This is a genomic window from Neotamlana sedimentorum (genome assembly GCF_000943565.1).
GTDB classification, from domain to species: domain Bacteria; phylum Bacteroidota; class Bacteroidia; order Flavobacteriales; family Flavobacteriaceae; genus Neotamlana; species Neotamlana sedimentorum.
This window is the reverse complement of sequence record NZ_JTDW01000010.1, coordinates 115,343-160,210: the sequence shown is the minus strand read 5'-3', so window position 1 is coordinate 160,210 and position 44,868 is coordinate 115,343. Positions and strand designations below refer to the sequence as shown.

Genomic DNA, 44,868 nt, shown 5'->3' with positions numbered 1-44,868 from the left:
ATAAATTATTAGTGTTTACGGATATACAATAATACCTTTATTAAAATTACATATTAACTAAAATATTAGATTTAAAATCATTAAATGTTAAAAATATTAACAATTTGTATGTGTAATTATAAATGATGTTTAATTAAAATAAATAAGAGAAATGAGTTATTCTAAGCCAAAATTTAAAACCACCTATGGCAATTTTATAAACGGAAAGTTTGTCGATCCTATTGGTGGTGAGTATTTCGAAAATACGTCGCCAATTGATAAATCACTAATAGCAAAATACCCAAGATCGCAAAAAGAAGATGTTGAATTAGCTTTAGAAGCAGCAAACAATGCTAAAGAAGCATGGGGAAATACCTCGGTAACAGAGCGTGCAGCACTTTTAAATAAGGTAGCCGATATTATTGAAGCCAATTTAGAAGAATTTGCCTTAGTTGAAACCTGCGATAACGGAAAACCAATTCGTGAAACCTTAAATGCCGATGTGCCTTTAGCAGTAGACCATTGGCGCTATTTTGCAGCCTGTATTCGTGCAGAAGAAGGTAGCGCAACCGAGCTCGATGCAAACACCTTGTCTATGAATATTAAGGAACCTTTAGGTGTTGTAGGGCAAATTATTCCGTGGAATTTCCCGCTATTAATGCTTTCCTGGAAACTGCCACCAGCCTTAGCTACGGGTAATTGTGTGGTGTTAAAACCTGCAGAACAAACGCCGTCTTCGGCGACCTTATTAATGGAAAAAATTGCCGATGTATTTCCTCCAGGAGTAATTAATATTATTCATGGTTTTGGTCCAGAAGCCGGAAAACCTTTGGCGTCAAGCTCCAGAGTAGATAAAGTGGCTTTTACAGGAGAAACCACAACAGGACAATTAATTATGCAATATGCATCGAAAAATTTAAATCCGGTAACTATGGAGTTAGGCGGTAAATCTCCAAACATTTTCTTTAGTAGTGTTATGGATGCCGATGATGCGTTTTTAGATAAAGCCATAGAAGGTGCCGTATTATTTGCCTTTAATCAAGGTGAAGTATGTACATGCCCGTCACGAATTCTAGTTGAGGAAGCTATTTACGATAAGTTTATGGAGCGTGTTATAGAACGCACAAAAGCAATTGTTCAAAACAATCCGTACGACGCAAGTTGTATGGTTGGGGCTCAGGCATCGAACGATCAATATGAAAAAATTCAATCTTATATAAAAATAGGAGAAGAAGAAGGCGCAAAAGTATTGTGCGGTGGGGAAGCAAATAAAGAAGGCGATTTAGCCAATGGCTATTTTATAAAACCAACGATTTTAGAAGGCCACAATAAAATGCGTGTGTTCCAAGAAGAAATTTTTGGTCCGGTAGTTTGTGTTACCAAATTTAAAGATGAAGCTGAAGCTTTAGAAATTGCAAACGATACATTATATGGTTTAGGCGCTGGTGTTTGGACACGCGATGCGCATCAACTTTATCAAATTCCTAGAGCAATAAAAGCAGGTCGTGTTTGGGTAAACTGTTATCATTCGTATCCTGCACATGCGCCATTTGGCGGTTATAAAAAATCTGGATTTGGAAGAGAAAATCATCAAATGATGATGGATCATTACAGACAAACAAAAAACATGCTTATTTCTTACGATAAAAACAAACTAGGATTCTTTTAAGAACATCGTTTTTATTGAAGTTTACTTAAAAGGGCTGAATAAAAACTTCAGCCTTTTTTATTGATTTTTCAAAAAGTTTTCAATTTCAATGAATAATATAATATGTAAAATCTTAATTATTTATTAAAAACAGAAAAAGTGAGTTGTATTAAAAAAAATCTTCTTTAATTTAAATAAATGGAACGTATTGCTATTACCCAAGAAGCCGCAAAAATTGTAGAACAATTAAAACAAAAACATGGTGAATTAATTTTTCATCAAAGTGGAGGTTGTTGCGATGGTTCTGCGCCTATGATATTTGAAAAAGATGATATGTATTTAGACGAAAGCGATGTTTTTTTAGGCGTCGTTAATAACGTTAATTTTTACATGAATCAAGACCAGTTTGAATATTGGAAACACACACATTTAACCATAGATATAACAGAAGGTAGAGGCGCGAGTTTTTCATTAGAAATTCCTTTAGGATTACGTTTTATTATAAGATCGAGGCTTTTAACACCAGAAGAAGAAACATTTTTTAATAAAAAATAGAAAGCTTAATTTTAGCTAAATTAAAAAACTAAATAATACATGAGTAATTACCACATAAAACACTTAGAAGAATACTATCAAGTTTATAGAAAATCTGTAAGAAATCCAGAGGTGTTCTGGGAAGAGATTGCCGAAGAACATTTTATGTGGCGTAAAAAATGGGACAACGTTTTAAGTTGGGATTTTACAAAACCAGAAGTAAAATGGTTTGAAGGTGCACAATTAAATATTACCGAAAACTGTATTGATAGGCATTTGTACACACGTGGCGATAAAACCGCTATAATTTTCGAACCTAACGATCCAAAAGAAGCAACCGAACATATTACGTATAAACAACTTCACGACCGTGTTTGTCGTTTTGCCAATGTTTTAAAAGAAAAAGGCATTAAAAAAGGCGATCGTGTTTGTATTTATTTACCAATGATTCCAGAATTGGCCATTTCGGTTTTAGCTTGCGCTAGAATTGGCGCCATACACTCGGTTGTTTTTGCAGGATTTTCAGCATCCGCTTTAGCCACCAGAATAAAAGATTCTGAATGTAAAATGGTAATAACCAGTGATGGTTCGTTTAGAGGATCGAAAACCATCGATTTAAAAGGCATTGTAGATGAAGCTTTAGAAGATTGCGACACGATAGAAAGTGTATTGGTTGCTAAAAGAATTGATTCTGATGTTAATATGAAGAACGGTCGAGACCATTGGTTGCAACCGCTTTTAGATGAAGCCTATCACGATTGTGAACCAGAAATAATGAATGCCGAAGATCCTTTGTTTATTCTTTATACTTCGGGTTCTACAGGAAAACCTAAAGGTATGGTTCATACCACGGCAGGTTATATGGTTTATACCGCATATACCTTTAAAAATGTGTTTCAGTACCGAGAAAAAGATGTGTATTGGTGTACTGCCGATATAGGTTGGATTACCGGGCATAGTTATATTGTTTACGGGCCTTTATGTAATGGAGCCACAACGGTTATGTTTGAAGGCGTACCTAGTTATCCAGATTTTGGTCGTTTTTGGGAAATTGTAGAAAAACATAAAGTCAACCAGTTTTATACCGCACCAACAGCCATTCGAGCTTTAGCAAAAGAAGGTGTAGAGCATTTAGAAAAACATGATTTATCGTCTTTAAAAGTTCTTGGAACCGTTGGAGAACCTATAAATGAAGAAGCATGGCACTGGTATGATGATAATGTTGGGAAGAAAAAATCGCCTATTGTTGATACTTGGTGGCAAACCGAAACAGGAGGCATCATGATTACGCCAATTGCTTTTGCTACACCTACAAAACCAACGTATGCGACCTTGCCGTTTATTGGTATTCAGCCTGCATTAATGGACGAAAACGGCAAAGAAATAAAAGGAAACCAAGTGGACGGACGTTTATGTATTAAGTTTCCTTGGCCAAGTATGGCGCGAACTATTTGGGGAAATCATCAGCGGTATAAAGACACTTATTTTTCGGCTTTCGAAAATAAATATTTTACCGGAGATGGTGCCTTACGCGATGAGGTTGGGTATTACAGAATAACAGGTAGAGTAGACGATGTTATTATTGTGTCTGGTCATAATTTAGGAACTGCGCCAATAGAAGATGCCATTAACGAACACCCAGCAGTTGCCGAAAGTGCTATTGTTGGTTTTCCTCACGATATAAAAGGAAATGCATTGTATGGCTATGTAACTTTAAAGGAAACAGGAGAAAGCAGAAACCACGATAATTTACGTAAAGAAATTAACCAATTAATTACCGAGCAAGTTGGCCCAATTGCAAAACTTGATAAAATACAGTTTACCGCTGGTTTACCTAAAACGCGTAGTGGAAAAATTATGCGTCGTATTTTAAGAAAAATTGCTTGTAAAGATACCTCTAATCTTGGAGATACAAGTACCTTACTAAATCCTGAAATTGTACAAGGTATTATGGATGAGGTTTTGTAATTATTTAAGTAAATAATCCCACTCCAAATTTTTTCGTTTATCTAAGCGCGATAAAATTTTCAAGAAAATAACAGCAGTAATAAGCGCATCGCCAGTGGCGGTGTGCCTATCTGTTTTGGCTACATTTAGTTCTTCACACAAATCGTCTAAACTATAGTGTTCTTTTAAATTATCGCGATAAATGATATGTTTCGATTTATTGTAAAGATGTCCAGTATCGATAAACTTATTTTTGAGTTTTCCTAAGTTGTTTCTTAGTAACATTTCGTTAATCATATTTTTATCAAAACCAGCATGATGCGCCACCAAATCGGAATCTTTTATATACGCTAAAAATAGTTTTATAGCTTCAAGTTCCGATATTTTTTCTAAAGACCCATGTTTTAAAATACCATGAATTTTAACGGTTTCTGGTTTAAAAATATCTTGTTCAATATAAATTTCTAAGCTTTGGTTTACTTTAATAGTTTTACCTATAATACTAACCGCCCCAATAGATAAAATTCTATCTTCTTTTTTGTTAAAACCCGTAGTTTCAGTATCAAAAGCAACAAAACGCGTTGTTTTAATGTCGGTACGCTTCTTTGATTTGAAGTGATTTAGGTAGTCTAGCCAAAAATCTGGATACTCTTTTTTATTGTTTTTAAACCAATTTAGCATAGTACCTGTTTATAAATCGAATTTATATTTTAAAGTCTCTTGTATTTCATTTATAGGTTTGAAACAACGGCGTAATTTTAGTTTTTCTTCTTTGGTTAAAGTCTCTAAAACAATAAATTTTCCAGAGTTTTTATGAAGAATACCTTGCTTAGCTTTAAATTTTGAAAGGGCTTTAAAAGCATAGGCACAAGAATTGTACAACGCTTTGTTTTCGGGCTCAAGTTCTGCCATTTTTTCATAGCGTTCTGCCGTATTGTTAATGCCTTTAATTTTGTTAATTAAAACGAGTAATCTCGCAGAATCAATTAACGGCATTAAAGCGCGACTCTTTATATTAAATAGATCTTTTTGTTCGCCATTTTGTTCCACGACAAACTTTTTGAAAAAACCTACAGGAGATGGGCTTTTAATGGCATCACGTCCTAAAAATTTAAAGAACAATGATGTTTTATCAATGGTGGTAAAAATGGTTTCGGTTAAAGTATCAACTAAAGTTTCATTTCCATAAATATAACTATAGTCGAAAAAGATTGACGAAAGAAGTACTGCTTTTTCATCTGGCTTTAAAATCCAATTTTTAAATTGATCCCGCCATTCGCTAGCTGATTTACACCATTCTGGATTGCTTGCCATCATATCGGCTTCGCAATATTCAAAACCAATTTTGTTTAACCGTTCGCTAACTCGTTTTGCTAATTCTAGAAAATAACTTTTTGTTGTATCATAGTTTTCTTCCGAAACATCTTCAAAAATTAATGCATTGTCTTGATCTGTAAAAAGTAATTGTTCCCGGCGCCCTTGGCTTCCTAAGGCTAACCACGCGAAAGATACAGGAGGTTCTGTGGGCATTTTACTAACTGCAATCTCAACAGCTTTGTAGGTTACGGCATCATTAATTTGCGCCATAATTTTTACAATATGAGAAATAGGAATGTTTTGCTCTAAGTAACTTTTAAGAAGTGTGTTGGCTTTTAATCGTGCCGTTCTTAGTTTTTTTGTGCGGTTTGCGCGTTTTATTTCTTTTAAAATAACCGCTGGATTGTTTCCGAGCGAAACGAGAACATCGTGATGTGTTAAAACTCCAATAGCTTTAGAATTTGTGGTGCCATCTTTAGTAATGCACAAATGCCCGATACCATTTTTTATCATTTGTAATTGGCCATCGGCAACAGTAATATCGGGTTTACTTGTAATAACGGGAGCACTCATTATATCTGTAACAACAGTTTCAATAGGAAATTTACCAGTTCCTATTTTATTTTTTATATCACTATTTGTAATTATACCAACAGGATTTTTATTTTTATCGGTTACTATTATACAGCCAATTTTAAGCGTACTCATTTTAATTGCGGCATCACGAATTGTTGTGTTTTCCTTACATGTAACTGGGTTTTTTGTGTATTCAGCAGTTTGAAAATTTACCATATCGTTCGATGTGGTAGGAATATAATCTACAAAAACTTCAGCGTTTTCTTCGGAGGTGAAAGGGTCGTAGGCGTTTGTTGCAAAGGCCGTAATTAAGTATTTATAAACTTTGGCGTTATTATCTGCCACCGATTGGAATGTAGCAATAGGTACTGCATAAACAATAGATTCTTCGTTTGCCGTAGCTGTAAGTTTATAACTTTCTTTAGCAATAAGTGGGCGAACGCCAAAAATGTCGCCCACATCATTCATGTTTAAGTTTTTTTCTAGGCCATTAAGCGTATAGTGCAGCGTTATTGCGCCATCTCTTACCATGTAAAAATGGTCGTTAAAATGATCACCTTGGTTAAAAACAGTATCACCTTTTTCGAGATAAATAATGTTAACTTCGGAAGCGATTTTTAGTAAATCGGATGTGTTAATCATATTAAAAGGCGGATACCTATTTAAAAAATCGGCAACGCGTTCTGCAATAGAGTTTTTCATAATGGCAGGTAAACTGTATGGTGTTAAACCAGTTTAAAATCTAGAAGTAATTCGCCTTCGATACTAGCTTGTAAATGGTCGCCTTTTACATTTAAACCTACGCCTGAAGCTGGAGTACCAGTAAAAATTAAGTCGCCTGGTTCTAAAGTCATGTATTGCGATACAAATGAAATAATTTCGCTGAAATTGTAAATCATTAAATCGGTATTTCCAATTTGACGATCTTCTCCATTAATTTTTAATCCGAAATTAATATTGTTTAAATCAGGAAAATCACTTATTGGTTTAAAGTTCGAAATTGGCGAAGCACCATCAAACCCTTTTGCTAATGCCCATGGGCCTTTCTTTTCTCTGCTTTTAGCCAAAACATCTTTAGCTGTAAAATCGATGCCAACAGCCATTTCAGAAATGTAAGATTCGGCATCTTCTAAAGTAATATCTTTTCCTTGTTTACCAATTTTAGCTACCAATTCTACTTCGTAAGCCAGTTGTTCTGTAATAGCAGGGAAAGTAATGTCGTTATTATTGGTAACTATTGTAGAATTTGCTTTAATAAATATGGTTTGAAAGCCTGTTTTAATAGCTTCTATTTCCGATTTATCGTTTACATAGTTTTTACCTATTCCTATTAGTTTCATTTTATTTTTAGTTTATAATTTAGGCTATAAAAATACTAAATATAAACACATCATTTATGCATTTTGAAAGGCTCTTTTTCGTTTTAAAATTAAGAAAACAACTAGCGATAAAATGCCAAAAAATGAAAAACCAATAAATAATGGTAAAACCGAGGTGTTTACATAAGTGCCAATAAAATTAGCAATAGGAACGGCTAAAACAGTAGACAGAAACCCGTTTATTGCAGCACCAATACCAGCGATATGCCCAAGTGGTTGCATAGCTAAAGCGCGTAAATTTCCAAATAGAAAACCTACCGCAAAAAATTGCATGGCAAAAAATGGAACTAAAATAAAGATGCTTGGGTTTTTGCCACCCCAAAATAAAATTACGAACAATAAAGAAATTGCGGCATACGCAATACAGGCTTTGTAAGCAATGTTAAACATGCCAAAACGTTCTACTAAACGACTGTTTAAAAAAGTGGCTAAACCTATAGAAATAGCCAAACTTGCGAAAATGTATGGAAACATTTCGGCCAGTTTATATTGTTCTTGAAAAATTTGTTGCGATGTACTTAAATACACCATAAACGAACCTGTAATAAAGCCAGAAATAAAGGTGTAAGCAACGGCATCACTATTTTTAAAAAATTTTTTAGTACCATTTACGTATAAGTTTGGCGAAAATTTAATGCGGTTCGATTTTGCTAAAGTTTCGGGTTGCCTTAACCAAAACCATAATATAATTAAAAGCCCAAAAAGTAAATTAAAGTAGAAAATGGCTTCCCAATTAAACATGTGAAACAAAAACTGCCCAAGGGTAGGTGCAATTACTGGTACAAGCAAGAAAAACATAACTATTATGGATATGATTTTTGCCATGTAATCACCTTCAAACTGGTCGCGAACCATTGAAATACTAATTGTTCGTGCCGAAGCTAAACCAAAACCCTGTAAAGTTCTACCAAAAATCATAATGGTAAAACTTTCTGTCGTTAAGCAAAAAATACTAGCAATAATAAAAATAAAAAAACCAATATACACAATGGGTTTACGCCCAAAACTATCCGATAAAGGGCCTAAAACTAATTGCCCGCAACCAATACCTAAAAATATCATGGTGATTAGTAATTGGTTTTTACTTGGGTCGAAAGAGTTTAGTGTTTTTCCAATTTCGGGAATTGCAGGTAATAAGGCATCTATTGAAAGCGCAACAATCGACATAAGCGATGCCATGAGTGCAACAAATTCAAATTTAAATTCTTGAGGTTTTTGCATGGGGCAAAATTAAGCTAATTAATGAGCTGTAAATGGTTTTTATAATTAATTAACAAAATGTTATTATTTAGAAATAGTTTATTGATAATAGTTTTGTCGCTTAGAGAGTTTAATCTATTTTTAGTATTTATTGCTAGACGATTAATTATATAGTTAAACAAATGTTGTAGTATGAAAATTTTTAGTTGTCCAAAATGTAAATCCGATTTATTTTTTGAAAATTCAAGTTGTGTTAAATGCCACGAGAAAGTTGGTTACAATGCCATTTCGGATGCGTTTGAATCTACGCGTTTAAATAGAAATTTAAAGTTTTGCGAAAATAAAAAGTATGCTGTGTGCAATTGGTTACTACCAAAGACCGATAATTCTAAATTCTGCAAAGCGTGTGCCTTAAACCGAAAAGTACCTCATGCAAATGATATCGAAAATTTTAATAAATGGAAAAAATTAGAAATAGCAAAGCATCGGTTAATTTATCAGCTTATTAAATTAAAGTTACCTCTTGTTCCAAAACTAGATGATGATGAAGGTATTGCTTTCGATTTTTTGTCTAAAGATAACAAAGAGAATAAATTAACAGGACATAGTAATGGTGTTGTAACAATTTTGCTAACTGAAGCGGATGCTGTAGCACGGGAGCAAAATAGAGTTGAAATGAATGAACGCTACCGAACTCTTTTAGGACATTTTAGACATGAAATTGGGCATTATTATTGGATGTATTTTTTTAATAATAATTCAAGCAGCCTCAACGCATTTAGAAGTTTTTTTAATGATGAACGACAAGATTATGGTAAGGCATTACAAACATATTATAATAACGGAGCCCCTAAAAATTGGAATTTAAATTACATAAGTAAATATGCCACGTCGCACCCTTGGGAAGATTGGGCCGAAACATGGGCGCACTATTTACACATTATGGACACGTTAGAAACTGGTAACCAAACAGGCATTGCATTTACTCGTGAAAAAACAGACTTTAATGAAGAGCCTGTTTTTAAATGCTCTAATCCTTATTTAATAAGTGACTTTAATATAATATTTAAAGAAAGTACGACTTTAACTTCTGCTGTAAATAGTTTAAATCGCTCTATGGGCTTGCCAGATGTTTATCCGTTTATTGTACCTCAACCTGTATTTAAAAAGCTTAATTTTATTCATAGCTTATTTATAAATAAAAGCTAATTGGCAAATTGTTTTTATTTAAACACCGAGTTGTTTTGATGTCTTTTTATTGCTTTTCGCGATAATACAATACCTATAAAAAGTGATATAAAAGCGCCAATCCATATACCTGGAATAAAGTCTATAAATAAGAAGAAATCGTAGGCGCCATGAAAAATAACAGCCAATAACAGACCTATAAGATTTAAAATAATTCTGTTTTTTGCGAATTTGGCTGTACCCATAAAATATCCCATTAAAATACCAAATGTGGCGTGAGCAGGTACCGCTGTAAATGCTCTTAAAATAGCTGTTTGGTAACCGCCTTCAAGAACATAAAATATATTTTCGGTTGCGGCGAAACCCATAGATACCATTACTGCATAGACAATACCATCGAAAGGTTCGTTAAAATCTACTTTTTTTTGAGCGTAGTAGCGCACAATAATATACTTACTAAATTCTTCGGTTAACCCTACAACAAAAAAGGCTTGAATAAATTGCTGAATGATACTTAATCCGTCAGTTAAAGGTAAATAAATATTGAAAAAATAGTAAAGTATACTTGTTATAATAATACTTACAATGGCACCAAGCAGAAAACTAATTGCTAAAAGTTTTTTAGGCTCTTTCTCGTATAAATCGCGCGTGTAAATGTAAATTATTATGATAAAAATTGGCGCTATGGCAAGAAGTAATAAAGTCATTTATTTTAACGATTCTTTTATTTTTTTAAGCACAATTTCGTAGTATGCTTTATTACTAGGGATTAAATGATTGTTGTTGTTAATTTCGAGAGTGTTTATTAAATCTTCAAAATTTTTTAAACTTATTAATTTTAAAGCTTCAACTTCATCTTCTTGTGGTGTTAATTTTGATAATGGTACTTTTAACTCGGCTATAAATGTATTATGAAATTCGTTATCGTGTACACCATAATCGTACGATTGAAAACACTTGAAAGCACCAATTTTTTCTAAATCAGTTTCATCAAGTTCTAAGCCAATTTCTTCAAACGTTTCTCTTAAACATGCTTCTTCTGCGGTTTCTCCAGCATCAATATGGCCTGCAACAGATACATCCCATAGTAACGGACAAATAAGCTTTTTTGCAGAGCGTTGCGATAATAAAATGTCGCCATTTTTGGTGTAAAGCCATAAGTGCGCCGTATTGTGCAATAAACCTTTGGCGTGTATTACAGATTTTAATGCTGTTTCTCCGGTTGGGATACCGTTTTTATCTACAATGTCTATTAATTCGTCCATACTTTTGGTATTGCACAAAGCAATTTGAAAATATTTTCGTGTTGAGAAAAGTCTTTTTTACTGAATCGAAATGACCGGTTTAACTAAAAAAAGATTCCCGCTTTCGCGGGAATTAATACTATTCAAAATAACTAAAAGTATCGCCGTCGTTAATTTTTAATAACGATTCGTAAATAAGTTTAATTACATTTTCAACATCTTCGCGATGTACCATTTCTACTGTGGTGTGCATGTAGCGCAATGGTAAAGATATTAATGCAGAAGCTACGCCGCCATTACTATAAGCAAAGGCATCGGTGTCGGTTCCTGTTGCTCTAGATAAAGCCGAACGTTGAAATGGAATTTTCTTAGCTTCAGCAGTATCAATAATTAAATCGCGTAATTTTTGTTGTACCGCAGGCGCATAAGCCACAACAGGACCTAGTCCAAGTTCTAAATGGCCTTCTTTCTTCATTTCAATCATTGGTGTTGTGGTATCGTGAGTAACATCGGTAACAATCGCCACATTCGGTTTAATGGTTTGCGTAATCATTTCTGCACCACGTAATCCAATTTCTTCTTGCACCGAATTGGTAATGTATAACCCAAAAGGCAATTCTTTTTTGTTCTCTTTAAGTAAACGAGCTACTTCTGCAATCATAAAACCACCCATACGATTATCAATGGCTCTACAAACAAATTTGTTGTCGTTTAAAATGTGAAATTCATCTGGATAGGTAATTACACAACCCACATGTACACCTAATTTTTCAACCTCTTCTTTGTTTTTACAACCGCAATCTATAAAAATGTTGTCTGGTTTTGGTGCTTCTTCTTTAGCACGGTTTCTGGTATGTATTGCAGGCCAGCCAAAAACACCTTTTACAATACCGTTTTTCGTATGGATATTAACCACTTTACTTGGTGCAATTTGGTGGTCGCTTCCGCCATTTCTAATGACGTAAATAAGTCCGTTGTCGGAAATATAATTTACATACCAAGAAATTTCATCGGCATGTCCTTCAATAACTACTTTATATTTAGCTTCAGGATTTATTACACCAACGGCAGTTCCGTAGGTGTCTGTAATAAATTCATCTACATAAGGTTTTAGGTAATCCATCCATAATTTTTGCCCTTCCCATTCGTAACCAGTTGGGGCAGCATTATTTAAGTATTTTTCAAGGAATTCTATCGATTTTGTATTTAGAATACTGTTTTGTGACATATATAAAAGTTTTGCACTAAAATAATAATATAAATAGAAAAAAAATGTTTTGCAGTATGTAAATTAGTAATTTTGGCATAGAGAATGCTCCAGTATTTTACAGATGAACCGTTTAAAGTACATACTATTAATATTTCCGTTTTTAAGCTTTGCTCAAATGCATGAATTTAAGCAAGATTCTACTTCGGAAAAATACCTGATTATTAAAGGCGATTCGGTACCACAAACATCTATAAATTTAGATGAGGTCATGCTTTTGCATAAGTTACGGTTTAATAGCAGAGAAGACCGTATTCGTTATTTAATATTACGTCGAAAAACGATAAAAGTTTACCCTTATGCAAAGTTGGCAGCAGAACGATTAGACTCCATGAATTCGCGTTTGGCTACCTTAAAAAAATCGAGTCAGAAAAAAAAATACACAAAACACATTCAAAAATATATTGAAAATGAGTTTTCTGAAGAACTCAAGAAATTTTCGCGTACCGAAGGACAAATTTTAGTTAAACTAATTCATAGGCAAACCGGCGTTACTGCTTTCGATTTAGTAAAGGATTTACGAAGCGGTTGGCGTGCCTTTTGGTATAACACAACAGCGAGTATGTTCGATATTTCTTTAAAAAAGGAGTTCGATCCATTAAATGAAAAAGAAGATTATTTAATTGAAGATATTTTACAGCGTAACTTTCAAAGTGGTCGATTAGAACGTCAAAAATCGGCCTTAGATTTCGATTTTTACGATCTCACCGATAAATGGCTAAACGCCAAAGAATCTAAAGAAAAATAATGCGTATACAATCGCCTTTTGAAGAAAAACTAAACGCTATTTCTCATGCTATTGGGGCCGTTCTTGGTGTGTTTGCACTTTTTCTATTAATTGTAAATAATTCGCAAAAAACAACTTGGAGTTTATTTAGTGTGGTGGTTTACGGGTTTTCTATAATTGTGTTGTTTACAGCATCAACTTTGTATCACGCTATAAAAAATGAAACGCGGAAACACTATTTTAGAATTCTCGACCACATAAGCATATACTTTTTAATAGCTGGAACTTACACGCCTGTTTGCCTAATCGCTTTAGACGAAAGTAAAGGCTGGTTACTATTTTATTTGGTTTGGGCTATTGCAGCCTTTGGTGTAATTTTAAAACTGTTTTTTACAGGAAAGTTCGAAGTGTTTTCAACGCTGTTGTATTTAGTAATGGGCTGGCTTGTGGTTTTCGATTTTACGGCATTATCTCAACAAATTGGAGATGACGGAATTTGGTATTTATTCGCCGGAGGTGTTGCTTATACAGGTGGTATTGTGTTTTATGTCATCGAGAAAATACCCTTCAATCATGTAATTTGGCATGTGTTTGTATTGGCAGGTGCCGTATTTCATTTTATTATGGTTTATTTTTTTGTGATTTAAGGAATGGAAGTTTGTATTGCTAAAACTAAAAGTGATTTGTTCAAAATAGAAGCATTAGCTAAAACTATTTGGGAATCACATTATACACCAATAATAGGCGAGGAGCAGGTAGCGTATATGTTGAAGAAGTATCAATCTGCTGATGCTGTAAAAATGCAGATAGAATCTGGTTATATTTATTTTATAATAAATTCGGCTAATGAACCCTTAGGATATTTGGCCATAAAGCCAGAACAGGACTCACTTTTTTTAAGCAAATTATATGTTTTAAAACGCTTTCGCGGAAAAGGTTTTGGTAAGCAAGCTATCGCTTTTGTTGAAGAAGAAGCTCTAAAAATGGGGCTTTTAAATATTAGACTTACAGTTAATAAGTATAATCGCCAATCAATAAAAGCTTATGAAAGCATAGGATTTATAACTACAAAAAAGTTACTTGTGGAGATTGGCAACGGTTTTGTAATGGACGATTACGAAATGGTAAAAATGCTTGCTTAATTTTTAATCGAGAAGTTTAACTTCACATTCGCTTAAAATATAATTAAAGTGCTCTACATCGTCTGCATTTAAGGTTAACTTACCAGTTACAGAAACAATATCGTCGGTTTTTAAATCTTGTCGGTCTTCAAATTGCATTTCAATAGCTGTTTCCGGACCGCCAACACCGCAGAAAAAACAAGACGACATTGGGCCTTTGGATAGCATGTATAATTTGTCCTTTGGAGAAATATGTAAAAAGTAGCCTGTAATTGTGATACGTTTTCCTTCTAAAGCCTTTATAGATTCAGAAAATTCTGGAACTAAAAACACATCATCGTATACTGGAAAAAATTTTTCTACAAATTTTACTTCCGATAAATCTTCCCAAGTAATTAGTTTTTGACCAAAAGAAGTCGCAGAGGTTATTAAAAATAAGGCTATTAATATTTTATTTTTCATTGCTTAAAATAGTTGAAATATTCATTTTTAAAATTGGGTAAATCGCCAAAGCAATGGACAAAGTTACCATTATAAAAACTAATATTGCAACTTGCATGCCATCTTCAAAGGTTAAAGTTTTAATAATATTTTGTTTAAAACCTAATCGAGCTGTTTTTAAAACTAGAGTTAAACCAACTTTTACAAACAAGAAACCTGCTAAAAAAGCAATTATTGCAACAGTAAAACCTTCGTAAGCAATCATTTTAATTAATTGAAAATTACTTGCGCCGTAAGTTCTTAAAATTGCTAAATCGAAAGCGCGTTCTTTTACCATTTTATACAGATTTACAAAAATGGTAATTCCAGATATAATAAGTATTAAATAGGCTATCCAAGTAATGGTTTTAAACCCAATGCTTGTAAATTCGTATAATCTGTCTAACTCATATTTAGGAATTGCTGCTTGTAAATTACTGCTTTCGTTTACTTTTCGTGGAAAATTTAAAAGTGCTACTGGGCTTCTAAATTGTACTAACAATGAAGTGATTTCTTTGTCTTCGTCATGATGATTTTCGTGCTCGTGATGAGCTTCATCCGTAGTTTCATGATCGTGTTCGTCGTGTTCGTCGTGTTCATGATGCTCATTGTCATGTTCATGTGCTTCATGAGTTTCGGAGTCGTTATGTTCTACTTCATGCGAGTCTGTATGTTCTTCTTCTTCATGATCATGAACATCCCAAACCGTTTCTAAATTGGTTACAATTAAACGATCTATTACTTTTTGCGTGGGTTTTAAAATACCAACAACAATTAACTCATCGTCATGAACATCAATAGTATTATCCACCAAACCGTGGGAACTTTTAAAAGTGTCACCCAATTTTAAATTTAGGTTTTTGGCTAAAGTTGCTCCAATAACAACTTGAAAAGCTTCTTTTGTAAATTGTCCGTTTTCTAATTCGGCGTTATAAAAATTATAGAATTCATCGGTTGTTCCAACAATGCGATAGCCTTTGTAATTATCGCCGTAAGAAATAGGAACTGCCGTTTTAATTAAACGGTTTTTTGCTAATTTTTTAGCTTCAGCGTATTTTATATTTCCTGTGGGATTATCTAAATGAAGAATGGACGCCAAAACGAGTTGCAACGGACTTCCTTTTGCGCCAATTACCAAATCTATATCACCTAAATTGTTTTCCATTTGGTATTCAAATGAAGATTTTATTTGCTGAATACCCAACAATAAAGTGATACTTAATGCTAAAATAACTATACTTAAAACCGTATAAAACGATTTCGATTTTAGGTTTTTTATGCTAATTTTCCAGATGTTCATAGCGTCATGGTATTTTCAAAAAAGGACTTTATGCGCTGGTCGTGTGTAATTACAATTAAATGCGCCTTGTTTTTTTCGGCTTGCTGTTTTAACAAGTTAATTACAGCCTCACAGTTTTCATCATCTAAACTCGATGTAGGTTCATCGGCTAAAATGACTTGTGGATTATGCACCACAGAAAGCGCAATGCCTAAACGCTGTAGTTGGCCTTCGCTTATCTGGTTTATTTTATTGTTTTTACAAGCCGTTAAATTAAGTTGCTCTAAAAGGTCGTTTAGTTTGTTTTGATTTTCTTTTTTATTGCAGAAGAATAAGCGGGCTTGTAAATTCTCTATAACACTTAACGATTGTATGGCGTGTTTTTGCTGAAATACTAAACCAACATTTTCACCTCTAAATTTATCGAGTTTACTGCTCGATAATGTGTTAATATTGGTGTTGTTTATAGTAACATTTCCAGTTTCTGGTTTTAATAAACCGGCTAAAAGATGCAAAAGCGTGGTTTTACCAATACCAGATTTCCCTACTATTAAAAGATGTTCGTTTTCTTTTAAATGAATATCAGGAAAGCCAATAGCGGTTTTCTGGTTTTTATATTTAAACGTAAGATTTTGGGTTTGTATCATTGTTAATTCAAAAAAATCTTTAAAACTAAATAAGGTATTATTTTATTACATTTAATTGCGACGCAATCGCCTCATTTAAAACTTCTGGCTTACTGCCAGGACCAATAGTTAGTAATTTTGCGCCTGTAATTGGAACACCTTTAAACGGCCGAATATTAACAGAACCATCGGGTTTGCGCTCAAAATAAGTGTAGTTATTGTTATTAGCAAGCTTTGTACAACCTTTAACACGTAAAATACTTTTTGGCAAGTGGTCGCATATGTTTTTTATTATTTCCTCCGAAGGCAAATCTGGTAAATCTACAGAACAAGATGCCCAATGTGCTTTTAAATGATCAAGTTTTTCGGCATTGTTTTTAGATGGTAATAATTTAGGTAACAATAACACATCTAAGGCATTAAAATCTATAATTTGTGCAGATGGATTTAATTGTTTTAAATCTTGAATAACGGTGTTTTTTCGGTGTGCATCAACCTGATCTGAATGTGTTAAAACTAGGAGGGAAGACACTTGAATTTGATTTGACTCTAATTCGTTATGTTCGCCTCGTTTTTGCCAGTTATTTACATCGACCACAGAGAGTTGAATGGGGGGTAAAAAGCGCTCGTTTAGCCCAACGCCTAAAAATTCCATAAGCGAACACGCATCCGATGTGCCGTTAGCTTCAATTAATGTAACACCATTTATGCGTTCGGGAATGCGGTTTACAGTATCGCGCAGCTCTACCATACCACTGCAACAAATACAGCTTCCGCTTAACGGTTTTATGGAGTTTAAGTTAAGCTGTTCTCTAAACTGTTGTACATCCATATTGGCGTTTTCGTAATCGTTTAAAATTACAAAAGGTTGCCAGTTTTTAGCTTGAAAATTTTCAATTAAGTACTTTAAAAGTGTGGTTTTACCAGCTCCTAAAAATCCAACTATGGTAATTACAGCTTCCATGGTTTATTTGTTTTTAGGTCTGAATGGTTTAATAACATTTTCGTTACACTCTAAATAAGGCCCTTGAATAAGGTCGATACAATAAGGTACTGCAGGAAAAACAGCATCTAAACATTCGCGAATAGATTTTGGTTTACCGGGTAAATTTATAATTAAACTGCTGCCTCTAAGTCCAGCAGTTTGCCTAGATAAAATGGCCGTTGGCACATATTTTAAAGATTCGGCGCGCATAAGCTCACCAAAACCAGGCATCATACGGTTGCAAACAGCTTCAGTGGCTTCTGGGGTTACGTCACGTTTTGCGGGTCCTGTGCCACCTGTGGTTACCACTAAACAACAATTTTCGTTATCAACCATATCAATAATAGTTTGCTCAATAACATCTTGTTCATCTGGAATAATTTTATAAATAGCTTGCCAGTTTGAAGTTAAATAGTCGTTTAGCGTATTAATAATGGCTTTTCCGCTTAAATCTTCATAAACGCCATTACTAGCTCTATCGCTTACGGTTATTATTCCTATTTTAATGGATTGCATAATTGCTGTTTAATACACAAAGTTAAGTATTTGTTGGTGCGAAATTTTCAATTGGCCAAGAATCTGCATAAGGAAATAGGTTGTTTTTCCAAAGGTTTACTTCGTTATCGGTTAGCAAACATTTTTTGAGTTGTGCAATCATGTTAAAATAAGTTGGTTAATTTATGTTGATGAATTATTAACAATACCGAAAAACTCGTTTCGTTGTAGTTCGTTGTTAAACGCACCATCATATTCAATAGTTGTGGTAAAACTATCTTTGTCTTTAATGCCTCTGGAAGATACACAGAGGTGTTTTGCAGAAATCATAACAATAACATCTTTGGTGTTTAAAACCGCTTGCAGGTCTTTTAAAATTTGAAGCGATAAACGTTCTTGTACTTGCGGACGATGGGCATAATAATCTACCAGCCGGTTAATTTTAGATAAGCCAATAACTTTATCTTTAGGGATGTAAGCAATATGCGCATGCCCAGTGATTGGTAAAAAGTGATGCTCGCACGACGAATCGATAGTTATGTTTTGTTCTACAAGCATTTTTTTATACTTGTATTTGTTTTCAAAAACCGAAAGTTTGGGTTTGTTTTTTGGGTTTAAGCCGTAAAACAACTCTTTTACATACATTTTTGCAAAGCGGTATGGTGTTCCAGATAAACTATCGTCGGTTAAATCTAAACCTAACTCTTCCATTATTTTTGCAAAGTGATGTTTTATGTTTTCTATTTTTTCGTCATCACTTTTATCAAAAGCATTTGGTAGTAAAGGCGTTTCTATGTTTGTAGAGATATGGTTGTCTCCAATGTTTTCAATTAAATCTTTATTCATTATTTATACAGCAATTATCGGTTTTACATTGGCAGTATTTTAAGTTGTAAATATGAAGTATCACCATGGTAATAGCCACTGCATACATAACAAGTTCAGGTATGCTGAGCCATTCTAATTTTTCGTTTACTATTAAAAAAAACAAGAATCCCCAACACACCCAAAAACTTTTTTTAACAGCATTATTAGTGCTGTTTTTGGTAGATTGGTAAACGGCAAAAAAGGATATTACAATAAAAACAAAATCTATAGACTGCCACCATACGGGTACGGTTTCTGTGGCACAACATGCAGCAACCGATGTTTGAGCTATAAACAAAAAAGGCGTTAATAAACAATGTATTAAACATAAAAAGCTTGCCATGGCGCCCCAAGAATCTGGCTTGTATAAGGTTGTTTTCATTTTTAACTATTAATGCAACTAAGTTGCAAATATACTTATATTGTTTGTTAATGCAACTAAGTTGTATTAAATTTGTGATATGGGAGTTGTACGTAAAACACAGTCGGTTAGTTTAGTTTTAGAAGCTTTTAAGGCAGATAGTAAAGCTATATCTGTAATAGATTTGGTTGATAGATTTAACGATAAAATAAATAAAACCACAGTGTATCGTGTTTTAGATAGGCTAGAAGACGATGGTGTTTTACATTCCTTTTTAGGAGTTAACGGTATAAAATGGTATGCGCCCTGTAAAGATTGTAGTGAGCACAAGCATTCCGATGTGCATCCGCATTTTCAATGTACCGATTGCGGAAAAATAGATTGTTTAAATGTAGATATTACAATACCAAAACTACCAAATAGGGAAGTAGTAGGCGCTCAAGTATTAATTCAAGGAAAATGTGAAGCTTGTTGTAATTAGTTAGCCTTCAATAACCTCTTTATATTCTTCAAAAAAGGCTTCGAATAAGCTCATGTTTTCATTAAAAAACGCCATTACTTGTTGCCAGGTGTTTTTGTTGTGTATAGAAACCTTTTGATCTAAAGGCACGTAAATTCTAGAAATTTCTTTTTGGTTTTCAAGAAAATATTCTTCTTCGTAAATGGCATTAGGCAAATAATCGTCGTGTAAAATACTTTTTAAGGCTACTAATTTTTCCCAGTATTTAATTCTAAATTCTAAATCGTCTTCAACATCAAGCGCTACTAAAGCTTTTTTAGTATCAAAATGGAATTTAAAGCTAAAGCCTTTCAGTTTTGTATCGTACAAAATCCATTTTCTCGGAAAAGATTTTCCAAAGCTAATCCAGAAATCTTGTCGTAATATGCGCGATTCTTCTTTACTAAACATTTAAAATTTTTCTATTTGGTCGTTCCGTGAAAGCGATAAATTAAATAAAATAGGCAACGGCAACCCCTAAAATTATAGCCACAAATTTCGATAAATTAAATTTATGTCCGTCGCCACTTTCAAACAAAATCGTAGTACTAATATGAAAAAATATACCAATAACAATAGCGTTTATGGCGCTTACCGTGTCGTGATTTAAGTTGGCGGTGTTCGATATTAAAGTGCCCAAAGGCGTCATTAACCCAAAAACTACTAAAAATAAAAGACTTTGTGTTTTACTAAAATGCGACTGCAGTAAAAACAATGTAACCATAGTAGCAATAGGAATTTTATGCACCAAAACACCAAGTACCATGGTGTTGTGGTCGTGTATAGGGAAGCCTTCTAAAAAACTATGAATACATAAACTAATAAATAATAGCCATGGGAATGTACTGTCGTTTTTATTTACATGAACATGCCCATGCTCTGCACCTTTAGAGAAAAGCTCTAAAACAATTTGCAGTAAAATACCGCCCATTATTAAAAGGCCAGTAAGTTTGGTGTCCAGGTGATGGTAAACTTCTGGTAGTAATTCAAATAAGGTTAAGGCTAATAAAAAAGCACCACTAAACGATAATAATAATTTGTTGTTCCAAGACTTTTGTTTTTTAGTAAAAAAAGCCAAAACAATACCTAAAATAACAGCAATAACAGGTAAGAGAAACTTAATCATTTAACTTAAAATTATTTAAATATCATAATTAAACGTTCCGATTGTTTTACATCGAACTTATTTAATTTATAATCGCCAAAAGTATCCAATAAAAATATATCGGCCGCTTCAAACAAGGCTTCAAAATCTTTTAACGAAAACCCACGCACACGCTCTTGAAAATTATAGTTTTCGCCTTCGTGTGTAAAACTAATATCTTTAACAATATAGCCATTATCAACAAAACGTTTTAAATAAAAGGTAATATCGTCTACGGTTTTAACCTCTTCGGGTACTAAATTATCAATAACAAAATCGCTATTCATAAAATCGATAACCCCAAACCCCGATTCGTTTAAGTTGCTTTTAATGGCTTTTAGGGTATTTAGGTTATCTTCATCAAAATCAAAATACCCAAAACTAGTAAACAAGTTAAAAACAGCATCAAAAGTTTCGCCAAAAGGTTGGCACATATCATGCACCTTAAAATGTAGGCTACTATTTTCAAACTGTTTAGCAAAAGCAATACTATTTTCGCTTAAATCGGCACCCGTAACATTGTAACCAATACTGTTTAAGTATTTAGAGTGCCTGCCTTTGCCACAAGCTAAATCTAAAATTTGTCCGTTTTCGGGTAAATTAAGGTAATTGGTAAGGTTATTCATAAAAACCTCGGCCTCTGTAGTATCTCTATCTTTGTATAGCGTGTGGTAAAACGGGGTGTTAAACCACGAAGTAAACCATTTGGTAGTTTGTTTTGTCATAATTTTTTGGAGGTTACCACGCTTAGGCGCGGTCAGGCTTTCCGTTATATCTTTTTATTTAGTTCGTTGTAATTGCTATCGCATTACACCAACCTAAATAAAAAGGATGCCACTGCAATCCTTAACCTAAATATCAGTAAACTTTATGTTTCGGGCAAAATTACATTATTTTTGCAATGTATTTTATATAAACTATGGAAGAAAACTTTAAAATGATAGCCAAAACCCTTTTTGGCTTCGAAGATATATTAGAAAACGAACTTATACAGTTAGGTGCGCAAAACATAAACAAAGGTGTGCGAATGGTTTCGTTTGTAGGCGATAAAGGCTTTATGTACAAGGCAAACTTAGCGTTGCGTACGGCTATAAAAATTTTAAAGCCTATACATTCGTTTAAAGTAAAAAACGAAACCGATTTATATAAAAACATTTACGCCATGGATTGGAGTAAATACCTAAAATCCAACGGTACCTTGGCTGTAGATGCTACCATACACTCCGATTTGTTTTCGCATTCCTTATTTATAGCACAAAAAACAAAAGATGCTATTGTAGATAAGTTTCGTGAAACTACCGGCGAGCGCCCAAGTGTAGATTTAAAGTTTCCCGACGTTAAAATAAACGTGCATATTAGTAAAAACCACTGTAATATTTCGTTAGATACCTCTGGCGATTCCCTACATAAACGTGGTTATAAAACCGCTACAAACATTGCGCCTATAAACGAAGTGTTGGCAGCAGGATTAATTATGCTATCTGGTTGGGATGGACAAAGCGATTTTATGGACCCCATGTGTGGCTCAGGCACTATGCTAATTGAAGCGGCTATGATTGCCTGTAACATACCGCCAAACTTAATGCGCAAAGAGTTTGCTTTTGAGCGTTGGCCAGATTGGGATGTGGAGTTATTTGAAAAAATTGAAGAATCGTTACTTAAAAAAACACGCGATTTTCACCATAAAATAATAGGTTACGATAAAGCACCAAGTGCCGTAAAAAAGGCACAAATAAATGCAGAAAATGCCCAATTAGACGATTTTATTACCGTAAAACACGAAGATTTCTTTAAAACCCAAAAAGGCGGAAACGAAAAATTGCACATGGTGTTTAACCCGCCCTACGGCGAACGTTTAAATATTGATATGGAATTGTTTTACAAAAACATAGGCGATACCCTTAAACAAAGTTACCCAGGCACCGATGCCTGGTTTATTACCAGTAATTTAAATGCTTTAAAACATGTTGGTTTGCGCCCTTCGCGAAAAATACAACTGTACAACGCTAAATTAGAATCGCGTTTAGTAAAATATGTAATGTACGAAGGTAGTAAGAAAGCTAAGTTTAATTAGGATTAGTTTGTGTTGCTTATCGGTTAGTATAAGAATAGTACCGGATTAAAATACACTAACTTTTCGGTTAAACACAGACCTTTATTATATTTACTTACTTTCGTTTTAGCGATTGAACCGCTATTGTTTTTATACAATGTTGTAGCCAGTACTTTTTATTGGTTTAATTAAAAGTAGCCCCTGACTCAGACTACTTTTTAGTAAGAACTCAGCTATAGAGTTTACTTACACCGTTTGTGTGTGTCGCTATTGCTAGCTGTCAGTTACGGTATGCCTTAATACACTTCTTGACTTCTTTTAGCTTGGAGTTCTAGTCCAAAATCAAACTCTGTCCATTTTGTAAACCAGAATTTTTCTTGCTCAATTAATGTAATTTGATTGTCCTTAATATCGACTAAAGATAATAATTCTTTTTTGTACTTATATTTTTCATCTTTTAACTCTTTAATATAGATTTTTAAACTTTTTGAACCTCTTGTTTTAGCATCTTTAACTTTCCATTTAAGATGTGACCTGACTTCGTTATTAAGATATGGGCAAGTCATTATATCAAAAAACAGTAAGATTAATTCTGTATCATCTTTCCAGCCATAAACTTTGCCTGTTTTAAATTTTTCTAGAATAACATTTTTCAACTCTTCCAAAATAGGAGCGTAAGCTTTAATGTTTTTAATATAAAAGAGCAAAACAGTTATTGAAAAATAGTTTAATTCACTATTAAAATTTACAGAATCTTTTTGTTTAATTGTTGCATTAAAGTATGAGCATAAAACATTTATATTTAATCTATATTCCCTTCCTAATTGACTTAATGCAATTAAGAGATAAAGCGTCTCAATTTGAGTTTCTTTTTTGCTTTTATTTTTGTGAAGAATTAAATTTATTTCATCTGATATTTTTTTGAAAATGTTATGTTTATTATTAGAAGTGAACGGTTCTTTATATTGATTTGTTTTGTTTTTTTTCAAAAAACTATTAATTCTGTCAATTATTAGACAAACTTTGATTGTTGAATTAACTTTGGGTGAAACAGAGTATAAAAAGAATGTTACATCAAGAATTTCTAAAAACCCTTTTTCAAATTCTTTTTGAGTTTTAATGGTGATTTCATTTTCAAAATTTTTATACTTTTTGATTAATTTTTTAGTTTTATTATCTAGGACAGCTAATGTGTAATTCATTATGTCCTTGTATTCTACTTCAGATTCTTTAATAATTGATTTAAATCGAGTTATTACATTATTAGAACTGAAATATAGTATTGAATTTGACTGCTCATTATCTTCTTCTATTATTTCTTTTTCTTTTAAAACTAAATGATTATTAAAAAGGTCATTTATTTTTTGTTTAGCAATACTTATTTCTGTAATTATTGGCTTGGAATATAATAATGACTTTTTATCGTTCAAGTACATTTTATACTCTTTTAATGACAACTTAAATGCTTCAGTTATTTTATCTATCTGTGATTCTTCATTGTAAAAAATAAAGTAGTCATCTACATATCTAAAAATCTCATAATCGACCTTATGTATTAAATTGCTTTCTTTAGAATCTATTGATTTTAGTCTTTCGTAGATATTAACATCTATTTGTTGTAAAATTAATTCGGCAAATATTCTTGAGAATTCTGGACCAATAATAATCCCATTTGTTTCATTTGCATTTAGGTCTTGCATTAAACAATCAAATTTACCACCAAAAGTAGCTTCTAATGAATTAATATTTGATTTAACTATTCTTTTATTTGTTAATGCCCAAGGAAGAGTATGAGTGTATATGCTATCGAAACATTTTGTGATATCTATTTTTAGTAGTTTATTATACTTTTTTTCACTTCTATGAAATTGATATGATTCATAAAATTTATGGATGTTACTGTATTTTCTGTAACTAAAAAATGATTTTAAGTTTTCGTACTCACTATCATCTTGTTCAATTTGGGAGTGTTGCAAGTCTTTATCTTCATTTCTTTTATGAAGTACATCATTGTAAAATGTAAAATTTGCCACCTTGGATGGCTTTCTAATTGAAAAAGGACTTAATGAGGAATAATAGACTATTATGTTTTTATATTTTTCATAAAATTCTACCATCTTACGTTGGCTAACAGGATGAATTACGCACAATTCCCTAAAGTCATTTTTTTTATGTGTGATATTAAACCTAAATGGTATAGTCTTTTCTTTAACACCAAAAAGAATTGATTCTATTTCAGAGTATGCTTTTCCGCATTTTAATTTATAATCAGCTTTCTCTTTACTTTTTAATTTGTTAAGTTTGTTATGGAATTTTTGACTGTTTATTAAGTATTTATAAAAATATCTATTGGAAAAAGTTACTGGTGTTTCATATGGTAAAACATCAGACAAAACAACTCGTTCTTTGGAATATGATATTGGAATTTTCTTTTTCATTCTATAAGTTTTTCCAGATTTGAGTCATTTTCCCATTTTTGTATGATTTTGTATTAAATCTTACTAGGCTTTTTGTTTTAAAACCATTTTCAAAAGACATCTTTTTTAGTTTATCGATAAGTTGACTATTTGTACAAGAAGGTAAGGCAGTTATTTTGCCTTTTAAGTAATTGTCGAGTTTTTTTAAATCAGAATAAGGCATACTTAGAAACTCATTAGAAAAATAAATACCAATAAAAACATTACTTTTCCTTCTTAGGAGTTGATGATTATTAGTTAAGAACTTTATTCGTTTTAATAGCATTCTTTCAGTTGAGCTTTTCTTTGCTGAATATTTTGCAATCGAAGTATAATAATCTGAAAATGAATTGTCTATTTTTTTCTTATACCTTTCAAATTTGTCATTAGACATGACGATTTGAATATCATCTTTGGTAATTGATTTCTCTTTTTTACTGTAAGATATTATAAATTTATAGCCTAAATATGTTAATTCATATTTGATAGATCTTTTTCTGTCTTGATTATTCGGTGTCAGGTCAATTACCTTTGTTTTGATTGTGTTTATTTTTAATCTAGTTGAACTTAATAATATATTTTTAACTTCATTTTTATAAGTTTTAATAGACTTACTTTCATTTTTATGATTAGGAGTTATTATAATAACAATGTCATCTACATATCTACAGTAATAGGTTACGTTATTTAATGATTTAACTTTTTTATCAAAACCTCTTAAATATAATTCAGCTAAATAAGCACTAAAGCCGATACCTCTTGGTATTCCTACACGTTCATCATCATGTGTTTTTATCCCGTCTGTTATTAATATTTTCCAGTATTGGTTTAAAACGCGTCTTATGATTTTTTTAGAGGGATAGCTAAGTAGGCTATTTTCTTCAATTTTGGCTAAAAGCTCCTTATGTGGAATAGACTCGTAGAATTTTTTAATGTCTGTCCTGATGATTATTTTAGGAAAGCCATCGTCAAGTAATAATTTTAATTGGTCAACAATTACCTTTCTGTTAGCTTGTTTAACTTTAAATGTTTTATAGATGTTTCTCTGTAACTGCTTAGTAACAAAATAATTTTCAGGATTATGTTCAATCTCATATAATTGACTACCCCACTTTATTTGTCCTTTTTTGATTTTTAATTCATAATCTTCAACATCTGTTTTTTCTGCTATTTTTATTAAAATGTTTTCGAGTTCTTTTTCTCTAGTTTTTTTAAGTTCGTCCTTTTCTGAGTTTAACTTATCAAGTTTTGTGAAATCCCTATCGTCGATTTTCGTTATCGACTTTACTTTGTAAGCCTCTTCCCTTATTTCTTTATTTTTTGAAATTATAGAATCGGAAACCTCTCTTGATTTTTTAAAAATGTCTGTATTGAAAAATACTTTATCTTCAAGGTAACGACCTTTCCTATTCTCAACATCAAGGAGTATTCTGAAATTTTCATATGAGAATGATTGGTCTAGCATTTTATAGGTTTCTTTGTGTTTTTCTCGTATTGGCTACAACTTTATTGATATAACGTCTGTTTTAATAACTTATACCAAACGCGAACCAAGTTCGTCTTTTTCTGTTAAAATGCAAATAGGTATATATACTTATTTTTTAGTGATTCGTTATTAAAATAAAGCAAACCATGCGAAAATAGAATCGTGTTTGGTAAAATATGTGATGTACGAAGGTAGTAAGAAGGCTAAGTTTAATTAGCTAGGGTTTTTGGTGCTTATCGTTTTATATACAGTGTTATGTGTAGTTCTTAGTTCAAATATTCTTTCAACACTATGATTCTTACTTCTGTCATATTCGAATTCAGCCCTTACTTGTATTAACCTTAGTGATGATGGCAATTTAGTATTGTAATTCAATATTTGTTCCACTCCAGGTTCAACGAAAACATAGTTATACTTTTGTTTGTAAATTACTTCTGTATCAATAAGTTTATGAGGAAATAATAATCTAGGTTCATTACCTTTCCACAACTCCAAATTTTCACCTGCGCCAATCCCTCGAACTCTTAAATTAATTTTGTAAAACTGATGTTTTGTTAAGCCCTTATTATTTATGATTATTCTAAATTCAACAGGTCTTTCTTTATCAATATGTTCGAAAGGGTTAAATTCAATTTCGAATTGAATTCTAGGTCTGTGTATTCCTTCTTTCCAAAGTCTAAAATATGCCCAAGCTGCTCCCACTAACACAATAATCAGTTGAGTTGCACTTATCAGTATTTTAATTTCTTCAGCTTCCATAGCATAGTTTTATTACACATAACTTTATTGATATAACGTCTGTTTTAATGACTTATATCAGACGATAAGCAAGTTCGCCTTTTTCTGTTAAAAAGCAAATAGGTATATATACTTATTTTTTTAGTGATTTGTTATTGAATAAAGCAAACCATGCGAAAATAGAATCGTGTTTGGTAGAATACGTAATGTACGAAGGTAGTAAAAAGGCTAAGTTTAGTTAGTTGGTTTTTTGGTGGTTATCGGTTTTGTGTATGGTTAGTTGCGTGTTTAAGCACTAGATTTAGCAAATAAATCACATATAGAAAGTCCGCGAGGATTTTCCAAGTAGGCAAGAACCAAGCAATTAATTTTATACGGTGTTACCCAACGTTTTTTCTTTCAGTCAACTTTCTATACAAAATGACTTATATAGTTTATCTTTAACTAAATAAGAAACGCATTTTAATTCCTAAAAATTAATGAAGCTTTATATTAAATACATGGTAAGCTTAAGATGCAAGCTTTTCGTTAAAAATGAGCTAGAAAAACTGGGTTTGCACTATATAAGTGTTGAGCTTGGAATGATTGAAATAAAAGAAGATATTTCTGAATCTCAAAAACAAGAATTCAAATTAAATTTAGCTAAATCAGGGTTAGAATTAATAGATGATAATAGAAGTATTCTTATTGATAAAATTAAAAACGTGATTATAGAAATGATTCATTATTCCGATGAAGTCCTAAAAGTTAATTATTCAGATTACATAGCACAAAAATTGAATTATGATTACACGTATTTATCAAATTTGTTTTCAGAAGTAAAAGGAATTACTATTCAGCATTTTATTATTAAACACAAAATAGAAAGGGCAAAAGAATTGATTCTTTACAACGAACTTAATCTCACTGAAATCGCCTATAAATTAAATTACAGTAGTGTTGCTCATTTGTCTAATCAATTCAAAAAAGTTACTGGACATACACCTACTTTTTATAAAAAAATAGGACAAAAAAGAAAGCAGAATCTAGAGAATCTGTAACATGTGTAATGTTAAATGTCAGTTGTGTAACACAATTTAAGGTAGTTGCCGTCATCTTTGTGATAGTAGTACAATTAAGCACTACTTTAAATACATAATTATGGAAACCAAGAACAAAGAAGGCGAGAAAAAAACAAGTGAGCTATTTAAATTTAGTGGTGATTGGGACAAACAATCTCAAGCCTTGAAGGTAAAATATCCAAAATTAACTTCAGAAGATGTGAAATTTGAAAGTGGTAAAGAATTAGATTTAATCAAAAGATTAGAAAACAAGTTACAGAAGGACAGAAATGAAGTTGTAGGTATCTTGAAATCAAATTATAAAAGCATTGCAAATGCAATCTAGAATATTAAGTTAAGTCTATGAATTAAGAACAGTTTTTTACTAAACTGTTCTTTTTTATGGTCTTTATTTTAAATCAGTGATTTATGTAACTATGGCTACAAGGTGTATAACTTAATAAACAATCTCATCGTTAACTTTGTAAAGCTATTAATCAGTTAGAGAAGTCTAGGTAAATTAAATTATCTGGGATTAGAAAAGCAGACTTAAAAGTCTGCTTTCTTGTTTTGGTAAAATATAGGGTATATATACTTAGCTTTTTCAACCATATAAATAGACTATAAATCCTTATTAATTAACGTCTAAAAATTATAATCATGTCAAAAGAAAAAAGCGGCAAAGCTAAAAACAGTAAAACAGCACCAACTAGGACAGCTAAAGAAAAGAAACAAGCTAAAGCAGAAAAGAGACGAATCAAAAAAGATGAGTAAATACAATTTGCATTATGAATAATTATGAATTTGAAAACCTTAAGGCATTTAACATTAGCGATAAACTAAAGTATGTTTCCAATACCATAATTGTTAAGCACATTTTAAATAAAAAAACAGGCAATATAAAGGCTTTAGCGTTGGATTATGGTAAAGTGTATAAGCCCAAACTAACACCTTTTTCAACTTTTGTGAATGTCATTGAAGGAAAAGCAGAAATTGTGGTAGAAGACATATCTACTTACTTACAAGAGAATGATTCCATGATTATTCCAGGTCATATCCTATACACAATTGAAGCAAATGAAAGATTTAAGATGCTCTCAATAATTTTAAAAAGTGGCTATGATGATTTAGAACCATAGAATAAAAACAATAATTATGAGTAATTTATTTAAATCAGGTGATATAGTGTGTGCAAAAGTTAATCCTACAAAATCTCTAAAAGTTAGAATTTTTGCTAGAAAAGTCTACTATTGTGATGTATATAATCATCCAGAAGAAAAAGAAGAAGTTTATTTTGAAAGAGAAATTGAATTCTATAAAAATGAAAACTAGATATAGTTGAATAGAGCAAGTTTTTTTCAAATGTTGGGTAACTTTATTGATATAACGTCTGTTTGAATGATTTATATCAGACGATAAGCAAGTTGCATTTTTTTTGTAAAAAAGTAAATACGTAAATACGCGTATTTTTTAGTGATTTATTATTTTTAAAAATAAAACAAACCACGCAAAAATGGAATCGTGTTTGGTAAAATATGTAATGTACGAAGGTAGTAAGAAGGCTAAGTTTAATTAGCTAGGGTTTTGGTGCTTATCGTGTTGTGTATGGTTAGTTGCGTGTTTGAGGAACTAATTTAGTAAATAAAACACAGATAGAATATTCTGCAGAAATATTCGTAAGCAAGCTAGACCTAGCAAGTAATTATGCACGTTGTTGTGTGCAGTTTTCAATGATTTTGTAAAGTTTCAAATACTATTTTCCAAGAATCATCTGATTGTCTTTTCCAATTAATAATGTATGTACCAACATTTTTTATAGTATCCGAACTTTCTTTATTAATAAATATTTCATTAAAGGTGTTATATGAAATAGCCATATCTTCCGACGGAATGATAGTTGGTCTTCCTCGATGAATAAGTTGTACATCATATTTAGTGTAAATCTGTTCCCATTGTGCTTTTAAAGAATCTTTTGTTAAATGTTGAATTGTTGAATTTGGATAAATTGCATCGTAGTTATCAGCGTAAAATTCTATCCAATCATAATCAAACTTTTCATAAACTGAATAAAGACTGTCAACTTGTTTTGTTATAAGGGTTGTCAGTTCTGAATCAGAAGTTTTTGTTGCAAGTCCTTCTTTAATGTCATTTTTACATCCGATGAGAAAACATGTCATAAATGTCATTAGACATAATTGTAATTTTAAATTTTTCATATTGGTTGGTTTTAATTGCACATAACGTGTTGTGTATGATTTCGTTGTGTTGGCTAGGTCTAAATTAATAAAAGAAAACAGACCAGAGGAAAATTCCACAGGAATTTTCCGAGTACACACGAACCAAACAATTAATTATACACGTCTTAAGTTTGTAAAACGTTTTAGTGTTTTTTCGTATTAATACTTCTTGCATCTGAAATAAGGTGTGCCGTAATTTTCCATTGTTCAGTTTTTTCAAATAATCGATAATGGGTAGTTTTTCGAGTTTCCAAATTTTTGTTGTTCGCTGTTTTTTGTCCTTTCCGATCAACAGTTGTAATAGCTAAAATTGCTTTGTCAGATATTTTTTTGAGTTTTAATGAAGTCTGTTCAGTATTTCCAGCCATTACAAAGTCAAATCCAAAAACTTCAGTTAGATATTTTTGTATTTCTAATTGACCTATTCGATTAAATCCGAATGCATTAGTAAAATCAGCATTTTCTGAATACCATTTACAGGCTAATTCCACGTCTTTGGTTTTCCAAGCCCTATTCCAATCGTCAATTTTATTTACAATTTGTAAACTGTCAGATTCCAATATGTTTTGTGAAATAACCGTTTGAATTCCAAAAAAAAGAGCAAAAATTAATATTAGATATCTCATTTTTAAATGTTACGACTTTATTGATATAACGTCTGTTTTAATGACTTATACCGAATGCTAAGCAAGTTCGACTTTTTCTGTAAAAAAGCAAATACGTATATCTACGTATTTTTTAGTGATTTGTTATTAAAATAAAACAAACTACGCGAAAATAGAATCGTGTTTGGTAAAATATGTAATGTACGAAGGTAGTAAGAAGGCTAAGTTTAATTAGCTATGATTTTTGTAAGTAAACGAGAACTAGCAATAAATTATATGCGGTGTTGGCAATAGTTATTAATTATTGCTTGAAAAATCAAATCTTTTATATTCAGATTCGTCTGGTGGACCAACAGTTAGTGTAATATAAGGCTGTTCGGATATTTCCATTACGATTGATGCAAAAGTGAATCCATAACCATTGTTGAGATTTGTAACACAAACAGGATTATTTTTATTGTCTTTAGATTTTAAAGTTTCCATCAGAATAGATTCGTTCAATTCTGTGCTAGTTGCTATTCTTTTTTCTACAGCTTCAAACCTGTATAAGCTATTAAATTTTGATGGTTTTGATTCTTCAGGCAAGTTAGGGTTATATTTTTCATATGAAGGTTTTACATCGTCGTTTACTAAAGGATGATTTGTATGATAAACCGTTCCATTTGCATTCATTGGATTAAACCGAACAACTTTATTCGCAGAAGCTTCAAAATCAAAAACATCTCCTTTAATACCAATAATATAATTTTGTCCTGAAGCATGATTTACATTTTGCACAAAATTTAACACGTCCTCCCGCTCACTTGAGTTGATAATTCGTCTAATCACAAAGGCAACTGGTAAACCGGATGCAGATGCTCTTAATTGCATTATGGTATTAACGCACACTCCAATACCTTTTTCATTAAGTCCATTTAAAGCTATTAAACCTGGATGAGTTAAAATGAGCTGTTCGGGTCGATTAGCTGTTCTATTTAAACGCATGAGAACCTGAAAACCATCTGTATAGTTTTCAAGATCCATGTTTTGCGATAGGTAACCTGGATTTCCATTATTAGCAGGAACACCAATTCCACTGCAATGATGATTAAATTTATTATCTAAATACACCCAAAATTCATCAAGTAAATTCAAAACAAAAACATCATTAAAACGTTGTCCTGAACCTTCAGCGATTCCTTTAATTTCTTCATACAAATCGGGAGTCCATTTCATAATAGATTCGCTAAAATCTGCATAATCAAAAAAATTATCTATAATAATATTCGCATCTTCATCTAATAGTATTTCAACATTCGTTTTCCAAGCTTTAATTACTTCGCCAATTTCTTCTTTTAATTGTGTACCATGTTGATATCCTAATTCATAGCCAGAACCTTCAAAACTTACCATTTTAAGTTCTCTATTTATTGGTTCTTGAGAACAGCTTATTAGCAGTATTGCTACAATTAATAATTTGGTTAATAGTCTCATAATTTTTATTTAATTATTGCCAACTTTATTGATATCAGGTCTGTTTTAATGACTTATCCACGCTGCTGCCTTTGGTTAAATTATATGTTTTAACGTCGAATGTTTATCCGTTTTTTATAAGTTAAGCTTCTCCAAACCCATTCAAATGGTCCAAATCGATAGTGTTTTAACCAAATATTACTTGCAATTATTTGAATGATAACAATAATTATAGAAATAGCGAAGGTTGGAATTAACCCTATTTTCCCGAATAAACTAAACCCGAAATTATAAAAAATAACAACCATTAAAATGGTTTGTATAAGGTAATTACTCAAGGCTGTTCTGCCTACAGGTATTAAATATTTAAATACTTTTTTACCAATTGCAGTTTGTGCAATTTTAATTATGGCCATGATATAAGAAAGACTAATTAGCAATTGACCAACTTTAGATAAGAATTTATAGCGAATATTTTGCAGCGTAGGTATTCCGTATGCATTGCCCCCTAAAAATTTATTAGCAATAGTAATTATTATCCCACATATTAAAACAATTACGATTAGTTTAGTAGATTTTGGTGTTTTTTTAAAGAATTCTATTGATGCCAGATAGTAGCCTAATAGAAAAATACCAAGGAATGTAAAATAGCCTCCTGACGGTATATAGCCTAAATGCTTCCAAATAAAATTATGAATATTTAACTTGAAAATTTCGATAACACTACCGTCTCTAAATGTATTAATAAGGTCTACATTCGACATATCTGGGTAAGAAATGCGCGACATTGGTATTTCATCTGTGTTTGCAGGGATGTTTGGTTGTAAGGCTTCAATATAAAGTAAAAGAGCAAAATCGAATAAAAATGGGACTAACAGAAAAAATAATGACCACCGAAGTAGTATTTTGGGTTTTACATTTCGAAATAAAATTAGAATAAAGCCAAAAATAGAGTAGGTTAGTAATATATCGCCATACCAAAATAAAGTATGTAGAATACCTATAATTAATAAAATGAATAGTCTTCTGCGATAGGTTTTTAAAAAATCGGCAGTTCTATCTCTGTTTTTGTTGAATTGGATATAAAAACCAACAGCAAATAAAATTGAAAATATAGTGTAAAATTTACCTGTAACTATTACCCCTAAAAAAGAATATAATTTATTATCTAACTCAAAGTTCGATATTTGCTTCAACTCATCAAAAGGCATAAACATATAACCGCTAAAAAAGCTCATATTCATAAAAATAATACCTAGTAGTGCAAATCCGCGAAGAATATCTATAATTTCGATTCTTTTATTGGGGTCAATAGGCATACTAATTTTCATAAGAATATTATTTTATCAAATTATAAAGAGCATAATGAAAGGTGACTTTAGTAATATAAAGTTCGTTTTAAAGTCTTATGCCAAACAATTGGTAAGTTCTATTTTTTATATTGAATAACAAATACGTATATGTACTGATTTTTAGGGTATTTTTGTAATTTAAACTGTAAGTGTCTAATTGTTAGTTTTTTTGCTTTAAATGAGTTACTTTTAAGTGTTTTGTTGCAACTCATATTAAATTTTATGAATTGTTCTTAATTATTCTATAAAGCGGCCTATGATTAACACTTATGATGAAGGATTAGCAAACCCTAATATTTTTAAACAACTTTCGGTAAGAGATTTGCTTTTTGTATATTATAAGTGCCCACAAATAGACAGGTTAGTGAATTTATACAACCATTATAACCTTATAGCTTTTTCGTTGGAGGGTGAACGCATTTTACATCAGAGCGGAAAGTCTTGGAAAGTAACACCACAAACTTCTTATTTTCAGCGTAAATCGGCCTATGTACAAGAGTTACCAGATGCCCAGAGTTGGAACGTACTTGCTTTTCATATTCCTGATGAATTTTTAATTCAATTTGCGAACGAATATATGGATAGTTTACCAATTGAAAATCTCCCTACATTAACTAGTGATATGCTTATTAAAATAGAATTAAACGAGGTGACAAAAACGTATTTTTATAGTTTAATTCCATATTTTAAACAAACAATACCACCAACAGAACAATTGCTTGAACTAAAATTTAAAGAGCTGTTTTTAAATATTTTATCGAATCCATTAAACAAGCAATTACTTGCATATATTTTACACCTAAATGATGAAATAAAACCTCCAATATGGCAGATCATGGAAAAAAACTATATGTATTGTTTAACTTTAAATGAATTTGCCCGAATTTCAAGTAGAAGTCTTTCTGCTTTTAAAAGAGATTTTGTCAAATATTATAATACCAGTCCGGGAAAATGGCTCACAAACAAGCGTCTTAATTATGCAGCTAAACTTTTGATTACAACTAAGCAAAGCATCTCTGATATTGTATTTAATTCTGGGTTTAAAAATCTGTCTCATTTTAGTAGAATTTTTAAAGAAAAATTCAAGGTCTCTCCTCAACAGTATAGAAAATACGGTCTGTCTTCTTAATATTTTCTTTAGAGAAAAAATATTGAGCTTTTAAGAAAAGTTTAAGTTATTGAATTACAATACATTTGTGTGAATGAATATTAGGCTAAACTCTAAACTTTAAATACAGATGGAAAAAGCATATAAGAATATTGGCTATATCATGTTAATTTTGGTTCCTTTAGTTATACTTGCGTTTTACAAAACTTATTTTGGTCAATTTCCAGATTTTAACGAAAACACATCTGCATTATCTCATAGTAAAATATCCATATTCGATCATATTCATGTTTTTTTCGCTTCATTATGGATTTTGTTATTTATCATTCAACCGTTATTAATACGATTTAGAAAATATAAAAGTCACAAAATTATAGGCAAGGTTTCTTATTTTCTTTTCCCGATACTAATACTTTCCTTTATTCATCCTATATTTAGAATACTACAAGCCGACCACGCTATGCTTGCGTATCTTCCAATTTCAGATGCTGTTTTATTAATTCTTTTTTATGTATTAGCTATTTATCACAAAAAGGATACACCTAAACATATGCGATATATAATTGGAACAGCTGCGGTGTTTATTGGCCCAATATTTGGTAGAATAGGACCTTATATATTTGATTTGCATCCACGAACTATAAATAATATTAAATTTATATTTATCTATTTACTCTTTACGGGGTTGATAGTTTTAGATAAAAAATATGGACGGAATTTTATACCATATATTATCATTATATGTGGTATGATTATTAAACAAATTTTATTTAATGTACTATTGTAGTTAAATTATTTAATTGAAAACAAAGATCAATATTTAGGTTTTTGTTATTAAAAAAAATAATATTAAGCTAGTATATTGTTTGGCAAAGGATGTATTGTATTAGATAGTAAAAAGGCTAAGTTTATTTTGTTGCAGGTTATTGTGTCTAGGTGTGCAATTAAGCTACTAATTTTGCAAGAATACGCCAAACTAAAAATCGGTTAAGATTATTATAATTTGGCGAGAACAAGCAATAAAATATATGCGGTGTTGAGGGTTTGTGCTTATTCCGGTTTATAAACTTCTAACTCGATTTCAATCATAAATTCGGGTATAGCCAATTCTTTTACACCAAGCCACGAACCAGTAGGAAATTGCTTGTTATATATTTCAGCTCTGTAAGCGGCGTTTTCAAGAAACAATGGCATATTGGTTGTAAAAATGTCTTCTTTTATAACATCATCAAATGTGCAACCGTAGTGTTTTAGTATTTTTTCCAAATCGGCATAGCAATTTTTCATTTGTTGCCCTAAATCTCCAATTGCTGTTGGATTGCCTTCATCGTCCATACTAACAGCACCAGAAATTTTAATATTATTTCCAATTTTCACAGCGTGTGAATATCCGTAAGCTTTTTCTACTTCTGGTCTTAGCAGAAAATATTCAGGCTTTTCAGATTCAATAATTACTTCTTTTTCAACTTCTTTTGTTGCTTCTTTTTGTTCACAACTCTGTAATCCAAAAAATAATGTAAAAATTGTTACAAGTAAGGTAAGTTGGTTGGTTGTTTTTTTCATTATTCTAATTGTTTAGTGCCTACGTTGGTCGGTTTTTTGGCTATCCCGTTTATTGCGAAATGACGTTTTTAGTATAACGTACAATTTTATGATAAGTTCGTTTTAATGACTTCTGCCAAACAATTGGTAAGTTCTATTTTTTATATTGAAAAACAAATACGTATATGTACTGATTTTTAGGGGGTTTGTGGTGCATGTTGGTTTTGTATAAGATTAGTTGTAAGTATTACACCTCATTTAGAAAATACCAACCGAATAGAAAATCTACAATAATTTTATTTTCTACTTAATAGATCCATCTACCAAATTATAAAGTTCATGAGCACTGTCTATATACTTTTGATTTTCTGCGTACTTTGCTTTTTTATAAAGTTGAAACATGCTTGATGCTTTCCTAAATAATTTTTCAGCTTCTGATGTTGCTAAAAAATCAACTAAATATTTTCCTTTGTAGTTTGCGTAAGCTGAATCTATTTCTGCTGAAATCGGGTCAGCCGATTTGTCTGAAATTACAGGTCGCGGATATGGAGAATAACCGCCGCTGCAACATGAGTCTGATTTTAATTGGAGTCTTTGCAATGCTTTTCCGTAGTCGGGATCTGTTTGACCATAAACAGTTCTATTTATGCTAGTTAATTTCATCATACCAGAACACATGGCACATGGCTCTAAAGTTGTATATATTGAAAAGCCTTTTAAAGAATAGGTTTGAACACTGTCTAAATACGATTGCATTACTCGTACTTCTCCATGTTGGGTTGCATTCATTTTAATATTTACGGAATTTCTCGCCCAGTCAACAACATATTTATCGCTATCTACTAACACCGAACCAATGTTGTATCCTCTACCTTCAAGAGCGTTAACTTGCCAATCTTTATGAACTACGGCATAAGCCATTAAGGAATAAAAATAGTCAAGTTCTTGTTGTTCGAACGAAACCGAATCAACAGAAGCAGAATCGAGAGTACATTCACATTTTTCAAGAATTAATTTAGAATTAGGCTGTTTTATTGCACATGAAAAAAAGCATATCGATAAAATAAAAATGCTAATTAAGAAATATGTTTTTTTCATGAAAGTTTATTTTTTAAGTTTTTTTATGATAATGATTTACCCAAATTACTGCCAACTTTAACGATACAAAATCTATATTAAAGACTTCTACAAACCAATTAATAAGTTTTGTTTTTTATATTGAATACTCAATACGTAAATGTACTGATTTTTAGAGTTTTTGTAGTTTTAAAAATAATTTAAAATCGCGGTTGGAAAAGTAGGTAGTGTTATTGTGGTAGGTGGTGAAAAAGCTAAGTTTATTTAATTTATGGTGCTTAACATGATTTTATGCGGAAAATTGCATCATTTAGTTCATTTAGCAAAGTTACTTTATTCTTTCAAATATATCCATCAGGTTGTATTCACCATAAATTCTTAAAAACGAATTGTTAGGATAAATTAAAAGAACTCCGCCACATCTGTATTCATTATCTAAATTCCAGTTAATATATTTGAAAAAATTATTTTTTATTAAATCCGAATTGTCTACAATTTGGTCTTTCGCGTTATCATCGTAGTTGTCTATTATAATAAATAATGATATATCTTTCTTTTCTTCAATAGTTTTAATATAGTGATTGAAATTAATATTGTTAATTATATTGCATTTATGGTCAATGGCATAATCTATAATTATTTTATCAGTTTTTTTTATTTTAAAGTTGGCATTTGATTCCAAAAATTTTATAATTTCAAACTTAAGAGAATCAGATATTTGTCCATTATATTCGACTGGGATAATACCTTTTTTATAATATATATTGTTTTTCAGTCTAATAACTGTACCACCTTCTTTTTTTATTTTTAGAAATTCAGTTTTTGTAAGGGGGTTTCCAAAATCATTTACATAGTTTTTATTTTGAGAATAAGTGATTGTATTTAAAATAAAAATTAAAATTAGAGATATTGTTTTCATAATATTAGGTACATTTATTTCTGCTCCCTTGAGATATTTGTTAATTATCTCTTGTCGTTAGCTTTTAAAAGTTTAACTGGTTTAAGTTTTGTGATCATTTCACTTATACGCTTTATTTCATATACCTGCTTTTTAAATAAAATTCATTCCAATTAGTGATGGATAATATCTCTTTAATAGCTTTCTTTTTATCTGTTTGGTTGTTGTAATAGCTTTCGCAAATTTTAAAACCAACATAGTAACCTAAATCGGCTGGTTTACCTTTGGCTCTATCTGCATTTCCAATCCAATTTTGTGTATTTTCTCCGTACATTTCTTTTTTAAATGCATGCCAGACTTCGTTTTCATTTTTATTTGCCCAATCGTGTACATGTTCATTAATGTGCGAACCACATACTAAAGTGCTAATAAAATCTGCAGCTCCTTCATAAATAGCATTGCCTAATAAGTTATTATAGTTATTATTTTGCTGAATATGAACTAATTCGTGTAAAGTGATTAATGGCAAATTAGAAAAATCTCGAACTACCTTTTTTTCCCAATTATTGAAATTTGTTAAATTGGAAGCTTCCGTTTTAGTGTGCATTTCAGCTCCTATTATTAATCCAAAAGGACTGGATGTACCACCGGCATTAAAACAACCAACAACATAATATATGTCGGGAAAAATGGCATTTGGGTACAATTTTTTAAATTCGTTTAAATGATTTCTAATTACTTTTTCTTGTGTGTTGAGTTTTGTTAAATTCGGAATTATAGATTGGAAATACGCTTCTTTATCTTCAATGCGATAAGCAAATTGATGAGATGATGATTGGATTTTAAATTTTTGATAGAAATATAATGCTTTTGATGCTTTCGAGAAGTAATCGTTATAAAAATATGAAGGGGCGTTATTCCAATTAGTTTGGCTTTTTTTAAATGCGGTTATAAAGTTGGAAACATCTTGATAGTGAAAATTACAATTTATAGGATTGTTTATTAACGCATTAATGCTGTCTATTTTTTCTAATCTAGAAAGATAGTTGGGTTGCTTAAAAAACGGATGTTTAGCGGTTTTATACCAATTTAACCAAGTGTACTTTCTGATTATTAACGAATCCATAAGTGTGTATGCCCTTGAATCTTGGTTGGTTTCAAAATAGAGTATTGAAACATTGTACATGGCATCTTCAACAAATGTTTGAGAATTACTAGTTTTAATACAATTTATGTATGCTTCAATTGCTAAATTGATTCGGCCAGCGTTATTTAATTCATTAGCAAGGTTGTAGTAGTAATTAGGATAAGAACCCAGAGCAATTAGTTCTGCTTTTTCGTTTTGAAAGTCTTTACAATGATTAAATTTATCTTCAGATTGTTTCGAACAACTGCTCAGTAAAATAAATATTAAATATTTTATATAGAGTTTTGTTTTCATCAGGTTAGTAATTATTGTCAACTTTAATAATTTAACGCTATTTTAAAACCGCGATGCAAAGGTTTTATATTCCCATTCACTTTTGCCTTCATTTAGTGTGGCACAAATAATTTTTTCTCCATCGGTGCGTACGTTTACTAAACCATAAACAATGCCATCAACCACTTTTAAACGGCTCATGGTTTTTACTTTATCGGTAGGGTTTAACGCTCCAGATTTACCGTGCTTATAACGAATATTGGTTTTAGCTTCGTTGGTTAAAACCACATCGATAGCACCATTTGCGGTTTCGTAATTATTTGAGTTTACTTCGTAAGGATCGCCAATACGATAACTGCGGGATATTTCGGTGCTGTAAATAAGCGGAGTTATCATTTCGTCGTTTTCAATTTTTTTAAAACCTGTGGCACCCGAAGCCGCAACAATATTTGGTCTTGGATGCGCGTGGATTTCGTCGTCGCCCGACGAAATAACGGTGGCTGCCGCATTTACATATTGAAGAAACTCATAAGAGCAATCGTCGCTACCATGATGACAAGATTTTACAACATCGGCTGCGAGTTCAAGCAAATTTCCGGATAAGGATTCTAAAATATATCGCTGACTTTTCTTGTTTAAATCGCCGGTTAATAAAATTCTCGTTCGGCCATAATCAACACGTAGTAATACCGAATTCCCATTGGTGTTTTTACTGTACGATCCTAAATCTTTTAGCGTGGGTTTGCCATTATATGTGGTTTCAATTGGTCCCAAAACCTTTATTGATGTTGGTTTGTCGGCTTCAAAATCATCTAAATAATCAAAATGCTGTTCTGGGTTGTAGGCTAAACGTTTTACTTTACAATTTGATGCGATAATGCATTCTAAAAATTGTGCCCATTCGCCTTGCAGTTTTAAATCGGCATTTTGGCGTAAGGCATTTTTAATTGATGTTTTACCGGTGAGTAAATCATGTAATTTTCCATCGGCTTCTTTTCCGAGAAATCGCGATTTTTCTTCTGTTTTAAACCAAGAAACACCAGCATGATAAAATGTATTTACGTGGGTAGCTGTTGTGTCGAGTTCCTTTTGTTCGCGTTCTTCAGGATTTAGTAAATCCCATAAACCGCCGTAATGGTCGGCATCACAATGCGAGCAAATCATGGCATCGAGCTCGATGGTATTTTGGCGGTAATCTTTTTTAAATTTCCAGTCTACAAAATCGGCTGCGCTTTTGCCATGTGGTTGTTTGGAGCGTTTATAGCCACCATCTACTAAAATATGCTTGCGTTCTGGAGTTACAATTAAAACGCCATCGCCTTGGCCAACATCAATAAAATAGAGTTCTAGCAGTGGTTCGTCGCCTAAATCTTCGGGTTTTATATAAGCATAATTAGCCCAACGCACATGTACTTTATAACGTCCGTTTATGGGGGTGTTTTCAACAATTTCAACACGATCGCCCCACAAGGCTTCTAGTAGTACACTGTTGTCTGTGCTGTTTTTGTAAACTTTTGCGGTGTTGTGTTTTACATATTTTATGGTAGACATGACTTATTTGGTTTTGATAGTCAGAAAGTTATAAAATATGATGTATTAAAACAATAAGTAGATGTACTAAATTTAATCGTCGTCGGTAAATGTGGTATGTTGATAAGCCCCTATATCTGGAGAAGCAGTTCTATCTTCATTTAAAATATCGAATGGAACTTGGTTTGCAAATAGGGGGAAACCTTGATTAATAGCTTCGGAATCTGCGCCAATAATAAACTGGTTGGTGTCGGTATCTTTAAAATCTGGCTCGCGATTAAAAATAATGTTTTCGTATAATTCATCATTATCAAAATTGTAATTATCGCCAGTAAAATTATTACTAGTATCGTTAAAACGGATTAAACAATTGGTGAATTTAAAATTGAAATCGATAGCATCGTCTTCAATTTCTTCAAGCTGAAACTCGGTATTATCGTTGCCATAAATAATGCAATTATTAAAATTGGCTTCGGTTAAACTAGCGAGTGTAGCGTTGTTGTCTTCATCTAAAATAAAATTATTTAGTAAAACCGCCGGATATTGCCTAAAGCCATTATTCCAATAATTTACTAATGTGGCGTGTGTAAAATTGTATTTTCCGCCAATGGTTCCAGCGAAAGATGATTGTCCGCTATTATTTATAACCAGATTTTCTGCAGCTATTGAGGTGTTTCTGCCAAAAATACCAAATGCGCTGGTGTTGTAAATTTGCGAGTTGCTAATATTAAGTTTGTTATTAACGGCATTCGGGTTGCCATCGCTTAATATACCAATAGTTGCATTTTTTATGGTTAAATAATTAATGTTGTTATTAGTGCTGCCATCTAACAGCCAAATGGTTCCCCATTGTCCGGGAATATCGGCAAAAAGCGGTTCTAAACGGTCGCCTTCAAAAATCACTTCGTTTTCAAGGGTTTCTTGATCTGAGCTAAATTCACCATTAATTTGTATAGATGCGTTATTAGAAACAATAATGCCCGAATCGGCATGGAAATGTACGCGTGAGCCAGCTTCAATAGTTAAAGTTTGGTTTTCTGGCACCGTGGCAAATCCGTAAATAACATAAGGTTTTTGGTTTGTAAACGTGAGTTCTTCTGGCAATAATTCGCGTCCTTGTAACTCGGTTTCAATTAATTCTCCGCCAATATTTAATGTTAATGTTTCAATAACTTTGGTGGTGTTATCTCTATCTGGATAAATAAAAATAGCGTCTTGAACCAAAGTAACCAGTTCTACTTCTTGAAGATTTGCGCCAGAGTCGAATTCAATTTTATCGGTATATAAAAAAGAGGTTTCAGTGTTGCTAAAAGCGTTATAATCTATGGTGGTTTCAATAAAAATAAATAAGCTATCCTTAGCGAGGAGTTCAACGTTTTCAAACGATTTTCCTGCAATGCCATCAACATTTAATCTGTAGTTTGAAGCATCTCCTAAGGCTAATTTAACCGAAGGAATTAAAATATCGTTATCACTTTTATTATAAACTTTTAGGTTATAAGTACTCGACCCAATGTTTGTAAAAACGGTATCTAAATATACGGTGTCTTTAGAAAATTGCAGTATTCCTGTACTAGCAGAAAACTCAAAATCTTTTCGGCAAGAGCTCCAAAGCATTAAAAAGCATAAGGTTAAGGCAAAATAGATGTAACGCATTACAGTTAGAGTTTTATGTGATAAAAGTATAACTTTCGACTTTAAATTTTAGTGTTTTGCAGGGTAAAATTCTTCTAAACTGAGTTTAAATTACCCATTTTTGCTAGCTTTTATAGGTGTTGTGTTTTGTAAAATACTGATTTCGTTTGTGTTATTTGTTAAAAATAGATAGAATTAAATTATTAAGAATTTTTTTTGGTTAGATTTGTAGTTAATTCTATATTTGCGCACTGGAAAATTAAATTATAAATATCTGGTCGCATAGCTCAGCTGGATAGAGCACCTGCCTTCTAAGCAGGCGGTCCTAGGTTCGAATCCTAGTGCGATCACTTAAAGCCTTAACGTTTACGTTAAGGCTTTTTTGTTTTTAACTGTCTATAAATTTCATATTGCTTCCTTAATATTATATAACGTAACCATTTTTTTTATTATGAAACTATACAGTAACAGATTTCCATTTAAAATTAAATCATGTATTCTTGGTATTTTATTAATTGCATTTCTGTTTTTAATAGAAGGTTGCTCAGGAAGTTCATCAGAAAGTTTGCCTGAAAAAATAGAAAGTAACGATGACGATGAGCCAGAAGACGATTCACCTTATGTTATTACCTTAAATTTAAGAGTGCACCTTATGCAAGATATTGTTATGCCGCACTCAACAGGTATAGATATGGAGAGTTGGGTTACACCAGAAGATGTAACCGAAACAATAATGCCGGAAGTGAATGCTATTTGGGAACAAGCTAACATTATTTGGAATATAGAATCGATAATAGAAGAAGATGTTGTAAAAGGAGATAATTATGAAGCTTCAATTAAATTTATAGCAAGTACGCAAAGAGACGATAATGGTAACTCTGATCCAGAACGACTCCCTCATTTATATGCTTTAATGCAGCCAGAATTTATGAGTACAGAAGCAGAGTTAGGTGAAAATTTGTTTCATATTTATATGTTTCCATTTATTGGTAATACTTCTCAAGGAAACGCAATGAGTGGTTTTAATTACCATTCGGTGGTTGGAACATGGACCAATAAACATAATGGCGGTGGTGTACCAGAAAAAACATTACTAACAGAAAGTAAAACAAGTTTCGATAGAGGTTCGCTTTCTAGAACAATATCGCACGAAATTGGACATGTTCTTGGACTAAGCCACAACGATTGTAGCTATGGTTGTTTAATGGGAGGCGTTTATACCGATGGTTATGCTTTAAACGAAGGCCAAATACTAGTTTCAAGGTTAGAAGCTTTAGATAGAAGTTTTTAATCCGTTAGTACATATAATATTTTTGGACGTTTGCTCTATTTACTGTATAAATTAGTTACTCTATAGGGGTATTAAAATTCTAAAA

The 44,868-nt window shown here is 31.9% G+C and carries 46 protein-coding genes and 1 tRNA gene; 17 read left to right on the top strand and 30 right to left on the bottom strand.

The genetic code is table 11. The annotated features are described in order from the left end of the window. Positions 1-151: 151 nt before the first annotated feature. The 3 genes from PW52_RS13055 (at position 152) to acs (ending at position 4,129) form a co-directional block, all read left to right on the top strand. A complete protein-coding gene (locus PW52_RS13055; protein ID WP_044633400.1) occupies positions 152-1,648 on the top strand; it encodes an aldehyde dehydrogenase family protein in 1,497 nt (498 codons plus the stop codon). A gap of 177 nt (positions 1,649-1,825) precedes the next feature. Further along, positions 1,826-2,182 (top strand): DUF779 domain-containing protein, encoded by a 357-nt coding sequence (locus PW52_RS13050; protein ID WP_044633399.1) that lies wholly within the window; start codon positions 1,826-1,828, stop codon positions 2,180-2,182. Positions 2,183-2,221: 39 nt separating this feature from the next. Further along, the gene (gene acs, locus PW52_RS13045; RefSeq protein WP_044633398.1) at positions 2,222-4,129 is read left to right on the top strand and encodes an acetate--CoA ligase; all 1,908 of its coding nucleotides are present in this window, start codon (positions 2,222-2,224) and stop codon (positions 4,127-4,129) included. Here the strand turns inward: acs and PW52_RS13040 are convergent, their stop codons facing one another. The 4 genes from PW52_RS13040 to PW52_RS13025 are packed head-to-tail and all read right to left on the bottom strand — an operon-like array spanning position 4,130 to position 8,601. Beyond that, positions 4,130-4,789 (bottom strand): 3'-5' exonuclease, encoded by a 660-nt coding sequence (locus tag PW52_RS13040; RefSeq protein WP_044633397.1) that lies wholly within the window; start codon positions 4,787-4,789, stop codon positions 4,130-4,132. A 9-nt stretch (positions 4,790-4,798) separates the two neighbouring features. Then, positions 4,799-6,703, bottom strand: coding sequence for a DUF294 nucleotidyltransferase-like domain-containing protein (locus PW52_RS13035; protein ID WP_044633396.1), 1,905 nt, complete (start codon positions 6,701-6,703; stop codon positions 4,799-4,801). A 23-nt stretch (positions 6,704-6,726) separates the two neighbouring features. Further along, on the bottom strand, positions 6,727-7,341 hold the full coding sequence (locus PW52_RS13030; protein ID WP_044633395.1) for a fumarylacetoacetate hydrolase family protein: 615 nt from the start codon (positions 7,339-7,341) through the stop codon (positions 6,727-6,729). Positions 7,342-7,395: 54 nt separating this feature from the next. Continuing rightward, positions 7,396-8,601: a multidrug effflux MFS transporter gene (locus tag PW52_RS13025; RefSeq protein WP_044633394.1), complete on the bottom strand. Its 1,206-nt coding sequence runs from the start codon at positions 8,599-8,601 to the stop codon at positions 7,396-7,398. A 171-nt stretch (positions 8,602-8,772) separates the two neighbouring features. Here PW52_RS13025 and PW52_RS13020 point away from each other — a divergent pair, with 171 nt between their 5' ends. After that, positions 8,773-9,789 carry a zinc-binding metallopeptidase family protein gene (locus tag PW52_RS13020; protein ID WP_044633393.1) on the top strand — a complete coding sequence of 339 codons (1,017 nt, stop codon included), beginning with the start codon at positions 8,773-8,775 and terminating at the stop codon, positions 9,787-9,789. 14 nt (positions 9,790-9,803) lie between these two features. Here the strand turns inward: PW52_RS13020 and PW52_RS13015 are convergent, their stop codons facing one another. The 3 genes from PW52_RS13015 to PW52_RS13005 form a co-directional block, all read right to left on the bottom strand. After that, the gene (locus PW52_RS13015; protein ID WP_044633392.1) at positions 9,804-10,475 is read right to left on the bottom strand and encodes a PrsW family intramembrane metalloprotease; all 672 of its coding nucleotides are present in this window, start codon (positions 10,473-10,475) and stop codon (positions 9,804-9,806) included. Further along, on the bottom strand, positions 10,476-11,033 hold the full coding sequence (locus tag PW52_RS13010; RefSeq protein ID WP_044633391.1) for an NUDIX hydrolase: 558 nt from the start codon (positions 11,031-11,033) through the stop codon (positions 10,476-10,478). 118 nt (positions 11,034-11,151) lie between these two features. After that, complete coding sequence (locus tag PW52_RS13005) at positions 11,152-12,240, bottom strand: M42 family metallopeptidase (RefSeq protein ID WP_044633390.1); 1,089 nt, start codon at positions 12,238-12,240, stop codon at positions 11,152-11,154. Between the two features lie 103 nt (positions 12,241-12,343). Here PW52_RS13005 and PW52_RS13000 point away from each other — a divergent pair, with 103 nt between their 5' ends. From PW52_RS13000 to PW52_RS12990, 3 genes are read left to right on the top strand one after another with little or no spacing between them, the layout of a single operon-like run. Further along, positions 12,344-13,027, top strand: a complete 684-nt coding sequence (locus tag PW52_RS13000) for a DUF4294 domain-containing protein (protein WP_044633389.1) — start codon at positions 12,344-12,346, stop codon at positions 13,025-13,027. Beyond that, on the top strand, positions 13,027-13,653 hold the full coding sequence (gene trhA, locus PW52_RS12995) for a PAQR family membrane homeostasis protein TrhA (protein WP_044633388.1): 627 nt from the start codon (positions 13,027-13,029) through the stop codon (positions 13,651-13,653). The genes PW52_RS13000 and trhA overlap by 1 nt, the downstream gene beginning before the upstream one ends. 3 nt (positions 13,654-13,656) lie before the next feature. Next, positions 13,657-14,148 (top strand): GNAT family N-acetyltransferase, encoded by a 492-nt coding sequence (locus PW52_RS12990; RefSeq protein ID WP_044633387.1) that lies wholly within the window; start codon positions 13,657-13,659, stop codon positions 14,146-14,148. A gap of 3 nt (positions 14,149-14,151) precedes the next feature. Here PW52_RS12990 and PW52_RS12985 read toward each other — a convergent pair whose 3' ends face one another. The 7 genes from PW52_RS12985 to PW52_RS12955 all read right to left on the bottom strand — a co-directional run bounded on the left by PW52_RS12985 (position 14,152) and on the right by PW52_RS12955 (position 19,241). Then, a complete protein-coding gene (locus PW52_RS12985; RefSeq protein WP_044633386.1) occupies positions 14,152-14,589 on the bottom strand; it encodes a hypothetical protein in 438 nt (145 codons plus the stop codon). Continuing rightward, positions 14,579-15,907: an ABC transporter permease gene (locus PW52_RS12980; protein WP_044633385.1), complete on the bottom strand. Its 1,329-nt coding sequence runs from the start codon at positions 15,905-15,907 to the stop codon at positions 14,579-14,581. Before PW52_RS12980 ends, PW52_RS12985 begins: the two co-directional genes overlap by 11 nt. Then, complete coding sequence (locus tag PW52_RS12975; protein ID WP_044633384.1) at positions 15,904-16,533, bottom strand: ATP-binding cassette domain-containing protein; 630 nt, start codon at positions 16,531-16,533, stop codon at positions 15,904-15,906. The genes PW52_RS12980 and PW52_RS12975 overlap by 4 nt, the downstream gene beginning before the upstream one ends. Before the next feature lie 37 nt (positions 16,534-16,570). Beyond that, on the bottom strand, positions 16,571-17,476 hold the full coding sequence (locus PW52_RS12970) for a GTP-binding protein (RefSeq protein ID WP_044633383.1): 906 nt from the start codon (positions 17,474-17,476) through the stop codon (positions 16,571-16,573). A gap of 3 nt (positions 17,477-17,479) precedes the next feature. Then, positions 17,480-18,013 (bottom strand): molybdopterin adenylyltransferase, encoded by a 534-nt coding sequence (mog, locus tag PW52_RS12965; RefSeq protein ID WP_044633382.1) that lies wholly within the window; start codon positions 18,011-18,013, stop codon positions 17,480-17,482. Between the two features lie 162 nt (positions 18,014-18,175). Then, positions 18,176-18,838: a GTP cyclohydrolase I FolE gene (gene folE, locus PW52_RS12960; RefSeq protein ID WP_205618139.1), complete on the bottom strand. Its 663-nt coding sequence runs from the start codon at positions 18,836-18,838 to the stop codon at positions 18,176-18,178. Continuing rightward, positions 18,831-19,241, bottom strand: coding sequence for a MerC domain-containing protein (locus PW52_RS12955; RefSeq protein WP_044633380.1), 411 nt, complete (start codon positions 19,239-19,241; stop codon positions 18,831-18,833). The genes folE and PW52_RS12955 overlap by 8 nt, the downstream gene beginning before the upstream one ends. A gap of 79 nt (positions 19,242-19,320) precedes the next feature. Here PW52_RS12955 and PW52_RS12950 point away from each other — a divergent pair, with 79 nt between their 5' ends. Then, positions 19,321-19,701: a Fur family transcriptional regulator gene (locus tag PW52_RS12950; RefSeq protein WP_044633379.1), complete on the top strand. Its 381-nt coding sequence runs from the start codon at positions 19,321-19,323 to the stop codon at positions 19,699-19,701. Here PW52_RS12950 and PW52_RS12945 read toward each other — a convergent pair whose 3' ends face one another. The 3 genes from PW52_RS12945 to PW52_RS12935 are packed head-to-tail and all read right to left on the bottom strand — an operon-like array spanning position 19,702 to position 21,588. Further along, complete coding sequence (locus PW52_RS12945; RefSeq protein ID WP_044633378.1) at positions 19,702-20,130, bottom strand: DUF4268 domain-containing protein; 429 nt, start codon at positions 20,128-20,130, stop codon at positions 19,702-19,704. Between the two features lie 40 nt (positions 20,131-20,170). Further along, positions 20,171-20,845 (bottom strand): ZIP family metal transporter, encoded by a 675-nt coding sequence (locus PW52_RS12940; protein ID WP_044633377.1) that lies wholly within the window; start codon positions 20,843-20,845, stop codon positions 20,171-20,173. Between the two features lie 11 nt (positions 20,846-20,856). After that, on the bottom strand, positions 20,857-21,588 hold the full coding sequence (locus PW52_RS12935) for a class I SAM-dependent methyltransferase (RefSeq protein ID WP_044633376.1): 732 nt from the start codon (positions 21,586-21,588) through the stop codon (positions 20,857-20,859). A 194-nt stretch (positions 21,589-21,782) separates the two neighbouring features. Between PW52_RS12935 and PW52_RS12930 the strand changes: the two genes are divergently transcribed. Then, positions 21,783-22,937 carry a THUMP domain-containing class I SAM-dependent RNA methyltransferase gene (locus PW52_RS12930; RefSeq protein ID WP_044633375.1) on the top strand — a complete coding sequence of 385 codons (1,155 nt, stop codon included), beginning with the start codon at positions 21,783-21,785 and terminating at the stop codon, positions 22,935-22,937. Positions 22,938-23,212: 275 nt separating this feature from the next. Here the strand turns inward: PW52_RS12930 and drt3b are convergent, their stop codons facing one another. The 3 genes from drt3b to PW52_RS12915 all read right to left on the bottom strand — a co-directional run bounded on the left by drt3b (position 23,213) and on the right by PW52_RS12915 (position 27,617). Then, entirely contained in the window at positions 23,213-25,354 is a 2,142-nt protein-coding gene (gene drt3b, locus PW52_RS12925; protein WP_044633374.1) for an antiviral reverse transcriptase Drt3b, read from the bottom strand. 1 nt (position 25,355) lies between these two features. Further along, positions 25,356-26,837 carry an antiviral reverse transcriptase Drt3a gene (gene drt3a, locus PW52_RS12920; protein WP_044633373.1) on the bottom strand — a complete coding sequence of 494 codons (1,482 nt, stop codon included), beginning with the start codon at positions 26,835-26,837 and terminating at the stop codon, positions 25,356-25,358. 234 nt (positions 26,838-27,071) lie between these two features. Further along, entirely contained in the window at positions 27,072-27,617 is a 546-nt protein-coding gene (locus PW52_RS12915) for a hypothetical protein (protein WP_044633372.1), read from the bottom strand. A gap of 458 nt (positions 27,618-28,075) precedes the next feature. On the opposite strand from PW52_RS12915, the gene PW52_RS12910 reads away from it, so the two are divergent. The 4 genes from PW52_RS12910 (at position 28,076) to PW52_RS17555 (ending at position 29,968) form a co-directional block, all read left to right on the top strand. Continuing rightward, positions 28,076-28,636, top strand: coding sequence for a helix-turn-helix domain-containing protein (locus tag PW52_RS12910; RefSeq protein ID WP_044633371.1), 561 nt, complete (start codon positions 28,076-28,078; stop codon positions 28,634-28,636). Positions 28,637-28,736: 100 nt separating this feature from the next. Next, positions 28,737-28,982, top strand: coding sequence for a hypothetical protein (locus PW52_RS12905; RefSeq protein WP_044633370.1), 246 nt, complete (start codon positions 28,737-28,739; stop codon positions 28,980-28,982). A gap of 442 nt (positions 28,983-29,424) precedes the next feature. Further along, positions 29,425-29,775, top strand: a complete 351-nt coding sequence (locus PW52_RS12900; RefSeq protein ID WP_044633369.1) for a cupin domain-containing protein — start codon at positions 29,425-29,427, stop codon at positions 29,773-29,775. 16 nt (positions 29,776-29,791) lie between these two features. Beyond that, positions 29,792-29,968, top strand: coding sequence for a hypothetical protein (locus tag PW52_RS17555; RefSeq protein ID WP_165586777.1), 177 nt, complete (start codon positions 29,792-29,794; stop codon positions 29,966-29,968). A gap of 395 nt (positions 29,969-30,363) precedes the next feature. On the opposite strand, the gene PW52_RS12890 is transcribed toward PW52_RS17555, so the two are convergent. The 4 genes from PW52_RS12890 to PW52_RS12875 all read right to left on the bottom strand — a co-directional run bounded on the left by PW52_RS12890 (position 30,364) and on the right by PW52_RS12875 (position 34,261). Continuing rightward, a complete protein-coding gene (locus PW52_RS12890) occupies positions 30,364-30,852 on the bottom strand; it encodes a Cif family virulence factor (protein ID WP_131454006.1) in 489 nt (162 codons plus the stop codon). 164 nt (positions 30,853-31,016) lie between these two features. Further along, positions 31,017-31,499, bottom strand: coding sequence for a YybH family protein (locus PW52_RS12885; protein ID WP_044633366.1), 483 nt, complete (start codon positions 31,497-31,499; stop codon positions 31,017-31,019). Between the two features lie 276 nt (positions 31,500-31,775). Then, the gene (locus PW52_RS12880) at positions 31,776-32,951 is read right to left on the bottom strand and encodes a C45 family autoproteolytic acyltransferase/hydolase (protein WP_044633365.1); all 1,176 of its coding nucleotides are present in this window, start codon (positions 32,949-32,951) and stop codon (positions 31,776-31,778) included. An 89-nt stretch (positions 32,952-33,040) separates the two neighbouring features. Beyond that, positions 33,041-34,261, bottom strand: a complete 1,221-nt coding sequence (locus PW52_RS12875; protein WP_044633364.1) for a DUF418 domain-containing protein — start codon at positions 34,259-34,261, stop codon at positions 33,041-33,043. A 277-nt stretch (positions 34,262-34,538) separates the two neighbouring features. Between PW52_RS12875 and PW52_RS12870 the strand changes: the two genes are divergently transcribed. Continuing rightward, positions 34,539-35,411 (top strand): helix-turn-helix domain-containing protein, encoded by an 873-nt coding sequence (locus PW52_RS12870; RefSeq protein WP_044633363.1) that lies wholly within the window; start codon positions 34,539-34,541, stop codon positions 35,409-35,411. A gap of 109 nt (positions 35,412-35,520) precedes the next feature. Further along, positions 35,521-36,177, top strand: a complete 657-nt coding sequence (locus PW52_RS12865; RefSeq protein ID WP_044633362.1) for a hypothetical protein — start codon at positions 35,521-35,523, stop codon at positions 36,175-36,177. 263 nt (positions 36,178-36,440) lie between these two features. Here the strand turns inward: PW52_RS12865 and PW52_RS12860 are convergent, their stop codons facing one another. The 6 genes from PW52_RS12860 to PW52_RS12835 all read right to left on the bottom strand — a co-directional run bounded on the left by PW52_RS12860 (position 36,441) and on the right by PW52_RS12835 (position 43,513). Further along, positions 36,441-36,953 (bottom strand): RidA family protein, encoded by a 513-nt coding sequence (locus tag PW52_RS12860; RefSeq protein WP_044633361.1) that lies wholly within the window; start codon positions 36,951-36,953, stop codon positions 36,441-36,443. Positions 36,954-37,235: 282 nt separating this feature from the next. Further along, the gene (locus tag PW52_RS17200) at positions 37,236-38,030 is read right to left on the bottom strand and encodes a nucleoside deaminase (protein WP_052823502.1); all 795 of its coding nucleotides are present in this window, start codon (positions 38,028-38,030) and stop codon (positions 37,236-37,238) included. A 307-nt stretch (positions 38,031-38,337) separates the two neighbouring features. Beyond that, on the bottom strand, positions 38,338-38,928 hold the full coding sequence (locus PW52_RS12850) for a hypothetical protein (RefSeq protein WP_044633360.1): 591 nt from the start codon (positions 38,926-38,928) through the stop codon (positions 38,338-38,340). A gap of 112 nt (positions 38,929-39,040) precedes the next feature. Then, positions 39,041-40,348 carry a DUF2268 domain-containing putative Zn-dependent protease gene (locus PW52_RS12845; protein ID WP_044633359.1) on the bottom strand — a complete coding sequence of 436 codons (1,308 nt, stop codon included), beginning with the start codon at positions 40,346-40,348 and terminating at the stop codon, positions 39,041-39,043. A gap of 42 nt (positions 40,349-40,390) precedes the next feature. Beyond that, positions 40,391-41,878: a ComEC/Rec2 family competence protein gene (locus PW52_RS12840; RefSeq protein WP_044633358.1), complete on the bottom strand. Its 1,488-nt coding sequence runs from the start codon at positions 41,876-41,878 to the stop codon at positions 40,391-40,393. A 72-nt stretch (positions 41,879-41,950) separates the two neighbouring features. Beyond that, complete coding sequence (locus tag PW52_RS12835; protein WP_044633357.1) at positions 41,951-43,513, bottom strand: hypothetical protein; 1,563 nt, start codon at positions 43,511-43,513, stop codon at positions 41,951-41,953. A 255-nt stretch (positions 43,514-43,768) separates the two neighbouring features. Between PW52_RS12835 and PW52_RS12830 the strand changes: the two genes are divergently transcribed. Both PW52_RS12830 and PW52_RS12825 read left to right on the top strand, forming a co-directional pair. Further along, positions 43,769-43,842 (top strand) — tRNA-Arg (locus PW52_RS12830). 101 nt (positions 43,843-43,943) lie between these two features. Further along, positions 43,944-44,783 (top strand): zinc-dependent metalloprotease family protein, encoded by an 840-nt coding sequence (locus PW52_RS12825; RefSeq protein ID WP_044633356.1) that lies wholly within the window; start codon positions 43,944-43,946, stop codon positions 44,781-44,783. Positions 44,784-44,868 lie beyond the last annotated feature (85 nt).

Excerpts from the sequence above, each read along its gene's own strand:
- PW52_RS13055 (WP_044633400.1), top strand. The coding sequence starts at position 152 with ATGAGTTATTCTAAGCCAAAATTTAAAACCACCTATGGCAATTTTATA.
- PW52_RS13050 (WP_044633399.1), top strand. The coding sequence starts at position 1,826 with ATGGAACGTATTGCTATTACCCAAGAAGCCGCAAAAATTGTAGAACAA.
- acs (WP_044633398.1), top strand. The coding sequence starts at position 2,222 with ATGAGTAATTACCACATAAAACACTTAGAAGAATACTATCAAGTTTAT.
- PW52_RS13040 (WP_044633397.1), bottom strand. The coding sequence starts at position 4,789 with ATGCTAAATTGGTTTAAAAACAATAAAAAAGAGTATCCAGATTTTTGG.
- PW52_RS13035 (WP_044633396.1), bottom strand. The coding sequence starts at position 6,703 with ATGAAAAACTCTATTGCAGAACGCGTTGCCGATTTTTTAAATAGGTAT.
- PW52_RS13030 (WP_044633395.1), bottom strand. The coding sequence starts at position 7,341 with ATGAAACTAATAGGAATAGGTAAAAACTATGTAAACGATAAATCGGAA.
- PW52_RS13025 (WP_044633394.1), bottom strand. The coding sequence starts at position 8,601 with ATGCAAAAACCTCAAGAATTTAAATTTGAATTTGTTGCACTCATGGCA.
- PW52_RS13020 (WP_044633393.1), top strand. The coding sequence starts at position 8,773 with ATGAAAATTTTTAGTTGTCCAAAATGTAAATCCGATTTATTTTTTGAA.
- PW52_RS13015 (WP_044633392.1), bottom strand. The coding sequence starts at position 10,475 with ATGACTTTATTACTTCTTGCCATAGCGCCAATTTTTATCATAATAATT.
- PW52_RS13010 (WP_044633391.1), bottom strand. The coding sequence starts at position 11,033 with ATGGACGAATTAATAGACATTGTAGATAAAAACGGTATCCCAACCGGA.
- PW52_RS13005 (WP_044633390.1), bottom strand. The coding sequence starts at position 12,240 with ATGTCACAAAACAGTATTCTAAATACAAAATCGATAGAATTCCTTGAA.
- PW52_RS13000 (WP_044633389.1), top strand. The coding sequence starts at position 12,344 with ATGAACCGTTTAAAGTACATACTATTAATATTTCCGTTTTTAAGCTTT.
- trhA (WP_044633388.1), top strand. The coding sequence starts at position 13,027 with ATGCGTATACAATCGCCTTTTGAAGAAAAACTAAACGCTATTTCTCAT.
- PW52_RS12990 (WP_044633387.1), top strand. The coding sequence starts at position 13,657 with ATGGAAGTTTGTATTGCTAAAACTAAAAGTGATTTGTTCAAAATAGAA.
- PW52_RS12985 (WP_044633386.1), bottom strand. The coding sequence starts at position 14,589 with ATGAAAAATAAAATATTAATAGCCTTATTTTTAATAACCTCTGCGACT.
- PW52_RS12980 (WP_044633385.1), bottom strand. The coding sequence starts at position 15,907 with ATGAACATCTGGAAAATTAGCATAAAAAACCTAAAATCGAAATCGTTT.
- PW52_RS12975 (WP_044633384.1), bottom strand. The coding sequence starts at position 16,533 with ATGATACAAACCCAAAATCTTACGTTTAAATATAAAAACCAGAAAACC.
- PW52_RS12970 (WP_044633383.1), bottom strand. The coding sequence starts at position 17,476 with ATGGAAGCTGTAATTACCATAGTTGGATTTTTAGGAGCTGGTAAAACC.
- mog (WP_044633382.1), bottom strand. The coding sequence starts at position 18,013 with ATGCAATCCATTAAAATAGGAATAATAACCGTAAGCGATAGAGCTAGT.
- folE (WP_205618139.1), bottom strand. The coding sequence starts at position 18,838 with ATGAATAAAGATTTAATTGAAAACATTGGAGACAACCATATCTCTACA.
- PW52_RS12955 (WP_044633380.1), bottom strand. The coding sequence starts at position 19,241 with ATGAAAACAACCTTATACAAGCCAGATTCTTGGGGCGCCATGGCAAGC.
- PW52_RS12950 (WP_044633379.1), top strand. The coding sequence starts at position 19,321 with ATGGGAGTTGTACGTAAAACACAGTCGGTTAGTTTAGTTTTAGAAGCT.
- PW52_RS12945 (WP_044633378.1), bottom strand. The coding sequence starts at position 20,130 with ATGTTTAGTAAAGAAGAATCGCGCATATTACGACAAGATTTCTGGATT.
- PW52_RS12940 (WP_044633377.1), bottom strand. The coding sequence starts at position 20,845 with ATGATTAAGTTTCTCTTACCTGTTATTGCTGTTATTTTAGGTATTGTT.
- PW52_RS12935 (WP_044633376.1), bottom strand. The coding sequence starts at position 21,588 with ATGACAAAACAAACTACCAAATGGTTTACTTCGTGGTTTAACACCCCG.
- PW52_RS12930 (WP_044633375.1), top strand. The coding sequence starts at position 21,783 with ATGGAAGAAAACTTTAAAATGATAGCCAAAACCCTTTTTGGCTTCGAA.
- drt3b (WP_044633374.1), bottom strand. The coding sequence starts at position 25,354 with ATGAAAAAGAAAATTCCAATATCATATTCCAAAGAACGAGTTGTTTTG.
- drt3a (WP_044633373.1), bottom strand. The coding sequence starts at position 26,837 with ATGCTAGACCAATCATTCTCATATGAAAATTTCAGAATACTCCTTGAT.
- PW52_RS12915 (WP_044633372.1), bottom strand. The coding sequence starts at position 27,617 with ATGGAAGCTGAAGAAATTAAAATACTGATAAGTGCAACTCAACTGATT.
- PW52_RS12910 (WP_044633371.1), top strand. The coding sequence starts at position 28,076 with ATGAAGCTTTATATTAAATACATGGTAAGCTTAAGATGCAAGCTTTTC.
- PW52_RS12905 (WP_044633370.1), top strand. The coding sequence starts at position 28,737 with ATGGAAACCAAGAACAAAGAAGGCGAGAAAAAAACAAGTGAGCTATTT.
- PW52_RS12900 (WP_044633369.1), top strand. The coding sequence starts at position 29,425 with ATGAATAATTATGAATTTGAAAACCTTAAGGCATTTAACATTAGCGAT.
- PW52_RS17555 (WP_165586777.1), top strand. The coding sequence starts at position 29,792 with ATGAGTAATTTATTTAAATCAGGTGATATAGTGTGTGCAAAAGTTAAT.
- PW52_RS12890 (WP_131454006.1), bottom strand. The coding sequence starts at position 30,852 with ATGAAAAATTTAAAATTACAATTATGTCTAATGACATTTATGACATGT.
- PW52_RS12885 (WP_044633366.1), bottom strand. The coding sequence starts at position 31,499 with ATGAGATATCTAATATTAATTTTTGCTCTTTTTTTTGGAATTCAAACG.
- PW52_RS12880 (WP_044633365.1), bottom strand. The coding sequence starts at position 32,951 with ATGAGACTATTAACCAAATTATTAATTGTAGCAATACTGCTAATAAGC.
- PW52_RS12875 (WP_044633364.1), bottom strand. The coding sequence starts at position 34,261 with ATGAAAATTAGTATGCCTATTGACCCCAATAAAAGAATCGAAATTATA.
- PW52_RS12870 (WP_044633363.1), top strand. The coding sequence starts at position 34,539 with ATGATTAACACTTATGATGAAGGATTAGCAAACCCTAATATTTTTAAA.
- PW52_RS12865 (WP_044633362.1), top strand. The coding sequence starts at position 35,521 with ATGGAAAAAGCATATAAGAATATTGGCTATATCATGTTAATTTTGGTT.
- PW52_RS12860 (WP_044633361.1), bottom strand. The coding sequence starts at position 36,953 with ATGAAAAAAACAACCAACCAACTTACCTTACTTGTAACAATTTTTACA.
- PW52_RS17200 (WP_052823502.1), bottom strand. The coding sequence starts at position 38,030 with ATGAAAAAAACATATTTCTTAATTAGCATTTTTATTTTATCGATATGC.
- PW52_RS12850 (WP_044633360.1), bottom strand. The coding sequence starts at position 38,928 with ATGAAAACAATATCTCTAATTTTAATTTTTATTTTAAATACAATCACT.
- PW52_RS12845 (WP_044633359.1), bottom strand. The coding sequence starts at position 40,348 with ATGAAAACAAAACTCTATATAAAATATTTAATATTTATTTTACTGAGC.
- PW52_RS12840 (WP_044633358.1), bottom strand. The coding sequence starts at position 41,878 with ATGTCTACCATAAAATATGTAAAACACAACACCGCAAAAGTTTACAAA.
- PW52_RS12835 (WP_044633357.1), bottom strand. The coding sequence starts at position 43,513 with ATGCGTTACATCTATTTTGCCTTAACCTTATGCTTTTTAATGCTTTGG.
- PW52_RS12825 (WP_044633356.1), top strand. The coding sequence starts at position 43,944 with ATGAAACTATACAGTAACAGATTTCCATTTAAAATTAAATCATGTATT.